Annotated in this window: 53 protein-coding genes and 1 riboswitch (1 of these 54 only partly in view); of the genes, 34 read left to right on the top strand and 19 right to left on the bottom strand. The window is 72.4% G+C overall.

Going from position 1 to position 55,961, the window contains the following annotated elements:
- The 3 genes from ACZ4A5_RS01225 to ACZ4A5_RS01215 all read right to left on the bottom strand — a co-directional run.
- Positions 1–1,223, bottom strand: partial view of a phosphatidylglycerol lysyltransferase domain-containing protein gene (locus tag ACZ4A5_RS01225; RefSeq protein ID WP_467576831.1) — the 5' portion only. It extends 547 nt beyond the left edge of the window; 1,223 of the gene's 1,770 nt are visible here — the first part of the coding sequence; it begins with the start codon at positions 1,221–1,223; the stop codon falls past the left edge of the window.
- Between the two features lie 73 nt (positions 1,224–1,296).
- A complete protein-coding gene (locus tag ACZ4A5_RS01220; protein ID WP_467576828.1) occupies positions 1,297–2,343 on the bottom strand; it encodes a nicotinate-nucleotide--dimethylbenzimidazole phosphoribosyltransferase in 1,047 nt (348 codons plus the stop codon).
- 125 nt (positions 2,344–2,468) lie between these two features.
- Positions 2,469–3,662, bottom strand: coding sequence for a bifunctional adenosylcobinamide kinase/adenosylcobinamide-phosphate guanylyltransferase (locus ACZ4A5_RS01215; protein ID WP_467576825.1), 1,194 nt, complete (start codon positions 3,660–3,662; stop codon positions 2,469–2,471).
- Between the two features lie 183 nt (positions 3,663–3,845).
- Between ACZ4A5_RS01215 and ACZ4A5_RS01210 the strand changes: the two genes are divergently transcribed.
- Positions 3,846–4,055, top strand: coding sequence for a hypothetical protein (locus tag ACZ4A5_RS01210; RefSeq protein WP_398867311.1), 210 nt, complete (start codon positions 3,846–3,848; stop codon positions 4,053–4,055).
- 39 nt (positions 4,056–4,094) lie between these two features.
- Here the strand turns inward: ACZ4A5_RS01210 and ACZ4A5_RS01205 are convergent, their stop codons facing one another.
- The 3 genes from ACZ4A5_RS01205 to ACZ4A5_RS01195 form a co-directional block, all read right to left on the bottom strand.
- On the bottom strand, positions 4,095–5,180 hold the full coding sequence (locus tag ACZ4A5_RS01205) for a S1C family serine protease (RefSeq protein WP_467576822.1): 1,086 nt from the start codon (positions 5,178–5,180) through the stop codon (positions 4,095–4,097).
- A gap of 191 nt (positions 5,181–5,371) precedes the next feature.
- Positions 5,372–6,079 carry a class I SAM-dependent methyltransferase gene (locus ACZ4A5_RS01200; RefSeq protein ID WP_467576820.1) on the bottom strand — a complete coding sequence of 236 codons (708 nt, stop codon included), beginning with the start codon at positions 6,077–6,079 and terminating at the stop codon, positions 5,372–5,374.
- A gap of 92 nt (positions 6,080–6,171) precedes the next feature.
- Positions 6,172–6,774 carry a DUF3043 domain-containing protein gene (locus tag ACZ4A5_RS01195; RefSeq protein ID WP_467576817.1) on the bottom strand — a complete coding sequence of 201 codons (603 nt, stop codon included), beginning with the start codon at positions 6,772–6,774 and terminating at the stop codon, positions 6,172–6,174.
- Positions 6,775–7,053: 279 nt separating this feature from the next.
- Here ACZ4A5_RS01195 and ACZ4A5_RS01190 point away from each other — a divergent pair, with 279 nt between their 5' ends.
- The 4 genes from ACZ4A5_RS01190 (at position 7,054) to ACZ4A5_RS01175 (ending at position 10,323) form a co-directional block, all read left to right on the top strand.
- Positions 7,054–7,851 carry a PspA/IM30 family protein gene (locus ACZ4A5_RS01190; RefSeq protein ID WP_467576814.1) on the top strand — a complete coding sequence of 266 codons (798 nt, stop codon included), beginning with the start codon at positions 7,054–7,056 and terminating at the stop codon, positions 7,849–7,851.
- Between the two features lie 52 nt (positions 7,852–7,903).
- Complete coding sequence (gene pspAA, locus ACZ4A5_RS01185; RefSeq protein WP_467576811.1) at positions 7,904–8,182, top strand: PspA-associated protein PspAA; 279 nt, start codon at positions 7,904–7,906, stop codon at positions 8,180–8,182.
- Positions 8,183–8,325: 143 nt separating this feature from the next.
- Complete coding sequence (locus ACZ4A5_RS01180) at positions 8,326–9,609, top strand: sensor histidine kinase (RefSeq protein WP_467576808.1); 1,284 nt, start codon at positions 8,326–8,328, stop codon at positions 9,607–9,609.
- Positions 9,610–9,618: 9 nt separating this feature from the next.
- Positions 9,619–10,323, top strand: a complete 705-nt coding sequence (locus tag ACZ4A5_RS01175; RefSeq protein ID WP_467576805.1) for a response regulator — start codon at positions 9,619–9,621, stop codon at positions 10,321–10,323.
- Positions 10,324–10,514: 191 nt separating this feature from the next.
- Here the strand turns inward: ACZ4A5_RS01175 and nadA are convergent, their stop codons facing one another.
- Complete coding sequence (gene nadA / locus ACZ4A5_RS01170) at positions 10,515–11,693, bottom strand: quinolinate synthase NadA (RefSeq protein ID WP_398867303.1); 1,179 nt, start codon at positions 11,691–11,693, stop codon at positions 10,515–10,517.
- A 246-nt stretch (positions 11,694–11,939) separates the two neighbouring features.
- On the opposite strand from nadA, the gene ACZ4A5_RS01165 reads away from it, so the two are divergent.
- The gene (locus ACZ4A5_RS01165; RefSeq protein WP_301887915.1) at positions 11,940–12,296 is read left to right on the top strand and encodes an iron-sulfur cluster assembly accessory protein; all 357 of its coding nucleotides are present in this window, start codon (positions 11,940–11,942) and stop codon (positions 12,294–12,296) included.
- 88 nt (positions 12,297–12,384) lie between these two features.
- Here the strand turns inward: ACZ4A5_RS01165 and ACZ4A5_RS01160 are convergent, their stop codons facing one another.
- Complete coding sequence (locus ACZ4A5_RS01160) at positions 12,385–13,968, bottom strand: hypothetical protein (protein WP_467576800.1); 1,584 nt, start codon at positions 13,966–13,968, stop codon at positions 12,385–12,387.
- A gap of 100 nt (positions 13,969–14,068) precedes the next feature.
- The gene (locus ACZ4A5_RS01155; RefSeq protein WP_467576797.1) at positions 14,069–14,287 is read right to left on the bottom strand and encodes a hypothetical protein; all 219 of its coding nucleotides are present in this window, start codon (positions 14,285–14,287) and stop codon (positions 14,069–14,071) included.
- Positions 14,288–14,475: 188 nt separating this feature from the next.
- Here ACZ4A5_RS01155 and ACZ4A5_RS01150 point away from each other — a divergent pair, with 188 nt between their 5' ends.
- On the top strand, positions 14,476–15,450 hold the full coding sequence (locus ACZ4A5_RS01150) for a carbohydrate kinase family protein (RefSeq protein WP_467576795.1): 975 nt from the start codon (positions 14,476–14,478) through the stop codon (positions 15,448–15,450).
- Positions 15,451–15,492: 42 nt separating this feature from the next.
- Here ACZ4A5_RS01150 and ACZ4A5_RS01145 read toward each other — a convergent pair whose 3' ends face one another.
- Positions 15,493–16,875, bottom strand: coding sequence for an aminotransferase class V-fold PLP-dependent enzyme (locus tag ACZ4A5_RS01145; protein ID WP_467576792.1), 1,383 nt, complete (start codon positions 16,873–16,875; stop codon positions 15,493–15,495).
- Positions 16,876–17,279: 404 nt separating this feature from the next.
- Here ACZ4A5_RS01145 and ctaC point away from each other — a divergent pair, with 404 nt between their 5' ends.
- The 4 genes from ctaC to ACZ4A5_RS01125 all read left to right on the top strand — a co-directional run bounded on the left by ctaC (position 17,280) and on the right by ACZ4A5_RS01125 (position 21,798).
- On the top strand, positions 17,280–18,251 hold the full coding sequence (gene ctaC, locus ACZ4A5_RS01140) for an aa3-type cytochrome oxidase subunit II (RefSeq protein ID WP_398867298.1): 972 nt from the start codon (positions 17,280–17,282) through the stop codon (positions 18,249–18,251).
- Entirely contained in the window at positions 18,248–19,975 is a 1,728-nt protein-coding gene (gene ctaD, locus ACZ4A5_RS01135) for an aa3-type cytochrome oxidase subunit I (RefSeq protein ID WP_116211307.1), read from the top strand. The genes ctaC and ctaD overlap by 4 nt, the downstream gene beginning before the upstream one ends.
- Entirely contained in the window at positions 19,972–20,370 is a 399-nt protein-coding gene (locus ACZ4A5_RS01130; RefSeq protein WP_361523352.1) for a cytochrome c oxidase subunit 4, read from the top strand. The genes ctaD and ACZ4A5_RS01130 overlap by 4 nt, the downstream gene beginning before the upstream one ends.
- A 180-nt stretch (positions 20,371–20,550) precedes the next feature.
- Positions 20,551–21,798 (top strand): L,D-transpeptidase, encoded by a 1,248-nt coding sequence (locus ACZ4A5_RS01125; RefSeq protein WP_467576787.1) that lies wholly within the window; start codon positions 20,551–20,553, stop codon positions 21,796–21,798.
- A gap of 25 nt (positions 21,799–21,823) precedes the next feature.
- Here ACZ4A5_RS01125 and ACZ4A5_RS01120 read toward each other — a convergent pair whose 3' ends face one another.
- Complete coding sequence (locus tag ACZ4A5_RS01120) at positions 21,824–22,231, bottom strand: hypothetical protein (RefSeq protein WP_398867296.1); 408 nt, start codon at positions 22,229–22,231, stop codon at positions 21,824–21,826.
- Positions 22,232–22,526: 295 nt separating this feature from the next.
- Here ACZ4A5_RS01120 and ctaE point away from each other — a divergent pair, with 295 nt between their 5' ends.
- The 6 genes from ctaE (at position 22,527) to ACZ4A5_RS01090 (ending at position 29,810) form a co-directional block, all read left to right on the top strand.
- Positions 22,527–23,147: an aa3-type cytochrome oxidase subunit III gene (gene ctaE, locus ACZ4A5_RS01115; RefSeq protein WP_361523343.1), complete on the top strand. Its 621-nt coding sequence runs from the start codon at positions 22,527–22,529 to the stop codon at positions 23,145–23,147.
- 77 nt (positions 23,148–23,224) lie between these two features.
- On the top strand, positions 23,225–24,037 hold the full coding sequence (gene qcrC / locus ACZ4A5_RS01110; RefSeq protein WP_467576784.1) for a cytochrome bc1 complex diheme cytochrome c subunit: 813 nt from the start codon (positions 23,225–23,227) through the stop codon (positions 24,035–24,037).
- Positions 24,034–25,092: a cytochrome bc1 complex Rieske iron-sulfur subunit gene (gene qcrA, locus ACZ4A5_RS01105; protein WP_467576781.1), complete on the top strand. Its 1,059-nt coding sequence runs from the start codon at positions 24,034–24,036 to the stop codon at positions 25,090–25,092. Before qcrC ends, qcrA begins: the two co-directional genes overlap by 4 nt.
- Positions 25,089–26,738, top strand: a complete 1,650-nt coding sequence (qcrB, locus tag ACZ4A5_RS01100; RefSeq protein WP_467576778.1) for a cytochrome bc1 complex cytochrome b subunit — start codon at positions 25,089–25,091, stop codon at positions 26,736–26,738. The genes qcrA and qcrB overlap by 4 nt, the downstream gene beginning before the upstream one ends.
- A gap of 165 nt (positions 26,739–26,903) precedes the next feature.
- Positions 26,904–27,968, top strand: a complete 1,065-nt coding sequence (gene trpD / locus ACZ4A5_RS01095) for an anthranilate phosphoribosyltransferase (protein WP_467576774.1) — start codon at positions 26,904–26,906, stop codon at positions 27,966–27,968.
- 127 nt (positions 27,969–28,095) lie between these two features.
- Positions 28,096–28,212: riboswitch (SAM riboswitch) on the top strand.
- A gap of 191 nt (positions 28,213–28,403) precedes the next feature.
- The gene (locus ACZ4A5_RS01090; RefSeq protein ID WP_467576771.1) at positions 28,404–29,810 is read left to right on the top strand and encodes an aminotransferase class V-fold PLP-dependent enzyme; all 1,407 of its coding nucleotides are present in this window, start codon (positions 28,404–28,406) and stop codon (positions 29,808–29,810) included.
- 91 nt (positions 29,811–29,901) lie between these two features.
- Here the strand turns inward: ACZ4A5_RS01090 and ACZ4A5_RS01085 are convergent, their stop codons facing one another.
- Together ACZ4A5_RS01085 and ACZ4A5_RS01080 are read right to left on the bottom strand one after the other, a co-directional pair.
- Entirely contained in the window at positions 29,902–30,183 is a 282-nt protein-coding gene (locus tag ACZ4A5_RS01085; RefSeq protein WP_398867290.1) for an Lrp/AsnC family transcriptional regulator, read from the bottom strand.
- Positions 30,184–30,193: 10 nt separating this feature from the next.
- A complete protein-coding gene (locus tag ACZ4A5_RS01080; protein WP_467576768.1) occupies positions 30,194–30,958 on the bottom strand; it encodes a rhomboid family intramembrane serine protease in 765 nt (254 codons plus the stop codon).
- Between the two features lie 199 nt (positions 30,959–31,157).
- Here ACZ4A5_RS01080 and ACZ4A5_RS01075 point away from each other — a divergent pair, with 199 nt between their 5' ends.
- The 5 genes from ACZ4A5_RS01075 (at position 31,158) to ACZ4A5_RS01055 (ending at position 36,873) form a co-directional block, all read left to right on the top strand.
- A complete protein-coding gene (locus ACZ4A5_RS01075; protein WP_467576766.1) occupies positions 31,158–31,397 on the top strand; it encodes a hypothetical protein in 240 nt (79 codons plus the stop codon).
- A 19-nt stretch (positions 31,398–31,416) separates the two neighbouring features.
- Positions 31,417–32,796, top strand: coding sequence for an NYN domain-containing protein (locus ACZ4A5_RS01070; RefSeq protein WP_467576763.1), 1,380 nt, complete (start codon positions 31,417–31,419; stop codon positions 32,794–32,796).
- 275 nt (positions 32,797–33,071) lie between these two features.
- Positions 33,072–34,136 (top strand): C40 family peptidase, encoded by a 1,065-nt coding sequence (locus ACZ4A5_RS01065; RefSeq protein WP_467576761.1) that lies wholly within the window; start codon positions 33,072–33,074, stop codon positions 34,134–34,136.
- A 251-nt stretch (positions 34,137–34,387) separates the two neighbouring features.
- Positions 34,388–35,434: a C40 family peptidase gene (locus tag ACZ4A5_RS01060; protein WP_467576757.1), complete on the top strand. Its 1,047-nt coding sequence runs from the start codon at positions 34,388–34,390 to the stop codon at positions 35,432–35,434.
- A gap of 50 nt (positions 35,435–35,484) precedes the next feature.
- Positions 35,485–36,873: a Cif family virulence factor gene (locus tag ACZ4A5_RS01055; RefSeq protein ID WP_467576754.1), complete on the top strand. Its 1,389-nt coding sequence runs from the start codon at positions 35,485–35,487 to the stop codon at positions 36,871–36,873.
- Between the two features lie 7 nt (positions 36,874–36,880).
- On the opposite strand, the gene ACZ4A5_RS01050 is transcribed toward ACZ4A5_RS01055, so the two are convergent.
- Positions 36,881–38,131, bottom strand: coding sequence for a glycosyltransferase 87 family protein (locus ACZ4A5_RS01050; RefSeq protein WP_467576752.1), 1,251 nt, complete (start codon positions 38,129–38,131; stop codon positions 36,881–36,883).
- Between the two features lie 152 nt (positions 38,132–38,283).
- Between ACZ4A5_RS01050 and ACZ4A5_RS01045 the strand changes: the two genes are divergently transcribed.
- On the top strand, positions 38,284–39,426 hold the full coding sequence (locus ACZ4A5_RS01045; protein ID WP_467576750.1) for a glycosyltransferase family 4 protein: 1,143 nt from the start codon (positions 38,284–38,286) through the stop codon (positions 39,424–39,426).
- A 60-nt stretch (positions 39,427–39,486) separates the two neighbouring features.
- On the opposite strand, the gene ACZ4A5_RS01040 is transcribed toward ACZ4A5_RS01045, so the two are convergent.
- Complete coding sequence (locus ACZ4A5_RS01040) at positions 39,487–41,283, bottom strand: AMP-dependent synthetase/ligase (protein WP_467576748.1); 1,797 nt, start codon at positions 41,281–41,283, stop codon at positions 39,487–39,489.
- A 267-nt stretch (positions 41,284–41,550) separates the two neighbouring features.
- Between ACZ4A5_RS01040 and ACZ4A5_RS01035 the strand changes: the two genes are divergently transcribed.
- From ACZ4A5_RS01035 to ACZ4A5_RS01010, 6 genes are all read left to right on the top strand, one after another.
- Entirely contained in the window at positions 41,551–42,324 is a 774-nt protein-coding gene (locus ACZ4A5_RS01035; RefSeq protein ID WP_467576745.1) for a metallophosphoesterase family protein, read from the top strand.
- 69 nt (positions 42,325–42,393) lie between these two features.
- A complete protein-coding gene (locus ACZ4A5_RS01030; RefSeq protein ID WP_398867280.1) occupies positions 42,394–42,846 on the top strand; it encodes an SRPBCC family protein in 453 nt (150 codons plus the stop codon).
- A 72-nt stretch (positions 42,847–42,918) separates the two neighbouring features.
- Positions 42,919–44,247 carry an ArsA family ATPase gene (locus ACZ4A5_RS01025; RefSeq protein WP_467576742.1) on the top strand — a complete coding sequence of 443 codons (1,329 nt, stop codon included), beginning with the start codon at positions 42,919–42,921 and terminating at the stop codon, positions 44,245–44,247.
- Positions 44,248–44,303: 56 nt separating this feature from the next.
- Entirely contained in the window at positions 44,304–44,762 is a 459-nt protein-coding gene (locus tag ACZ4A5_RS01020) for a DUF5304 domain-containing protein (protein ID WP_398867278.1), read from the top strand.
- A 57-nt stretch (positions 44,763–44,819) separates the two neighbouring features.
- Positions 44,820–45,761: an ROK family glucokinase gene (locus ACZ4A5_RS01015; RefSeq protein ID WP_467576739.1), complete on the top strand. Its 942-nt coding sequence runs from the start codon at positions 44,820–44,822 to the stop codon at positions 45,759–45,761.
- A 96-nt stretch (positions 45,762–45,857) separates the two neighbouring features.
- The gene (locus ACZ4A5_RS01010; protein WP_467576736.1) at positions 45,858–46,610 is read left to right on the top strand and encodes an endonuclease/exonuclease/phosphatase family protein; all 753 of its coding nucleotides are present in this window, start codon (positions 45,858–45,860) and stop codon (positions 46,608–46,610) included.
- A 69-nt stretch (positions 46,611–46,679) separates the two neighbouring features.
- Here ACZ4A5_RS01010 and ACZ4A5_RS01005 read toward each other — a convergent pair whose 3' ends face one another.
- Both ACZ4A5_RS01005 and ACZ4A5_RS01000 read right to left on the bottom strand, forming a co-directional pair.
- Complete coding sequence (locus tag ACZ4A5_RS01005; RefSeq protein ID WP_467576734.1) at positions 46,680–47,258, bottom strand: hypothetical protein; 579 nt, start codon at positions 47,256–47,258, stop codon at positions 46,680–46,682.
- Positions 47,251–48,030, bottom strand: coding sequence for an alpha/beta hydrolase (locus ACZ4A5_RS01000; RefSeq protein ID WP_467576732.1), 780 nt, complete (start codon positions 48,028–48,030; stop codon positions 47,251–47,253). The genes ACZ4A5_RS01005 and ACZ4A5_RS01000 overlap by 8 nt, the downstream gene beginning before the upstream one ends.
- A 113-nt stretch (positions 48,031–48,143) precedes the next feature.
- Here ACZ4A5_RS01000 and ACZ4A5_RS00995 point away from each other — a divergent pair, with 113 nt between their 5' ends.
- The 4 genes from ACZ4A5_RS00995 to ACZ4A5_RS00980 are packed head-to-tail and all read left to right on the top strand — an operon-like array spanning position 48,144 to position 51,898.
- Entirely contained in the window at positions 48,144–48,905 is a 762-nt protein-coding gene (locus tag ACZ4A5_RS00995) for a lysophospholipid acyltransferase family protein (RefSeq protein WP_467576729.1), read from the top strand.
- 26 nt (positions 48,906–48,931) lie between these two features.
- Positions 48,932–50,155, top strand: coding sequence for a MacS family sensor histidine kinase (gene macS, locus ACZ4A5_RS00990; protein ID WP_467576726.1), 1,224 nt, complete (start codon positions 48,932–48,934; stop codon positions 50,153–50,155).
- Complete coding sequence (locus tag ACZ4A5_RS00985) at positions 50,152–50,823, top strand: response regulator (protein WP_467576723.1); 672 nt, start codon at positions 50,152–50,154, stop codon at positions 50,821–50,823. The genes macS and ACZ4A5_RS00985 overlap by 4 nt, the downstream gene beginning before the upstream one ends.
- Positions 50,824–50,866: 43 nt before the next feature.
- Positions 50,867–51,898 (top strand): 6-phosphofructokinase, encoded by a 1,032-nt coding sequence (locus ACZ4A5_RS00980; protein ID WP_467576720.1) that lies wholly within the window; start codon positions 50,867–50,869, stop codon positions 51,896–51,898.
- A 297-nt stretch (positions 51,899–52,195) separates the two neighbouring features.
- On the opposite strand, the gene ACZ4A5_RS00975 is transcribed toward ACZ4A5_RS00980, so the two are convergent.
- Complete coding sequence (locus ACZ4A5_RS00975; RefSeq protein WP_467576717.1) at positions 52,196–54,124, bottom strand: anthranilate synthase family protein; 1,929 nt, start codon at positions 54,122–54,124, stop codon at positions 52,196–52,198.
- A gap of 95 nt (positions 54,125–54,219) precedes the next feature.
- Positions 54,220–54,276 (bottom strand): trp operon leader peptide, encoded by a 57-nt coding sequence (locus ACZ4A5_RS00970; RefSeq protein WP_467577242.1) that lies wholly within the window; start codon positions 54,274–54,276, stop codon positions 54,220–54,222.
- Between the two features lie 190 nt (positions 54,277–54,466).
- On the opposite strand from ACZ4A5_RS00970, the gene ACZ4A5_RS00965 reads away from it, so the two are divergent.
- The gene (locus tag ACZ4A5_RS00965; RefSeq protein ID WP_467576715.1) at positions 54,467–55,816 is read left to right on the top strand and encodes a class II 3-deoxy-7-phosphoheptulonate synthase; all 1,350 of its coding nucleotides are present in this window, start codon (positions 54,467–54,469) and stop codon (positions 55,814–55,816) included.
- Positions 55,817–55,961 lie beyond the last annotated feature (145 nt).

Here is a 55,961-nt window from a genome sequence, read left to right as displayed (position 1 = left end):
TCGCGCCAGTCGTCGGCGCGCCGCAGCAGCTCGGCCATCTCCGCCTCGGGGATGTCCTCGTGGCGCCTGATGGTGACGCTGTAACCGGCGCGCTTGACCCGGTTGTACGCCTGCCGCACGGTCCGCATCGCGCGCCCGTCGAGCGTGAACTCGCCGGTGTCCACGATGGCCTCGTCACCGATCTCCAGGGCGTTCAGGCCGTGCCGGGCGTAGATGGTGCCGCCCTCCTCGCTCGCGCCCATCACCGCCGGGCTCCAGCCGTGCTCGCGGGCCTCGGTCAGCCAGGGCTCGATGGCACCGGGCCACGCCTCGGGGTCGCCGATCGGATCGCCGGAGGCCAGGGAGACCCCGCCGACCACGCGATAGGTGACCGCCGCCTTGCCGCTGGGCGACCAGATGACGCTCTTCTCGCGGCGCAGCGCGAAATAGCCGAGCGAGTCCCGGTCGCCGTGCCTGGCCAGCAGGGCGCGCAGCCGCTCCTCGTCCTCGCCGGTGAGCGGGTCGGTGGCGCGCCGGGCGCGGAAGGCCGCGTACACCACGAGCAGCAGCAGGGCCGTGCTCATGACGTTGATGAAGACGTTCACCCAGCTGGGCGTGGAGACGCCCGGATAGCGCTCCTCGTCCACGGAGATCGAGATCAGCCGCATGAAGCCGTAGAGCCAGCGGTCCCAGAAGGTGGAGCGCGCGGCGTCGGCGGCCTCGTTGGTGGCCGTCACCAGCAGCCCGGCGATCAGCGAGGTGACCAGCAGGCCGCCCGCCGCGACGAGCGTGGCGAGGCGGGGGTTGGCGCGGTCGCCCTTGGCGTAGAACTCGCGGCGGCCCGTGATCAGCGCGGCCACGAAGAGACCGGTCATCACCAGGGAGAACCAGTTCAGGCCGTGCCTGCTGAACTCCGGATCGGTCATGAGCAGCGCCATGAAGACCAGGAACAGCCCGGACAGCACCAGATTGAGGATCCACGAGGCGCGCTTGCGCCGGCGCAGGGTGACCGCCATGACGAACGACCACAGCGCCGACGCGAAGCCCGCCGTCAGCAGATACGGGGTGAAGAACTCGTCGACGTTGTGCCGCCGGATGTCCGCCCCGAACGACACCCATACCGCGCTGAGCAGATTGACGAACGTGACCACGCGCAGATACCACACGGCGAACGTGGCGGAACGTCGCGGCCAGACACCGCCGGCCGGCGTTCCCTCATCCGGAGTCAAGCGAGCTTCTCCCATGAAAAGTGAGCATATGGGGCACCTTCTACGGTGGAATTCCGGCGTCGGACGGACCCCTGGTCACCCAGGCCCCTCAGTCACGCTCCGGGAGTTCCGCCGCCAGGGCCGCGGCCGCCTGCACCAATGGCAGTGCGAGCAGCGCCCCTGTCCCCTCGCCCACTGTGACGCCATGATCGAGCAAAGGGTTGAGAGCCATCCGGTCGAGCGCCTTCGCCTGGGCCGGATCGCCGCTCGACTGCCCGGCGAGCCACCAGTCCGGCGCCCGGAACGCCACCCGCTGCGCCACGAGCGCGCACGCCGCCGAGACCACCCCGTCGAGGATGACCGGCGTCCGGCGCACCGCGCTCTGCAGCAGGAAGCCCGTGGCCGCGGCGAGGTCCGCGCCGCCGGTCGCCGCCAGCAGCTGGAGCTGGTCGCCCAGCACCGGGCGGGCCCGGCGCAGCGCGTCCCGGATCGCGGCGCACTTGCGCATCCACGCCAGGTCGTCGATGCCCGCGCCGCCCCGGCCGGTCACCACGGAGGCGTCCGTGCCGCACAGCGCGCCGATCAGGGTGCCCGCCGCGGTGGTGCCGCCCACGCTGAGGTCGCCCAGGACCACCAGGTCGGTGCCCGAGTCGGCCTCCTCGTCGGCGATCGCCATGCCCGCGCGGAACGCCGCCTCGGCCTCCTCGGCCGTCAGCGCGTCCTCGACGTCGATCCGGCCCGAGCCACGGCGCACGCGGTACCGCGTGACGTCCTCGGGCAGCTCCGCCGGGTCGCAGTCCACCGACATGTCGACGACGCGCAGCCGCGCCCCGGCCCGCCGCGCCAGGACCGCGCCGGTGCTCCGCCCGTCCAGGGCCGCCCGTACGAGCTCGTGGGCGCCCCCCTTCGGGCCCGCCGAGACGCCCAGCTCGGCGACGCCGTGGTCGCCCGCGAACAGCAGCGCCGTGACCCGCTCGACCGGCTTGACCGGTACCGAGCCCTGCGCCGCGGCGAGCCACTCGCCCAGCTCGTCCAGCCGGCCCAGGGCCCCCGGGCGGGGCGCGAGGCGCTCCCGCCGTGCTTCGGCATCCCTGCGGACGCCGGGGTCGGGGCGCTCGATCAGGGTGGCGAAGTCATCAAGATTCAGACCGCTCATCCGCGCAACACTACCCGTGGGGGCGGGGGGTATCCCTGTGGGTGCGCCACGCTTTCCCGCCACCGCCCCGGAGTTCGCGCCGCGGCCGCCGCCGGGCGGGCCGGCGGGAAGGCTCCCGGTCCAGGTCAGCGCAGAGGCAGCGCCTGTCCCGCCACCACCAGCACCACCTGCTCGCACTCGCCCGCGACCGCCGCGTTGAGCCGGCCCAGCGCGTCGCGGAAGCGGCGGCCCGAGGCGGTCGCGGGGACGACGCCCGAGCCCACCTCGTTGCTGACGGCCACCACCGTGCGGGACGTCGCGCGCAGGGCCGCCACCAGGGCGTCCACCCGGGCGGCGAGCGCGGCGGAGCCGCCGTTGGACCACGTCGCGTCGTCCCAGGCGCCGACGGAGTCCATCGCGTCCGTCAGCCACAGCGAGAGGCAGTCGATCAGCAGCGGAGGGCCGTCGGCGGCCAGCAGCGGGACGAGGTCGCAGGTCTCCGCCGTACGCCAGGAACCCGGGCGGCGCTCGCGGTGCAGGGCCACCCGGGCCGCCCAGTCGGCGTCGCCCTCGCGCGTGCCGCCGGTGGCCACGTACAGCACGTCGGGGAAGGACTCCAGCCGCCGCTCCGCCTCCACCGACTTGCCCGACCGGGCGCCGCCCAGGACGAGCGTCCGGCGCGGCAGGTCCGGCACCGCGTGGTAGTCGCCGACGACCAGCGTCGTGCCGTCCGGCACGGCCCGCGCGCCCGCGGCGGCCAGCCGCCGGTGCAGCTCGCGGCCCGGCGGCACGTCGTGGTCGAGGTGGACGGCGAGCACGTCGGTCGTCGCGGCGACCGCGCCCGCGCCGCGCAGCCGGGCCAGCGCGTCGGGCCGCCCGGTGACGTCGAGCAGCACCATGTCGTACGGCTTCGCCCCCACCGGCCCGGCCGGGGCGCCGCCCGGCGGGAGGTAGAGCAGGCGCTCGCCTTCGGGAGACGTCACCTCGTAGCCGGTGCCCGGGGAGTCCAGGGCCATCGCCCGCACCTTGTGCCCGCTGATCAGCGACAGCTCGCGCCCGTCGGGGACCCGCACCGGCGCGGGCAGCCCGGCCGGGAACTCCACCGAGGGCCCGTCGTGCGGGTGCGAGAGCAGCACCTGCCGCACCCCCGCGATCGACCGCCCCGCCCGCGCGGCCGCGAAGGCCGGGCCCGGGGTGAGGTCCAGGAGCAGCGCCCCGTCGACGAGCAGCGCCGTCGCGGCCCGCGCGTCGTCGCCGACGGCGGTGGCGCACGACGCGCAGGGGCAGGCGGGGCGCGGCAGCCCGTCGGGGGCTCCGGTGCCGAGCAGAGTCAGTTCCACGCACTGATCGTCTCGCGTCCGCCGGGCACGGGCGCGCGGGGCTCACCCCTTCGCCGCGCTTCGTGGCCCGGGCGTGGACGGAGCGGTGCGGAAGGGGCGTACAAGATCTGCCGCACACGGCCTAGGCTGCGCTGCACAGCACATGGACTTGCGGTTCGGCTAGCGAAGGCCCAGGAGGCGGACATGGCGTGGGTGTGGCGGTTCGAGAAGGCCGACGGGACGGAGACGTCGCCCTCGGTGGAGCCGGAGGACTTCACTACGCAAGGGGACGCGGAGTCCTGGATCGGCGAGGTCTGGAAGGACCTCCTCGACGGCGGGGCCGAGCAGGTCACGCTGTTCGAGGACGGCACGGAGATCTACCGGATGAGCCTGCGGGCGGCCGTCGACGGCTGACATCCGGGCCCGGCACCCCGCGGGGTGCCGGGCCGCGGGTCACATCTCGCCCAGGGTCACGTTCGCCGTGTGCTCCGAGCCGTCCCGGTCGTACGTCACGTCGGCCCGGTCGCCCGGCTTGAGCGCCGCGAGGGCCTCGGTCAGCGACTGCATGGTCGTGATCGGGCTCTTGTTCACCCGCGTGATGATGTCGCCGGCCTTCAGACCCGCCTTGTCGGCGGCGCCGCCCCGGGTGACGGAGACGACCGCGACCCCGGCCGGCGCGAAGTCCTGGCCGACGATGGTCCGCGCGGTGATGCCCAGCGCGGCCCGGCCGGAGTCGGTGACCTTGCCGCTTCTGACGATCTGCCCGGCGATGGTGCGCACCGTCGCGGCGGGGATCGCGAAGCCGATGCCGGGCGCGGCGCCCTGCCCCAGCTCCGGGTCGGTGGCGGCCAGCGTCGGGATGCCGATGACCTGACCGGCGAGGTTCACGAGGGCGCCGCCGCTGTTGCCGGGGTTGATGGCCGCGGACGTCTGCACCATGTTGGAGATCGTCGCGCCCGTGCCGCCCCCGCCGCGGCCCTCGCTGACCGTGCGGCCCACGGCTGAGACGATGCCCTGGGTGACGCTGCTGGACAGCCCGAGGGGGTTGCCCATGGCCAGCACGATCTGGCCGACCTCGACCTTGGCGGAGTCGCCGAGCGTGGCGGGCTTGATGTTCTTCGGCACGCTGTCGAGCTGCACGACGGCGAGGTCCTGCTCGGGGTAGCTGGAGACGAGCCGGGCGCCGACGGCGTCACCGCCGGTGGCCAGGGTGACCTTGAAGCTCGTGGCGTCCCCGACGACGTGCGCGTTGGTGACGACGTGCCCCTTGTCGTCGTAGACGACCCCGGAGCCGAGGCCCTCGCCGGTGGTGATCTGCACGACGGACGGAAGGACGTCCTTGACGACCTTCTCGTACGCGGCCTGGAGATCCCCGGCGGCACCGGCGGCCGCGGGGGCGGCGGACGAGGCCGTCGAGGGGGCCGGGGAGGTCGAGGTGCGCGAGGCGGAGCACCCGGCGAGGAGAGCGGCGGCGCAGGCCGCGGCGGTCAGGGGGAGGAGGATCCGGCGGGAGCGGGCAGGTGCGCGTGAACCGTCCATATCCGGAGTATCACGGCCGGGGCCGCCGGTGTCCCGGCCGATGAGGCAACGGGGGCGGATGTGGGACAGGAGCCCGGCCCCGGGCGCCTGTCACCCGGAAACCGAGCCCGGCCTGCTTCGAGCCCCGCAGGATCGCGAAGATCCCGGGCCTGCCTCAAGCCCCGCACGATCGCGAAGATCCCCGGTCTGCCTCATCCCCGTACGCCGCACAGATGCAGCAGCGCCGCCACCGCGCGGTAGGGGTCCGTCCGCCCCGCCCGGTCCTCCGCCGCCAGCAGGCGGTGCAGCTCCGTGCCGGACGGCGGCGCGGCCGCGTCCGGGGCCCGGTCGGTGAAGACCCGCACGCCGTACCACGCGTGGAGCGGCGCCCCGATGCCCGCGAGGGTCGCGGTCAGGGTCTCCAGCCGGTCCGCGCGCACGTCCAGGCCGAGGCGGTTGGTGTAGGCGGGCGAGTCGAAGGCCGCCAGCGCGGTCTCCCAGTCACCGCCCAGCCCGGGGCGCATCGCCAGCGCGTCGGCGTTCCGCACGACCAGGGACAGCAGGCCGCCGGGCGCGAGCACCCGGGCCAGCCCGGCGAGCATCGGATCGGGCTCCGGCACGTACATCAGGACGCCGTGGCACAGCACGACGTCGAACGCGCCGGGCAGGAAGTGCGCGCCGGTGTCCCGGCCGTCGCCCTCGATGACCCGCACCCGCTCCTGGATGCCCTCCGGCTCGGCGGTCAGCGCCTGCCGGACCGCGGCCACCATCCGCGGGTCGGACTCCAGGCCGGTCACCTCGTGACCGGCGCGGGCCAGCCGCAGCGCCTGGGTGCCCTGGCCGAGGCCGACGTCCAGGACGCGCAGCCGGCGGCCCACCGGGAAGCGGGCCGCTATCTGTTCGTCGAGCTGGCGCGCCACCAGCTCCTGGCGGACGGTGTTCCGGATCCCCCCGAGCCCTCGTAGCCAGGCGTCGGCGCCACCGCCGAAGCCGGCCGTGAGGGCGCCGCCGGTCAGGGCTTCGCCCCGCGCTTGACCATGGGCTTGGGCAGGCGGAGCCGGCGGATCTGGAGCGTGCGCATCAGGCCGTAGGGCACGGCGCCGCGCAGGTTCTCACCCGGGAAGCGCTGCTTGAGCGCGCGCCGCAGGGTGATGCCCGTGATCACGGAGTTGATGACGATGAGGAGGATGACGACCATCCAGGCGAGCAGCACGTACGCCTGGAAGGAGCCGCGGTTGACCATGCTCATGATGAGGATGATCACGGCGAGAGGGAGGAAGAACTCCGCCACCGAATAGCGCGCGTCCACGAAGTCGCGCGCGAAGCGGCGGATCGGGCCCTTGTCGCGGGCCGGCAGGAACCGCTCGTCGCCGTTGGCGAGGGCCTCGCGCTGCTTGGCCAGGTCCACGCGGCGCGCCTCGCGGGCGCGCTTGGCGGCGTCCTTGCGATTGGTGGGAGTGCTGGCCAGGCTGCGGCGCTGCGAGGTGGCCTCGCTGCGCTTGGGGGTCGGGCGGCCCTTCGGGGCCTGCGGGTCACGGGGCTGCTGAGACCGGTCCGCGCTCGCCTTGGCGGCTGCGGCCTGCTCATCCTTGGAAGTGGAACGGCTTCGGAACACGAAACCCAAGGGTACGGGGTGCGGCCTGCGGGTCACCGGCCGCAGGGGGAACGATCCGGCAACGGCGGCGCGTTCACCGTACGGGGCGGGGGCGGGGCACACCCCTGGCACCCCGGCGTCCGCGTACTCCTTGCGCCGGAGAGCGGCGGCCTCCTGATCGTCCTGGAGGAGGAGCGCATCGGCGCCCGAACAGTGCGGTAATGGAAGCGGGCCCCGTACTGTGGGTTCTGCAAGATGTGCTGGAGTTCGTAGTCCGTCAGAAGGGGGCGCCCGAGGCCCATGAGCGGTGTCATGAAGCGTATGGGAATGATTTTCCGCGCGAAGGCCAACAAGGCCCTGGACCGGGCCGAGGATCCGCGCGAGACCCTCGACTACTCGTACCAGAAGCAGCTCGAACTGCTGCAGAAGGTGCGCCGCGGAGTGGCGGACGTCGCCACCTCCCGCAAGCGCCTGGAGCTCCAGCTCAACCAGCTCCAGGGCCAGTCCACCAAGCTGGAGGACCAGGGCCGCAAGGCGCTCGCGCTCGGCCGTGAGGATCTGGCGCGCGAGGCGCTCTCCCGGCGGGCCGCGCTCCAGCAGCAGGTCAGCGACCTGGAGACGCAGCACTCCACGCTCCAGGGCGAGGAGGAGAAGCTGACGCTCGCCGCGCAGCGCCTCCAGGCCAAGGTCGACGCCTTCCGCACCAAGAAGGAGACGATCAAGGCCACCTACACCGCCGCCCAGGCCCAGACCCGCATCGGCGAGGCGTTCTCCGGCATCTCCGAGGAGATGGGCGACGTCGGCATGGCCATCCAGCGCGCCGAGGACAAGACGCAGCAGATGCAGGCCCGCGCCGGTGCCATCGACGAGCTGCTCGCCTCGGGCGCCCTCGACGACCCCACCGGCACCGCCAAGGACGACATCACCGCCGAGCTGGACCGCCTCTCCGGCGGCTCGGACGTGGAGCTGGAGCTCCAGCGGATGAAGGCCGAGCTCGCGGGCGGCACCAGCGGCGGGCAGCAGGCCATCGAGGGCGGCACCGGCGGTCAGGCGCAGCAGGCGCAGCCGCAGGAGCGGCCGCGCTTCGACAAGCAGTGACCGGGTAAGGATCGGCAGTGAGTCAGCAGGCACCGGACCGAGGGAGACCGTCATGATCGTGCGGATCATGGGGGAGGGGCAGGTGAAGCTGGCCGACAGCCACTTCACCGAGCTGAACAGGCTGGACGACGAGCTGCTCGCCGAGATGGAGAGCGGTGACGAGGAGGGCTTCCGCCGCACCCTCGGCGCCCTGCTCGACGCCGTGCGCGACCTCGGCGAGCCCCTGCCCGACGACGCCCTGGAGCCCTCGGAGCTCATCCTCCCCGCGCCCGACGCCTCGCTTGACGAGGTCAGGCAGATGCTGAGCGACGACGGTCTCATTCCCGGCTGACACCACCGGCCGCGCCCCGGCCGGCCCCGCACACTCCAGCACCCGCGGCGCCCCCTCCCCCCTGTGGGGCGGGGGCGCGGCCGGTTTCCACCGGTGCGCCCGCGCGGCGCGAGGGCGCCGTGAGACCCTCCTGATGGGACCCGATGACCTCTCTCGCCGTCACCGGTCTGGCCCGCCCCCGCGGCTGGCTGCGCGCCCACCCGCTCGCCGCCGACGCGCTGCTGGCCGCCGCCACCCTCGCGACCGTCCTCATCGGCTCGCTCGTCAACCGCCGCTCCGGCACCCTGCCCCCGCCCGGCCCCGGCTTCATCGTGCTGAGCGTCCTGGCCTGCGCCTGCCTCGTGGCCCGCCGGAGGGTCCCCAGGACGGTGCTCTGCGCGACCTCCGCGCTCACCCTCGTCGAGGTCGTCACCGGCAGCGACGACCTGCCGCGCACCCAGATCGCGGTGGCCGTCGTCGTCGCCCTCTACACCGTCGCGTCCCGCACCGAGCGGCCCGCCGCCTGGCGCATCGCCGCCCTCACGGTCGCCCTGCTCGGGGGCATCGTGGTGCTCTCCGGAGTGCCGCCCTGGTACTCGCAGGAGAACCTCGGCCTCCTCGCCTGGACCGGCCTCGCGGCCGCCGCGGGCGACGCCGTCCGCAGCCGGCGCGCCTACATCGCGGCGATCGAGGAGCGGGCCGTACGCGCGGAGCGCACCCGCGAGGAGGAGGCCCGGCGCCGCGTCGCCGAGGAACGGCTGCGGATCGCCCGCGAGCTCCATGACGTCGTCGCCCACCACATCGCCCTCGTCAACGTCCAGGCGGGAGTGGCCTCGCACATCATGGACAGCCGCCCCGACCAGGCCAAGGAGGCCCTCGCGCACGTCCGCGAGGCCAGCCGCTCGGCCCTTTCGGAGCTGCGCGCCACGGTCGGCCTGCTGCGGCAGTACGGCGACCCCGAGGCGCCCACGGAACCGGCCCCCGGCCTCGCCGTCCTCGGCCCCCTCGTCGACGGCTTCGCCCGCGCGGGCCTGCGCGTCGACGTCAGCGCGGCCTCGGACCTCCCCGGCGGCCCCGGCACCACCACGGACGCGGCGCGGGCGGCGGCCGTCATCGGCAAGCTGCCCGCCGCCGTCGACCTGGCCGCCTACCGCGTGCTCCAGGAGGCGCTGACCAACGTCCGGAAGCACGCGGGACCGGGCGCCCACGCCGAGGTCGGTCTCGTACGCGACGCGGACTCCCTCCTCGTCGTCGTCCAGGACGACGGCGGCGACCCGGCCCCTGAACCGGGCGGCACCGACCGGGCCCCCGGCGGCCACGGCCTGGTCGGCATGAAGGAGCGCGCCTGCGCCCTGGGCGGCACGTGCGAGGCGGGCCCGAGGGACGGCGCCCCCGGCTTCCGGGTCCGCGTCCGGCTGCCGATCGGCGTGGCGGGAGAACGCGCCTAGGCTGAGCCCATGCCTGACGAGCCGCCCGCAGAAGCCATACGCGTCCTCCTCGCCGACGACCAGGCGCTGTTGCGCAGCGCCTTCCGGGTGCTGGTGAACTCCGAGCCCGACATGACCGTGGTGGGAGAGGCGGCGGACGGCGCGGAGGCCGTCGAGCTGGCCCGCCGCCACCTCCCGGACGTCGTCCTGATGGACATCCGCATGCCCGGCACGGACGGCCTCGCGGCCACCCGCGCGATCTGCTCCGACCCCGCCCTCTCGAAGGTGCGGGTGGTGATGCTGACGACCTTCGAGGTCGACGAGTACGTGGTGCGGTCGCTGCGCGCGGGCGCCTCCGGCTTCCTCGGCAAGGGCGCGGAGCCGGACGAGCTGCTGTCGGCGATCCGGATCACCAGAGCGGGGGAGTCGCTGCTGTCACCGGCCGCGACGAAGGGCCTCATTGCGAAGTTCCTGGCCCAGGGCGACCCCGAGCCGTGGCACGAAGGGGATCCGGCGGCGACCCGCCTCGACGCCCTGACCGGCCGGGAGCGGGAGGTGCTGGTGCAGGTGGCCGGCGGGCTGTCGAACGACGAGATCGGCGAGCGGCTCGCTGTCAGCCCGCTGACGGTGAAGACGCATGTGAACCGGGCGATGGCCAAGCTGGGGGCTCGTGACCGGGCCCAATTGGTGGTCATCGCTTACGAGTCGGGGCTGGTGCGGCCGCGGACGGATTAGCTCATGGGGGGCAAGCCCCCAGCCCCCCGCAACACGCTTCGCGCGTTGTCTTCGAACGCCGGACGGGCTGATCTGTTGTCCGGAACGGACCCTGAACGTCCCCGGCACCCACCACAAACCCAAGCCCGGCCGGCGTTTGAGGGCACCCGAACCCCAGCCACACACAACCCGCACCCGACAAAAACCGCCGCCTACGGCAACGAAAGCATCCGCTCCAGCGCCAGCCGGGAGAACGCCGCCACCTCCGCGTCGACCTCGATGCGGTTGACGACCTTGCCGTCCGCCAGCGACTCCAGCGCCCACACCAGGTGCGGCAGATCGATCCGGTTCATCGTCGAGCAGAAGCAGACCGTCTTGTCGAGGAAGACGATCTCCTTGCCCTCATCGGCGAAGCGGTTCGCCAGGCGGCGTACGAGGTTGAGCTCCGTGCCGATGGCCCACTTGGAGCCGGCCGGGGCGGCCTCCAGCGTCTTGATGATGTATTCCGTCGAACCGACGTAGTCCGCCGCGGCCACGACCTCGTGCTTGCACTCGGGGTGCACCAGCACATTGACGCCGGGGATGCGCTCGCGCACGTCGCGCACGGAGTCCAGCGAGAAGCGGCCGTGCACGGAGCAGTGCCCGCGCCACAGGATCATCTTCGCGTCCCGCAGCTGCTCGGGGGTCAGCCCGCCGTTCGGCCGGTGCGGGTTGTAGACCACGCAGTCGTCCAGGGACATGCCGAGGTCCCGGACGGCGGTGTTGCGGCCGAGGTGCTGGTCGGGCAGGAAGAGCACCTTCTCGCCCTGCTCGAAGGCCCAGTTCAGGGCGCGCTCGGCGTTGGAGGAGGTGCAGATCGTGCCGCCGTGCTTGCCGGTGAACGCCTTGATGTCGGCGGAGGAGTTCATGTACGAGACGGGGACGGTCACCTCGGCGACGCCCGCCTCGGTCAGCACGTCCCAGCACTCCGCGACCTGCTCGGCGGTGGCCATGTCGGCCATCGAGCACCCGGCGGCCAGGTCCGGCAGGACGACCTGCTGGGCGTCGGTGGTGAGGATGTCCGCGGACTCGGCCATGAAGTGGACGCCGCAGAAGACGATGTACTCCGCGTCGGGCCGGGCGGCCGCGTCGCGCGCGAGCTTGAAGGAGTCCCCGGTGACGTCCGCGAACTCGATGACCTCGTCGCGCTGGTAGTGGTGCCCCAGCACGAAGACCTTGTCGCCGAGCCTGGCCTTGGCCGCCCGGGCGCGCTCGACGAGGTCCGGGTCGGACGGCGCCGGCAGGTCGCCCGGACATTCCACGCCGCGTTCGCTCCTGGGGTCGGCCTCGCGGCCGAGCAGCAGGAGCGCGAGGGGGGTGGGCTGGACATCCAAGGGTTGGGCGGTGGTCACGACACGCACCCTTTCTGTTCCGCTGACGGCCCTGAACGGCCTTGTCGTCAATTTGACGCTATCTATCATAACCGCTTCACGTCACTTTGACGATGCCCATAGTGTCGATGTGACGCATTCCCGATCGGGCGCGCGGTGTGCGAGCATGAAAGACGAGAAGTGACATGCCAGGCCCGGAATGAATCCGGGAGACCGGCGGTTGCAGCCGAGGGCAAGCAGTCCGCACAAAACCCGGGAGTGAAGCAGATGTCCGTTCAGGACGAGAAGACCACTGTGAGCGACGGCATCCTCCTGTCCGATGCCGCGGCCGCCAAGGTCAAGGCTCTGCTGGAGCAGGAAGGCCGGGAGGACCTCGCCCTGCGTGTGGCCGTCCAGCCCGGTGGCTGCTCCGGTCTGCGCTACCAGCTCTTCTTCGACGAGCGCTCGCTCGACGGCGATGTCGTCAAGGACTTCGACGGTGTCAAGGTCGTCACCGACCGCATGAGCGCCCCGTACCTGGGCGGCGCCTCCATCGACTTCGTCGACACCATCGAGAAGCAGGGCTTCACGATCGACAACCCCAACGCCACGGGCTCCTGCGCCTGCGGCGACTCCTTCAGCTAGGCGGGCCGGCCGCCCCCGGCGCGGCCCGGCACCACGCGTGAAGGCGGCGCCCCCCGGGAGGGGGCGCCGCCTTCGGCGTTCCCGCGGCCTACTTCCCCTGGGTGGCCTCCGGCACGGTCTCACCCGTGACCGCGTCCACCACCTTCCGCCCGTCCAGCGGGCGGTCCAGCGTCACCGTCCGGTCGAAGCGCTCCGCCATCATCACGCACATCCGGCCGGGCTGCTTCTCCGTGCCGGTGACCTTCACCGTCACCGCGTCCTTCGACTGCTCGGCCGACACCGCGTAGGTGTCGCACACCCCGCCCCAGAAGTGCAGGACGAGCTTCGTGCCGTCCTGGTCGTAGCCGAAGACGCGCACCGCGGTCGTCCGGGGCGTGCCCGTCGCCGGAGGGCCGGACGGCGCCGAGGGCGCGGTGGACGGCGCCGTGAGGAACTTCGGGTCCACCGCGGGCTGGACGACCGGCACCGTGACGTCCTTGTCCGTGGCCCCCGCCATCCGCACCTGGAAGACCCACGACGGCACCAGCGTCTCCCGCCCCCGCACGTACAGCTGGGCGAGCGCGAACGAGGCGCTGTGGACCACCGCGGGCTCCCCGCCCGGCTTGGCGGACGCCGGCGGGCAGGGCGTGGTGGGGTAGTCCGGCGTGGCGGGCACGGCCGTCGCGCAGCCGCCGACGGCCACCGGCTGCCCCGGGCCGCTGTGCTTGTTGAGCTCCTTCAGCGCCTCGGTCGCGTTGATCAGCGGATACTCGGCGCCCTTCTTCGGGGTCTCCAACTGCCCGGCGCCCTTGACCAGTTGCGCGTCCGAACCGACCTCCAGCGTCGTCTGCCGCCCGTACGTGGGCGTGCCGTCCACCACCGGTTCGGCGCGCACCGCCCGAACCGCCCCGAAGGTCTGGTGGGCGTCGAGCTTCGCGTCGGACTGGCCGAGGGCCTTCAGCACGGGCGCCGCGGCGTTCTTCGCCCTCTCCTGCGTCACCGCCCGCGCGTCACCGGGCGCGATGCCCCTGTACTGCGGGCAGTTCATGGAAGGGGAGTCGCCGGAAGGGGAGTTCCCGGAGGGCGAGGCGAGAGACTTGTCCAGGCCCTTGTCCGCGCTCTCCCGCGGACCCGCGCCCGGCGGGTGCATACAGCCGCCGCCCGGCGAGCCGTACCGCGAGAACGACCAGTCGCCCGGCCCCTGTTGCTTCACCTGGAGCGTCGGCTCGTCGGAACCGGGCGCGCCGCCGACCCGCCACACGCCCCCTTCGAGCCGGGGCGCGCCCTGCACCGACAGGGCCTTGGCCAGTGCCGCCACCCGGTCCTTGCCGACCTGGTCCCCGGGCGGGTACACCGCCGCCTTCCGTGGACCCTCCGGCAACTGCCCCTCCGCGCGGTAGCGCACGCCGTTGGGGTCCGGCTCGCCCACCGCGATGCCCTGCGAGGAACCGCCGCCCGTGCGATAGCCGTCCAGCGCCAGGGGCGGGGGAGAGCCGTCGCCGCCCGGCCCGCCGGACGCCTTGGAGTCCCCGTCCGAGGCGGTCGACGCCCAGTACGCGCCGCCGCCACCGGCCAGCAGCACCGCCGCCGCCACCGACGCCACCGCCAGCCGCGGGTGCTTCCGCCGGCCCTTGGGGTCCGGGGTGCGATCGGCGGGACCACTGCTGTCCGGTGTGCCGCCTTCGGTGCTCACCACATCGCTCCTTCGCTCCGCTCAATGTCCGTACTGCCTGGTCCCCCGAGAAGAGGACGCCGCTTGGACGGAGCGGAGGAGCGAGCGGTTCCACCAGTGCTCAGTCGCCGTACTCCGACATGGCGTCGAGCAGCCGGGCGGACCGCGCGGGCACCGACACCCCGTGGATCCGTGAGGGCGGCACGGGAGCGACGGTCGCGGCCGCCTTGGACGTCGCCCAGTGCGGGGCCATCCGGGCACAGAGCCCGCGCAGCTCCTCCAGCGACTCGGGGTCGCACTCGGTCTCGGGGAGAGTGACGTGCTTCACAGGGTTCGGCATACCGGCACCGTACGCACCATGGAGCACACCGAGAAAGGGCTACTATTAGGTAATTTTGTCCCTTCGGTGGCTTGATTCACCCCCCTGGGACCGGGGCGGGACCCGGTAGCGTGGTGTGGCTTTTCCCGTTTTCCCGTTCGCCCAGCCTTGCCGCCATGTTCACCTCGCCCCGCAGGAGCAGACCCGCCGTGCGTATCGCTGTCACCGGCTCCATCGCCACCGACCACCTGATGACTTTCCCCGGCCGTTTCGCCGATCAGCTCGTGGCGGACCAGCTGCACACCGTCTCCCTCTCCTTCCTCGTCGACGAACTGGACGTGCGCCGCGGTGGCGTCGGCCCCAACATCTGCTTCGGCATGGGCCTCCTCGGCCTGCGCCCCGTCCTCGTCGGCGCCGCCGGCCAGGACTTCGCCGAGTACCGCGCCTGGCTCGACCGGCACGGCGTCGACACCGCCTCCGTCCGCATCTCCGAGGTCCTGCACACCGCGCGCTTCGTCTGCACGACGGACACCGACCACAACCAGATCGCGTCCTTCTACACCGGCGCGATGAGCGAGGCCCGCCAGATCGAGCTCCAGCCGGTCGCGGACCGCGTCGGCGGCCTGGACCTCGTCCTCATCGGCGCGGACGACCCCGAGGCGATGCTCCGCCACACCGAGGAGTGCCGCACCCGCGGCATCCCCTTCGCCGCCGACCCCTCCCAGCAGCTCGCCCGCCTGGAGGGCGACGACATCCGCCAGCTGGTCGACGGCGCGGCCTACCTCTTCACCAACGAGTACGAGAAGGCCCTCATCGAGTCCAAGACCGGCTGGTCGGCGGACGAGATCCTGGCCAAGGTCGGCACCCGCGTCACCACGCTGGGCGCGCGGGGCGTGCGCATCGAGCGCGCCGGCGAGCCGGCCATCGAGGTCGGCTGCGCCCAGGAGGAGGCCAAGGTCGACCCGACCGGCGTCGGCGACGCCTTCCGCGCGGGCTTCCTCGCGGGCGTCACCTGGGAGCTCTCCCTGGAGCGCGCGGCCCAGCTCGGCTGCATGCTGGCCACGCTCGTCATCGAGACGCTGGGCACGCAGGAGTACGAGCTGCGCCGCGGCCACTTCATGGAGCGCTTCACCAAGGCGTACGGCGAGGACGCCGCCGCCGAGGTGAAGGCCCGCCTGGCCTGAGGCCGCCCGGGAGGCCCCGTGCCGCGGCACGGGGCCTCCCGGCTACGAGCTCCGGCGCACCGTGTAGGCGACCCCGCCCTCCACCGGCCGCTCGCCCACGTACTCCTGCTCCCGCATGGCACACCACGCCGGCACGTCGAGCCGGGCCGCCTCGTCGTCGGACAGCACCGTGACCAGCCCGCCCACCGGCACCCCCGGGAACGCCTTCGCCAGCTCGATCACCGGGACCGGGCACCGCTTGCCGAGCGCGTCGACCACCAGCTCCGTCGTCCCCCCGGCCGGAACCGCCGCCTCCGTCGGGGCGCCCAGCTGCTCCCGTACCGACGCCACCACCCCGGGCAGCACCTCCAGGAACCGCTCGACGTCCTCCTCGGCGGTGCCCGTCGGCAGCGAGAGCCGGACGTTGCCCTCCGACAGCACCCCCATCGCCCGCAGCACATGGCTGGGCGTCAGCGTGCTGGACGTGCACGAGGAACCGGACGACACGGAGAACCCGGCCCGGTCCAGGGCGTGCAGCAGGCTCTCGCCGTCCACATAGAGGCACGAGAACGTGACCAGGTGCGGCAGCCGCCGCTCGGGGGCGCCGACGACCTCCACGTCCCGTACGAGCTCCGGCACCCGCGCCCGGACGCGGTCCACCAGCGCCCGCAGCCGGGTCCCTTCGGCCGCCGCCTCCGCCTGCACGGCCCGCAGCGAGGCCGCCGCCGCCACGATCGCCGGGAGGTCCGGGAAACCGGGGGCGCGCCCCGACTCCCGCTCGTCCGCCGGTCCCTGGGCCGCGAACCGCACCCCCTTGCGCACGGCCAGCAGCCCCACGCCCGAGGGCCCGCCCCACTTGTGCGCGCTGGCCGTGAGCAGGGACCAGCCGCCTCCGACGCGCCCCCAGCCGAGCGACTGCGCCGCGTCCACGAGCAACGGCACGCCCGCCGCCCGGCACTCCTCGGCCACCTCGGCCACCGGCTGCTCCGTGCCCACCTCGTGGTTGGCGGACTGGAGGGCGGCGAGCGCGGTGTCCGCCCGCAGGGCCGCCGCGTACGCGCCCGGCGCCACCCGCCCCGTGCGGTCCACCGGTACTTCGGTGCAGGTGCCGCCGGCCGCTTCGAGCACCGCGGCCGACTGGAGTACGGCGGAGTGCTCCACCGCGGACACCACCAGATGGCGGCCGACGCGGCGCCGTCCCGCGAGGGCGCCGGCGATGCCGTCGTGCAGCGCGCGGGTCCCCGAAGGGGTGAACACCAGCTCGTCCGGCCGGCAGCCCACGGCGTCCGCGGCGGCCTCGCGCGCGGCGTCCAGCAGCAGGCGGGCCCGCCGCCCCTCGCGGTAGAGCCGGGCGGGGTCGGCCCACCCCTCGTCGAGCGAGGCCAACAGGGCCTGGCGGGCCACGGGGTGCAGGGGCGCGGCGGAAGCGGCGTCGAAGTAGGGCACGCCTTTACGCTAACGCGGCCCGTCGCGGCCGGGCCCGTCGCCGGGGGACCCCCCGCCGCGGGTGCCGCGGGCCGCCGACCCGCCCGGTCGGCCCACTCGTGATCCACGCGTCGGACGGCTTCTCCGCGGCGGCCGCTCGCGCGCCGGAGACCCACTCCATCGCGTGACCTCACCGCGCGTCGGACGGGTCTGCTGACGGTCTTCCAGATACCCTCCGGACGCCGAGATTCCATCCCTTCGGGGAGTGACCCGGCGCGTTGGGCACCCTCCCCGCGCGACCCCAAATAGCGTCCAGTAGGGTTTGGTCCGCATAAACATCCAAACCCCTGCCCGCAGCGGGCCGGCGACCGACCAGCAGACGGCCGCAGCCGGCCGCACGGGCGAGACTCTCGGGAAGGCGCTACGTGAGTCCCAACGGCTCCGACCGCTCGTCGCGGCGCCCGGTGCGGCGGAAGCTGCTGCAGGCGCTGGCCGCGGGCGCTGTCCTGGCGACCGCCTCCGGTTGCACATATAAGGACTTCCCCCGCCTCGGAATGCCCACTCCCGTCACGGAAGAGGCCCCGAGGATCCTCTCCCTGTGGCAGGGCTCTTGGGCCGCCGCCCTCGTGGTCGGCGTCCTGGTGTGGGGCCTGATCATCTGGAGCGTCATCTTCCACCGGCGTAGCCGGACGAAGGTGCAGATCCCCACGCAAACCCGGTACAACATGCCCATCGAGGCGCTGTACACCGCGGTTCCGATCATCATCGTCTCGGTGTTCTTCTACTTCACCGCGCGCGATGAGAACAAGCTTCTGACCAACCCTGAGAAGCCGAAGCACCTCATCAACGTGGTGGGCTTCCAGTGGAGCTGGGCGTTCAACTACATGGAGAACGTCGACGGCAACACGGCCACCCCCGCGCAGCCGCTCCGTGACAACAAGGAGCTGGCGGCGATTCCCGACCGGTTCCTGAAGAAGGCACCGCAGGGCGCGGAGGGTGTGTACGAGGTCGGTACCCCCGGTGAGCGGAACCCGCAGAACGGCAACCCGGGCCCGACCCTGTGGCTGCCCAAGGGTGAGACGGTGGAGTTCGTCCTGACCTCGCGGGACGTCATCCACTCCTTCTGGGTGGTGCCGTTCCTCATGAAGCAGGACGTCATCCCGGGGCACACCAACAGCTTCACGGTGACCCCGAACAAGGAGGGCACCTTCTTCGGCAAGTGTGCCGAGCTCTGCGGCCAGGACCACTCCCGCATGCTCTTCAATGTCAAGGTCGTCTCCCCTGAGCGCTACCAGCAGCATCTGAAGGATCTTGCGAAGAAGGGCCAGACCGGCTACCAGCCGGCGGGCATCGCGCAGACGGATCACGCGAAGAACGCGGAGACCAAGAACAAGTGAGCATCCTCAACGAACCCCAGGGTGCCGCCGCCGCGACAGCCACGGCAGCACCACCCGTACGCCAGAAGCAGCCCGGTAATCAGGTGATCAAGTGGCTCACCACCACTGACCACAAGACCATCGGCACGATGTATCTGGTCACGTCGTTCGCGTTCTTCTGCATCGGCGGCCTGATGGCGCTCCTCATGCGCGCCGAGCTCGCCCGTCCCGGCACGCAGATCATGTCGAACGAGCAGTTCAACCAGGCGTTCACGATGCACGGCACGATCATGCTGCTGATGTTCGCGACGCCCCTGTTCGCCGGTTTCGCGAACTGGATCATGCCGCTCCAGATCGGCGCGCCCGACGTGGCGTTCCCGCGGCTGAACATGTTCGCCTACTGGCTCTACCTCTTCGGCTCGCTGATCGCGGTGGCCGGCTTCCTCACCCCGCAGGGTGCGGCCGACTTCGGCTGGTTCGCCTACTCCCCGCTGTCGGACGCCGTCCGCTCGCCGGGTGTCGGCGCCGACATGTGGATCATGGGTCTGGCCTTCTCCGGCTTCGGCACGATCCTCGGTTCGGTCAACTTCATCACCACGATCATCTGCATGCGCGCCCCGGGCATGACGATGTTCCGCATGCCGATCTTCACCTGGAACGTCCTGCTGACCGGTGTGCTGGTCCTGCTGGCCTTCCCGGTGCTCGCGGCCGCGCTGTTCGCCCTGGAGGCGGACCGTAAATTCGGTGCGCAGATCTTCAACGCGGCCAACGGCGGCTCACTGCTGTGGCAGCACCTCTTCTGGTTCTTCGGCCATCCAGAGGTGTACATCATCGCCCTGCCGTTCTTCGGCATCATCTCCGAGGTCATTCCGGTCTTCAGCCGGAAGCCGATGTTCGGTTACGGCAGCCTCATCGCCGCCACGATCGCCATCGCCGGTCTCTCGGTGACGGTGTGGGCGCACCACATGTATGTGACGGGCGGCGTGCTCCTGCCGTTCTTCTCCTTCATGACCTTCCTGATCGCGGTCCCGACCGGTGTGAAGTTCTTCAACTGGATCGGCACCATGTGGAAGGGCTCGCTCTCCTTCGAGACGCCCATGCTGTGGGCCATCGGCTTCCTGATCACCTTCACCTTCGGTGGTCTGACCGGTGTCATCCTGGCCTCGCCGCCGCTGGACTTCCACGTCTCCGACTCGTACTTCGTGGTGGCGCACTTCCACTACGTGATCTTCGGTACGGTCGTCTTCGCGATGTTCGCCGGCTTCCACTTCTGGTGGCCGAAGTTCACCGGCAAGATGCTGGACGAGCGCCTGGGCAAGATCACCTTCTGGACGCTGTTCGTGGGCTTCCACGGCACGTTCCTGGTGCAGCACTGGCTGGGTGTCGAGGGCATGCCGCGCCGCTACGCCGACTACCTGGCGGCGGACGGCTTCACCACGCTGAACACGATCTCGACGATCAGCTCATTCCTGCTCGGCCTGTCGATCCTGCCGTTCTTCTACAACGTCTGGAAGACCGCCAAGTACGGCAAGAAGGTCGAGGTCGACGACCCGTGGGGTTACGGCCGCTCGCTGGAGTGGGCGACCTCCTGCCCGCCGCCGCGGCACAACTTCCTCACGCTGCCGCGCATCCGCTCCGAGGCCCCGGCCTTCGATCTGCACCACCCGGAGATCGCGGCCCTGGAGCTCGAGGAGAACCTCGCGCACGACAAGGCCCTCGCGGGTGGCAAGGAGGCCGGCAAGTGAAGGTCCAAGGCCGGATGTTCATCTGGCTCTCCGTCTTCGTCCTCGCCATGGCGATCGTCTATGGCGTGTGGTCGAAGGAGCCGGCCGGTACCACCGCGCTGTTCCTGGCCTTCGGCCTGTGCATCATGGTCGGCTACTACCTGGCGTTCACCGCGCGCCGGGTGGACGTCGGCGCCCAGGACAACGTGGACGCCGATGTCGCGGACGACGCCGGTGAGCTGGGCTTCTTCGCCCCGCACAGCTGGCAGCCGCTGGCCCTGGCCGTCGGTGGCGCGCTCGCCTTCATGGGCGTCGTCTTCGGCTGGTGGCTGATGTACTTCTCCGCCCCGGTCATCCTGGTCGGCCTCTTCGGCTGGGTGTTCGAGTTCTACCGCGGCGAGAACGCGAACCAGTAGGTTCCGCCGGACCGCGCACGCCGGGCCCCGCACACCGCAAGGTGTGCGGGGCCCGGTCGCGTTCCGCCCCGGGAGCCCGGGGCGGTGCCACGGACGGAGCAGCGCCGGGCCACCGCCGCAAAAGCACCCGTTCGCAGCATCCCGCAGGCCGTGCCCCCCGTTCCTTCCTACGGTGTGACCATGAGTCACTCACCTCGATGCCGCACGGTGTTCCGGGGGGCCCTGCTGATGGTCTCGCTGGCCCTGGGGGTCTCCGCGTGCGGCGACTCGTCCAACCCGCTGGCCGACAAGCCCTACGACGCGACCGGGCAGGTCATGCTCACCAGCGCCGGTGACGGGGAGAAGGCCGACCCCAGCAAGCCGCTGGAGGTGCGGGCGAGCGGCTCCGACCGGATCACCGACGTCACCGCCACGGACGCCGCCGGGCGCTACGTGCAGGGCGAGCTCGCCCCCGACGGCACCCACTGGCACAGCACCGGCGCCCTGGCGGCCGGCGCCCACTACACGGTGCGGGTGAGCACCGAGGACGAGAACGGCGCTCCAGGGCGCCGGACGATCGGTTTCGACACCAGTGCGGCAGATCGCCTGCTGAGGGTGAGTTTCGGCCCGCAGAGCGGCACCTACGGCGTCGGACAGCCCATCACCGCGGAACTCAGCGCCCCCGTCCAGGACCCCGCCGCCCGGTCGACCATCGAGCGGGCCCTCAAGGTCGACTCCGAGCCCTCCGTGGAGGGCGCCTGGCACTGGGTGGACAACCGCACGCTGCACTACCGGCCCAAGGAGTACTGGCCCGCCCACGCGACCGTGGAGGCCCGCTCCGGCCTGGACGGCATCAAGGTGGGCGGCGGCCTCTACGGAGGGTCCTCCAAGCCCGTCAAGCTCACCATCGGCGACCGCATCGAGGCCATCACCGACGCGGCCGGCCACAGCATGACCGTGCTCCGCAACGGCCAGGAGATCCGGTCCATCCCGGTGACCACCGGCAAGCCCGGCTACGCCACCCGCAACGGGGTCAAGGTGGTCCTCGGCCGCGAATCCTTCGTACGGATGCGCGGCACCAGCATCGGCATCGCCGAGGGCAGCGACGACTCGTACGACCTGCCCGTCTACTGGGCCACCCGGGTCACCTGGAGCGGCGAGTACGTGCACGCCGCCCCCTGGTCCGAGGGGTCGCAGGGCGCCGAGAACGTCAGCCACGGCTGCACCGGCATGAGCACGGAGAACGCCAAGTGGTTCTTCGACACCATCCACCTGGGCGACGTCGTCAAGGTCGTGGGCAGCGCCGGGGCCACCATGACGCCCTTCGACAACGGCTTCGGCGACTGGAACATGTCATGGCAGCAGTGGCGCGAGGGCAGCGCCCTGGCGGCCGGGAAACGCGACGGGAGCAGCCCCGCCGATGCGGCCCGCCTCCGCCCGCGGCTCTAGCCCCGCTCCGGGCCGTGAGCGGCCCTCAGGCACCCACCGAGTGCCGCGCGGCGTCACGCAGCAGCCCGGCCAGGGCGCCGGCGAAGACGGCCGGGTCCAGCGGATGGGTGACCGCCGCGTCCGCGCGGCTCCAGGTGGCCAGCCAGGCGTCCTGCGGGCGGCCCATGAGCAGCAGCACCGGCGGGCAGCGGAACACCTCGTCCTTGAGCTGCCTGCAGACGCCCATGCCGCCCGCGGGCGCCGTCTCGCCGTCCAGCACGCACACGTCGATCCGGCGCTCCTCCAGGGCCTTCAGGACCGCGGGGAGGGTCGCGCACTCCAGATAGCGCACCGGTGGCACATCGGCGGCGGGACGCTGCCCGGCGGCCAGCCGTACCTGCTCGCGGGTGCCCGCGTCGTCGCTGTAGACCAGCACCGTGGCGGTCGGCTGCATCGTTCCTCCAGGCTTGTGGACGAAGGGCACGGCTGTGGCTCTGATGCGGAACGCACCGTTGCGCGGATGCTACTCCGCGGGCGCCGCGCCCGAGGAGGGGCGGGAAAACCGGGATGCGTCGCGAGCCGGCCCGACGGCCCGTCACCAGCGCGTCCCACCGGGGCCGCACGGGCCCGCGGAGGCGATGCTTCCCCCCTTTGGGGGATCGCCGGCCTGGGCCGTACGAGCAGCGCATACGCTCTTGACACACCGAACGGCACCCCCCGGAGTGAGCGCGAGATAAGCGACCGACATAATGTCGGTCGTGGCGACAGCAACAGCAGTAGATACCGGGCACGCGCACCCGTCGGTCAACCGGCCGAACCTCACCAGCGTCGGAACCATCATCTGGCTGAGTTCCGAGCTGATGTTCTTCGCGGCCCTCTTCGCGATGTACTTCACCCTCCGATCGGTGACCGGCACGGACCACTGGAAGGAGATGGCTTCCTCGCTGAACGTTCCGTTCTCAGCGACGAACACCACGATCCTGGTGCTCTCCTCCCTCACCTGCCAGCTCGGCGTCTTCGCCGCCGAGCGCGGCGACGTGAAGAAGCTGCGCACCTGGTTCGCGATCACGTTCGTGATGGGTGCCATCTTCATCGGCGGTCAGATCTTCGAGTACACGGACCTGGTCAAGAAGGACGGGCTCTCCCTGTCCTCCGACCCGTACGGCTCGGCGTTCTATCTGACGACGGGCTTCCACGGACTGCATGTGACAGGCGGCCTGATCGCCTTCCTGCTGGTCCTTGGCAGGACGTACGCGGCCAAGAGGTTCACTCACCACCAGGCGACGGCGGCCATTGTCGTGTCCTACTACTGGCACTTCGTCGACGTGGTCTGGATCGGCCTCTTCGCCACGATCTACTTGATCAAGTAATCGAAGATTTCGGTTTCGGTCCGACCGGACCAAACAGTCCAGCATCGACGCAGAAGATCCTGACACCGGGGTAATCCGTGAAAAAGCTCTCCGCACGACGACGCCATCCGCTGGCGGCGGTCGTCGTCCTACTCTTCGCGCTGGCGGTAACTGGGGGGCTGTACGCCGCGTTCGCGCCGGCGGACACGGCCAAGGCCGATGACACCGCCGCCCAGTCCCTTGCCATCGAGGAGGGCAAGAAGCTCTATTCCGTGGGCTGCGCAAGCTGCCACGGCACCGGCGGTCAGGGCACCTCCGACGGCCCGAGCCTCGTCGGCGTGGGCGCCGCGGCCGTCGACTTCCAGGTCGCCACCGGCCGCATGCCGCTCCAGCAGCAGGGTGCCCAGGCACCGCGCAAGAAGGCGATCTACTCGCAGGCCGACATCGACCAGCTCGCGGCCTACATCGCCTCGCTCGGTGCCGGTCCGTCGGTTCCCACCAAGGACCAGTACAGCCCCGACGGCGCGGACATCGCCAAGGGTGGCGAGCTCTTCCGGACGAACTGCGCCCAGTGCCACAACTTCACCGGCAAGGGCGGCGCGCTCTCGAACGGCAAGTTCGCCCCGTCGCTTGAGGACGTCGACCCCAAGCACATCTACGAGGCCATGCAGACCGGCCCGCAGAACATGCCTTCCTTCCCCGACACCACGATGTCGGAGAAGAACAAGAAGGACGTCATCGCGTACCTCGACACGGTCAACAGCAGCAAGTCGGAGAGCCCGGGCGGCCTCGAACTCGGTGGCCTCGGCCCCGTCAGTGAGGGCCTGTTCGCGTGGATCTTCGGCCTGGGCGCGCTGATCGCCGTCGCCATCTGGGTTGCCGCCCGGACCGCAAAGGCCAAGAAGTCATGAGTAGCCAAGACATTCCAGAAGAGCACCTGCCGAGCGCGCAGGGCCACACGACCACCGGTGCCGTGACCGAGCCCGCCGGCGACCCGTTCGCCGACCCGGGCCTGCCGCCGCACGAGCACCGCGTCCAGGACATCGACGAGCGGGCCGCCAAGCGCTCCGAGCGTGCGGTCGCCTTCCTGTTCCTGCTGTCGATGGTGGCCACGGTCGGGTTCATCGCCTCGTACGTGTCCATCCCGGTCCACAAGAACATCTACGTCTTCCCGATCGGCCACATCAGCGCGCTGAACTTCTCGCTGGGCCTCACCCTGGGCGTGGCGCTGTTCTGCATCGGCGCGGGCGCGGTCCACTGGGCCCGCACCTTGATGTCCGACGTGGAGGTCGCCGACGACCGGCACGCCATCGCCGCCGAGCCCGAGGTCAAGGCCAAGGTCCTGGCGGACTTCGCGGCCGGTGCCGAGGAGTCGGCGTTCGGCCGCCGCAAGCTGATCCGCAACACCATGTTCGGCGCGCTGGCCCTGGTGCCGCTCTCCGGTGTGGTGCTGCTCCGCGACCTCGGTCCGCTGCCGGGCACCAAGCTCCGCAAGACCGCCTGGTCCGAGGGCAAGATGCTGATCAACCAGAACACGAATCAGCCGCTGCGCCCCGAGGACATCCAGGTCGGGTCCCTCACCTTCGCCATGCCCGAGGGCCTGAAGGAGGAGGACCACGATTTCCAGAAGGAGATCGCCAAGGCTGCCCTGATGATCGTCCGGCTCCGTCCGGAGAACATCAAGGACAAGAAGGAACTGGACTGGTCGGCGGACGGTATCGTCGCCTTCTCCAAGATCTGCACGCACGTCGGCTGCCCGATCAGCCTCTACGAGCAGCAGACGCACCACGTGCTCTGCCCGTGCCACCAGTCCACCTTCGACCTGTCCGACGGCGGACGGGTGATCTTCGGTCCGGCCGGGCACGCTCTGCCGCAGCTGCGGATCAAGGTCAATGACAAGGGCTACCTCGAGGCGATGGGCGACTTCGCCGAGCCCGTCGGTCCTGCCTTCTGGGAGCGCGGATGAGTACTTCAACGACCGATGCCTACGGCGCCGACGCGCAGGGCAGGCGCAAGGCGCCCGCTGGCGAGCGGGTGGCCGACTGGGCCGACGGCCGGCTGGGCATCTACACCCTGGCCAAGGCCAACCTGCGCAAGATCTTCCCGGACCACTGGTCCTTCATGCTGGGCGAGGTCTGCCTCTACAGCTTCCTGATCATCATCCTCACGGGTGTGTATCTGACGCTGTTCTTCCACCCGAGCATGGAAGAGACCGTCTACCACGGTCCCTACGTCCCCATGCAGGGCATGCGGATGTCGGAGGCGTTCGCCTCCACGCTGAACATCAGCTTCGACGTCCGTGGCGGTCTGCTGGTCCGGCAGATCCACCACTGGGCCGCGCTGATCTTCCTCGCGGGCATGTTCGTCCACATGATGCGCGTCTTCTTCACGGGCGCGTTCCGCAAGCCGCGTGAGATCAACTGGCTGTTCGGCTTCCTGCTGTTCGTGCTGGGCATGTTCACCGGCTTCACCGGTTACTCCCTGCCGGACGACCTGCTGTCCGGCACCGGTGTGCGGTTCATGGAGGGTGCGATCCTCTCCATCCCGATCGTCGGTACGTACATCTCGATGTTCCTCTTCGGCGGCGAGTTCCCCGGCTCGGACTTCGTGCCGCGGTTCTTCTCCATCCACGTCCTGCTGCTGCCGGGCATCATGCTCGGCCTGGTCGTGGCGCACATAATCCTTGTGGCGTACCACAAGCACACGCAGTTCCCCGGCCCCGGCCGGACGAACAAGAACGTCGTCGGCCTGCCGCTGATGCCGGTCTACATGGCCAAGGCCGGAGGCTTCTTCTTCCTGGTCTTCGGTGTGATCGCGGCCGTCTCCGCGATCGCCACGATCAACCCGATCTGGGCCATCGGCCCGTACCGGCCGGACCAGGTGTCCACCGGTGCCCAGCCGGACTGGTACATGGGCTTCTCCGAGGGCCTGATCCGTGTCATGCCGGGCTGGGAGATCAACCTGTGGGGTCACACGCTCGTCCTGGGCGTGCTCATCCCGCTGATCATCTTCCCGACGGTGCTGGCCGCCATCGCCGTCTACCCGTTCATCGAGTCCTGGGTGACCGGCGACAAGCGTGAGCACCACCTGCTGGACCGCCCGCGCAACGCCCCGACGCGCACCGCGTTCGGCGCCGCGTGGATCAGCTGGTACTTCGTGCTGCTGGTCGGTGGCGGAAACGACCTGTGGGCCACCCACTTCCACCTCTCGATCAACGCCATCACCTGGTTCGTCCGCGTCGGCTTCTTCGTCGTCCCGGTCCTGGTCTTCGTGGCCACCCGCCGGATGTGCCTGGGCCTCCAGCGCCGCGACAAGGACAAGGTGCTGCACGGCCGCGAGTCGGGCATCATCAAGCGCCTGCCGCACGGTGAGTTCGTCGAGGTCCACGAGCCGCTCTCGCAGGAGCAGCTGCACACCCTCACGGCGCACGAGCAGCCCAAGCCGCTCGAGCTCACCCCCGAGGTCGACGAGAACGGTGTCGAGCGCAAGGCCGGCGCCACGCAGAAGCTCCGGGTGAAGCTCTCCAAGGGCTTCTACGGCGAGGGGACGCAGATCCCCAAGGCGACTGCGGAGGAGTTCCAGGAGATCACCAGCGGCCACGGCCACCACTGATCCGCCTCGCACCGGCCCCGGCCGGTCAGTGATCGCTGATCGCCACAGCAAGAGCCCCGTCCAGCGCGTGGACGGGGCTCTTCGCCGTTCCCGGGCCTGGATAGGCTGGTCGGGCAGAGCCCCGGACGGCCGCGGCTCGCAGGCCGACCACCAGGAGTGTGGACCATGAACGTTGTGACCCCGGCAGGCGGCGACAGCGCGGTGGCACCCTCCTGGCCGGGTCTGCTGAACACCCTGCTGAGCGGGTCGGACCTCGGCGCGGACGACACCGCCTGGGCCATGGACCGGATCATGCGCGGGATGGCCACCGACGCCCAGATCGCCGGGTTCGCGGTCGCGCTGCGGGCCAAGGGCGAGACCGTCGCCGAGATCTCCGGTCTGGTGCGCGCGATGTACTCGCACGCCAACCTCATCGACGTGCCCGGCCCGAGCGTGGACATCGTGGGCACCGGCGGCGACGGCGCCAAGACCGTCAACATCTCGACCATGGCCTCGATCGTCGTCGCCGGCACGGGCGTCAAGGTCGTCAAGCACGGCAACCGCGCGGCGTCCTCCTCCAGCGGCGCCTCGGACGTCCTGGAGAAGCTGGGCGTCAATCTGGACCTGACGCCGCGGCGGGTGGTGGAGGTCGCGGAGGAGGCGGGCATCACCTTCTGCTTCGCGGTGAAGTTCCACCCCTCGCTGCGCTATGTGGCGGGCGCGCGGCGCGAGCTGGGCATCCGCACCACCTTCAACGTGCTGGGCCCGCTCACCAACCCCGCGCAGGTGCGCGCCCAGGCGACCGGTGTCGCCGACGCCCGCATGGCCCCGATCCTCGCCGGCGTGCTCGCCGAGCGCGGTTCCTCGGCGCTGGTCTTCCGCGGGGACGACGGGCTGGACGAGCTGACCACGACCGCGACCTCACGGGTCTGGGTCGTCCGCGACGGCCAGGTCCGGGAACAGCCCTTCGACCCGCGGGACGTGGGCATCCCGCTGGTCCCCGTCGAGGCGCTCAAGGGCGCCGACGCGTCGTACAACGCCGATGTCGCCCGCCGTCTGCTGGCCGGTGAGACCGGCCCCGCGCGGGACGCGGTGCTGCTGAACGCGGCCGCGGCGCTGGTGGCGCTGGACCCGACGGACGCGCCGCTCACCGAGCAGATCGCGGCGGGCATCGCCCGCGCCGCCGAGTCGGTCGACTCCGGGGCGGCGAAGCGGGCCCTGGACCGCTGGGTGGCCGCGAGCAACGCGTAGCGCGACTCCGGACCGGGGCGCGGTGATCCCGTGCCCCGGACCGGAGTTCGGCGCCCCCGGGCCGGCCGGTGTCCGTGATGCGGACGCCCTTTCCGCCCGACGATCAGTTGTGCCATAATCTCCGCCAGGTCACGAGTGACAGCGACACGGCCCCGGCCCGCTGTCCGGCAACCCTCCTTCCGTGGCGGGGTGCCCCGGGTGATGACCAGGTCGCAGGCAATGAGGTCTGCGGCAAGCGCGGATCCCTCGCCAGGGATCCTGGTTGTCGAGGGAGATCCTCCATGATTCAGCGAATGCGATAGGGCCGAAGGCCCGTTTCCCCCACGCCCCGCCCACGGCACCGCCGTGCGCCGGGCCGTCCTTTCCGCACACCGCAGAGGTCTCTCGCGGGTGCGTGTACACCGCCTTTCCGCCTTGTACCCGGGAGAATTCGCCATGTCCGCATGCCCTGTCGCCGCCGAGCCCACCGTCGGCACCGCCCTCCTGCCCGTCCTCGGCCACGACGTCCGCGTCCCGCTCGTCACCGGGGGCGAGGTGACCTACGCGGCCCTGGACTACGCGGCGAGCGCCCCCGCGCTCCAGCGGGTGTGGGACGACGTCGCGGCGTACGCCCCGTACTACGGCAGCGTGCACCGCGGGGCGGGCTACCTCTCGCAGCTGTCGACCGACCTCTTCGAGAACAGCCGGGCGGAGATCGCCGCGTTCCTCGGCTGCCGCGCCGGTGACCAGGTCGTCTTCACCCGCTCGACCACCGACTCGCTCAACCTCCTCGCGACCGCGCTCCCGCCGGGCACGCGGGTGTTCGTCTTCGAGTCCGAGCACCACGCCGCGCTGCTGCCGTGGGGGCGGCGCGCGGATGTCACCGTCACCTACCTCGACGCGCCCCGCTGCCCGCGCCAGGCGGTCGAGATCCTGGAGCGCGCCCTCGCGGACCGCGAGCCGTCCCCGAGCTCTCGGCTCCGCTCGAGCGGGGGAGGCTCCCATGGCCCCGCCCTGGTCTGCGTGACGGGCGCGTCGAACGTGACCGGCGAGCTGTGGCCCGTACGGGAGTTGACGGCCGCCGCCCACGCGCACGGTGCCCGGATCGTCGTGGACGCGGCGCAGCTGGTGCCGCACCACCCGGTGGACCTCACGGAGCTGGACGCCGACTGGATCGCCTTCTCCGGGCACAAGCTCTACGCGCCGTTCGGCGCCGGGGTGCTGGCCGGGCGGCCGGACTGGCTGCGGGACGCGGAGCCGTACCTCGCTGGCGGCGGCGCCAGCCGCGCGGTGACACGGGGCGCCGGGGGCGGCGTGGACGTCGAGTGGCACGACACCGTCGCCCGGCACGAGGCCGGCTCGCCCAACGTCATCGGCGCCTACGCCATCGCGTCGGCCTGCAAGGCGCTCCGTGAGGCGGGCTTCGACCGGCTCGTCGAGCGGGAGCGGCAGCTCGTCGCGGCCGTCCGCGAGGGCCTCGCCAAGGTGCCGGGCGTCCGCGTGCTGTCGCTCTTCGGCGACGGAGAAGGGGAGGTCCAGCGCGTGGGCGTGCTCTCCTTCGTCGTCGACGGCTGGAACAGCTCGCACTTCGCGGCGGCCCTGTCCGCGGAGTACGGCATCGGGGTGCGCGACGGGCTGTTCTGCGCCCACCCGCTGGTGCGCACGCTGCTCGGCGGCGCGTCGGACGCGCCCGGCGAGTGCGGCGCGCCGGAGGGGCAGTCGCTCAACGCGGTGCGGGTGAGCTTCGGGGCGGGGACGCCGGACGAGCACGTGGAGCGGTTCGTGCGGGCGGTGGGGGAGTTGGTGCGCGACGGCGCGCGGTGGTCCTACCGGACGGAGAACGGCCGCTGCGTGCCGGCGTGACGGCCGCGCGCACGGGGCGGGTGCGCGGTTCCCCGCCCCGCTCGCGGGGCGCGATCCCGGGCCCGGCCGCTCGACAGCCGGGCCGTGGGGGTCATGCCTCCAGCCCGATCGCGAACGCGGCCTCCAGGTCGTGCTGGGAGTACGTGCGGAAGGCGATGTGGGTCTCCGTGGAGGCGACACCCGGGACCTTGCTGATGCGGCCCGGGATGACGTCCGCCAGGTCGTCGTGGCGGGCCACGCGCACCATGGCGATCAGGTCCTGCGCACCGGTCACCGAATAGACCTCGCTGACGCCCTCCAGCGCGGCGATCTGCTCCGCGATCTCGGGGATCCGGTCGACGTCGGTCTTGATGAGCACGATCGAGGTGATCACGGCTGGGCTCCTATCGGGGGCCGGGGGGTGGGTCCCCGGGGGCTCGCGGCCCGTCGCCGGACGCGGCCGCTCTCTTCACTCTAGCCGCACACCTGTACCGGGCCCACGCGTACAGGAAGCCCAGCGAGAAGCCCAGCACATGGGCGAGGTAGGCCACCCCGGGCCGGTCGCCCGCGGTGCGGGCGGCCAGCCACTGGAGGACGAACCAGAAGAGCAGCACCGCCCACGCGGGGAAGCGCAGCGGCAGGAAGAAGAGGAACGGGAAGAGACTGGTGACCCGGGCCCTGGGGAAGAGACAGAGGAACGCCCCGAGCACCCCGGAGATCGCTCCGGACGCCCCCACCAGTGTCTGGACGGAGTCGGCGTGCACGGCCGCGTAGCCGAGCAGGGCCAGCGCCCCGGCGGCGAGGTAGAAGAAGGCGAAGGAGGCCCGGCCCATCCGCTCCTCGGCCATGGCGCCGAAGACATGGAGGAAGAGCATGTTCCCCAGCAGATGCAGCCAGTTGCCGTGCACGAAGAGAGCGGTGAGCGGGGTGAGCAGCCGTCCCGGCGAGCCGTGCCAGAGCTCCTCGGGCACCACGCCCCAGCGTTCGAAGTAGGCGGTCTGCGCGACCAGCAGACCGGCTGTGTCCCCATGGGAGCCCGGCGGAGCGGTCAGGCCCGAGGCGGGGCCGAGCAGGAAGACGGCGCAGCAGATACCGATGAGGGCGTACGTGACCAGAGGTCTGGTCCGGCGGTGGGGCGGTGGGCTCCGGCGCGCTGCCTTTCCGAGCATGGCCAGATCATGGCGTACGGGCAGCAATGCGCACAGAGTGCCTCGCCGGGCCGGGGCCGCAGGGGCCGGACCCGGCTGTGCTCCGCGCCGCATGACCATCAGGCCGTAGGGTTACGGGAAACACCCTGGCGGTGACGGCGCCACGCAGGCCCACGGCGTCGTCGGACACGACGCAGTTGACGAGGACGGACGACGAATCATGGGCGTTCCCCAGCCGACGGACCGGACGCGCTGGCGCTGCACGCTGTGCGGCAATCTGACCCGATTCGATGTCACGCGGACCACCAAGGCTGTGGAATACGTCCACCTCGACCTGGCCGGAGCGCCTCGGGTGGAGGAGCGAGACGTGGTCAGTGAGACGATCGAGTCCGTACGTTGCCGGTGGTGCAACGCGGTCGACGAGATCGAGCTGGTGGACAGGCCGGGCGCGAGCGCCTGAAGAACGGGAGCGGTGAGCGGTGGTTGAGCACACAGGCGGCGCGGACGCGGCCGGTGAACCGGATGACACCGGTGGGGCCGACGGCGTCGCCGAGGTGCTCGACCGCCCGCTGCCCGAGGGTGTGCGGCGGCGGGTCGTCCATCTGGTCGCCGAGGCGTTCGGCGGTCTGACGGTCACCGAACTGCCGCCCACGCTGCGGCAGTACGCCCGCTTCACCCCCAGCCGCCGGGCCAAGTTCGCGGGCAACGCCATGGCCGCCGCCGTGGAGAACGACGCCGCCTTCCGGCAGCGGATCTCCGCCCGGCTGCGGGAGACGGGCTCCGAGCTGGCCGAGGCGCTCGACTCCGGGGCGCCGCCCGCGGCGGCGGACCCCGAGGACGTCGCGGCCATGGCCTTCGTGCTGCGGCCCACGGGCTGGGTCAAGCTGGTCACCGCGGCCGGCGAGGAGGCCCAGCGGGCGAGCGCCGAGCGGGCGGGCGAGGAGGCCCAGCGCGAGCTGCGGCGGCTGCGCGAGGAGCTGGCCGAGGCCCGCGCCGACGCGCGTACGGAGTGCGACCGGATCCGCGCCGAGCTGGATGCCGCCCGCAAGGAGAACGACGCGATGCAGCGCAAGCTGCGCAGCGCGCTGAGCGATGTGCGGCGCGGCGAGGCGGCGTTGCGCAAGGCGGAGGGCGAGCTGGAGGCCGTACGGGCCGCCGGGGCCGCCGAGAAGGCGGCCGCCCTGGGCGAGGCGCGGCGGCTCAAGGCGCGTCTCGCGGAGGCCGAGGCGGGGCTGGAGGCGAGCCGCCGGGCGGTGCGCGAGGGCCGCAGCGTGGAGGACATGCGGCTGCGGCTGCTGCTCGACACCGTCCTGGACGCGGCGCAGGGGCTGCGCCGCGAGCTGGCGCTGCCGCCCGCGTCCACGCGCCCCGCGGACACCGTGGACGCCGTGGAGCCGGGCCGGATGACGCCCAAGGACATCGCCACGCGCGCCCTCTCGGAGACGGACCCGGCGCTCCTGGACCAGCTCCTCGCCCTGCCGCAGGCGCATCTGGTCGTCGACGGTTACAACGTCACCAAGACCGGATATCCGACGATGCCGCTCGACAAGCAGCGGCTGCGGCTGCTGGGCGGCCTGTCGATGCTGGCCGCGCAGACGGGCGCGGAGATGACCTGTGTCTTCGACGGAGCGGAGCTGGCCGCGCCCGTGCTGCTGGCGCCGCCGCGCGGGGTGCGGGTGCTCTTCAGCAAGCCCGGTGTGACGGCCGACGAGCTGATCCGCCAGCTCGTGCGCGCCGAGCCGCCGGGCCGGCCGGTCGTCGTGGTCTCCACCGACCGCGAGGTCGCCGACGGGGTGGCGAAGGCGGGCGCGCGCCCGGTGGCCTCCGCGCTGCTGCTCAAGCGGCTCGCCCGCACCTGACCGCTTGCGCGCGGCTTCTCCCGATGCGGGTGGAATACGAGCCTCCGTATGGTGCCTGAGTGTTCATCAGACGTCACCCGCTGTGTCGCGAGGGTAAAGGATGCGCTTGTGGGGCGTGATTTTCCGCCTGGGGATTTGAACGGATCATGGGGAGGTCACTAAGGTCGGGCCTCGAACCTTCGCGCGGTGATCATCCATTCGGGGTGACGGTGAAGGTCCCGCCGGAACCGCGGACTTCGCGCGGCAGGCGGCTGAGGAAGAAGGAGCTCGTCTCCGTGGCGTCCCACCGTCGACCCAAGCAGCCGGGCCGCACTCGCGTGACCGTGCTGACCGCGACCGCCGCCGCGGCCGTCGCCCTCTCCTCCCAGGCGGCGCACGCCGACTCGCCGTCGAAGTCGGACGCCAAGGCGAAGGTCGACAAGCTCTACGAAGAGGCGGAGCAGGCCACCGAGAAGTACAACGGGGCCAAGGAGAAGCAGGAGAAGCTCGACAAGCAGGTCAGCGAGCTCCAGGACAAGGTCGCCCGCGGGCAGGAGGAGCTCAACAAGCTCCGCGACAGCCTCGGTTCCCTGGCCACCGCGCAGTACCGCAGCGGCGCCATCGACCCCTCCCTCCAGCTGCTCCTCTCCTCCGACCCGGACACCTTCCTGGAGAAGGCCTCCACGCTCAACCAGCTGAGCGCCAAGCAGGCCGACACCCTGAAGCAGATATCCGAGAAGCAGCGCACCCTCAAGCAGCAGCGTGAGGAGGCGAGCGGCAAGCTCAAGGACCTCGCCGACACCCGCAAGGCACTGGGTGACAAGAAGGAAGAGGTCCAGAGCAAGCTCGCCGACGCCAAGGAGCTCCTCAACTCCCTCAGCGCCAAGGAGCGCGCCGAGATCACCGGCAGTGACGGCAAGGACGCCGGCAGCGGCGGCGCCAAGAGCGGCGGCGGTGACCGGGCCAGCCGCGGCGGCAGCCGCCCGGACATCAAGATCCCCGCAGGCTCGGGCCGTGGCGGCGCCGCGCTCGCCGCCGCGCAGTCCGTCATCGGCTCCCCGTACGTCTGGGGCGCGACCGGCCCCGACTCCTTCGACTGCTCGGGCCTGACCTCCTGGGCGTACGCGCAGGCGGGCGTCAACCTGGACCGCACCTCGCAGGACCAGGCCAACGACGGCACCCGCATCTACGACCAGAGCCAGCTCCAGCCCGGCGACCTGGTGCTCTTCTACGGCGACCTGCACCACATCGGCCTCTACGCGGGCAACGGCATGACGCTGCACGCCCCCAAGCCGGGCGCCAGCGTGCGCTACGAGTCGATGGGCAACATGCCCTTCCAGTTCGGTGTGCGCATCGGCTGACGCGCTTGGGCCGAACGGCTGACGTGCCGCCCGTTCGGGCGAATCGCGGCGAGCCCCGCTGACTCCGCGCCCCGCCGGTGACCTGCGTCTCCGGCGGGGCGTCAACGTTCCCGCTCCACCGGGTCTTTGAACCGGGGGTGACCGCGCCGCTACTGTCTGGCGCGCGGTACCCGGCACAGTGCTCCGCCCCTCTCCGGGCGGCAGGAGGGCACCGCGCACCCAGTGGAAGAACGGAAGGAGTGCGGCAGCCCGTGGCGTCACACCGTCGTCCCGCGCAGCCCGGTCTCACCCGGGTCACCGTCCTGTCCGCCGCCGTGGCCACCGCGGCCGCCGGCCTGGCGGCACCCGCCGGGGCCGCGCCCGGCGACCCCTCGGGCACGGCCAAGGGGTCCGGCACGGTGAAGGCACAGGTCGACCGGCTCTACGAGCAGGCCGAGGCGGCCACAGAGAAGTTCAACGCGGCCGGCGAGCGCACCGGCACCCTGCGGCAGAAGGTCGCCCAGGCCACCGACCGCGTTGTCCGCGGCCAGGAGAGCGTCAACCGGATGCGCCGCGCGCTGGGCATGATCGCCACCGCGCAGTACCGCAACGGCGCCGTCGACCCGGCGATCCAGCTGCTGCTGTCCTCGGACCCCGACGCCTATCTGGAACGGGCCGCCGTCCTCGACCGGGTCACGGGTCGTCAGGCCGAGCAGCTCAAGGCGCTCCTGGAGGCGCAGCGCACCCTGCGCCAGGAGCGCGCGGAGGCCGTCCGGGTCCTGGCGCAGCTGGAGGAGAGCAGGCAGGCCGTCGAGCAGCACAAGCGCGAGGTCGAGGGCAAGCTCGCCACGGCCCGCCGGCTGCTGAACGCGCTGCCCGAGCAGGACCGCGAGGCGTACGCCCGGGCCTCGCGCTCCGGCGGGGACCGCTCGGAGGGCTCGCTCGCCGGACTGCCGAACCTCGCCGGCCTCTCCTCGCGGGGGGCGGCCGCCGCGATGGCCGCCCGCTCGGCCGTCGGCTCCCCCTACGCCTGGGGCGCGACCGGGCCGGGCGCCTTCGACTGCTCCGGCCTGATGCAGTGGGCCTACGGGCGCGCCGGGGTGGGCCTGCCGCGCACCTCGCAGGCGCAGCGCAACGCGGGCCGCCACGTCTCCCTGGCCGAGGCCCAGCCCGGGGACCTGGTGATCTACCGCAACGACGCCAGCCACGTGGGCATGTACGTCGGCAACGGGCAGGTCGTGCACGCCCCCTACCCGGGCGCCCGGGTCCGCTACGACCCGGCCAACATGATGCCGATTTCGTCCATCACCCGGCCATGAGCGCCACCTGAGCGCACGGCGCGGGGCGCGGGGCTCGTACGATGCGGGGCGTGACGGGCCGGTGGAGAGGGAGCGGAGTCCTTGGCGGACGGGTCCGCGGCCTGCCCTCCGGCCGCGCGGTGGCCCGGGCCCCGCGCGGGGCCCTCGTCCGCTCGCTGGTGGCGGGGCTGCTCGCCCTCCAGGCCCTGTGCGGCTGCGGCTCCGTGGGGCTCACCGGCGGTCAGGACGACGAGCGCAAGGCCGTGAGCGCCCTGCTGGACCGGTGGGCCAAGGCGCTGCGGGACCGCGACGAGCGGGCCTTCCTCGCGGCCCTGGACCCCGACGCGACGGGCTTCCGCACCGAGCAGCGCGCGCGGTTCGCCAACCTCGCCGCCGTGCCCCTCGCCTCCTGGGACCACCACCTGGTGCGCACCGGCGGCTTCGCCCCCTCCGGCGGCGACGGCCACCGCGTCGCCGCCGAGGCCGAACTGCGCTACCGGCTGGCGGGTTACGACACCGTCCCGGTCACCACCACCGAGCGGTTCACGGTCGTACGCAAGGACGACGACCGGTGGTACGTGACGGCCGAGGACACCCGGCACGGCCCCCGGCAGCTCTGGCAGCAGGGCCCGGTCACGGCCGTGCGGGGCGCGCACAGCCTGGTCCTCGGCGTCGGCCAGGACCAGGGGCGGCTGAAGGCGCTCGCCGACCTCGCCGACGCCGCGGTGCCCGCGGTGAGCTCCGCCTGGCGCGGCGGGACGGGCGCGCCGGGCACGGCCCCGCCCAAGCTGGAGGGGACGACCGCCACCCCGGCCCGGCACAAGGGCGACTGGCCGGGCCGGGTCGTCGTCGAGATGCCCGCCTCGGTCGACCGGATGGCCGAGCTCCTGGACTCGCCGGTGGCGAACTACCGGGGCATCGCCGCCGTCACCACCGGCGAGGTCGGCGGCTCCGGCAACGCCCCCGCCGACCGGATCATCGTCAACCCCGAGGCGTACGGGACGCTCGGCGACTTCGGCCGCCGCGTCGTCCTCACCCACGAGACCGCCCATGTCGCGACCCGCTCGCTGACCTCGGCCGCGACCCCGCTGTGGCTCTCCGAGGGCTTCGCGGACTGGACCGCCTACCGCGGCACCGGCCGCACCGCCCGCCAGGCCGCCCCCGAACTCGCGCGCGCCGTCGGGGAGGGCAGGCCGCCCGAGGCCCTGCCCACGGACGCCGACTTCGGTTTCGCGGGGGAGCCGGGGCGGCTGGCCCGCGCGTACGAGGAGGGGTGGCTGGCCTGCCGCATGATCGCCGAGCAGTGGGGCGAGGAGAAGCTCGTCGCGTTCTACCGCGCGGTGGGCGGCCACCAGCGGCGGGCGGGGGCGATGCCGGCCGCGCTGCACCGGGTGCTGGGCGTCTCGGAGGCCGACTTCACCCGGCGGTGGCGCGCCTATGTGACCCAGCAGCTGGGCTGAGCGGCACTCAGCCGGCGGTCAGCGCCGCCTCCTTCTCCGTGGGCGGGTCCTTCGGCGGGTCCGTCGCACCGGAGCGGTCCGCCTCGGTCACCGTGTCCCGCCACAGCCGGGCGCAGGAGATGACCGTCGCCACCACCAGCAGGGTGTTGCGCAGGGCCAGCGTCGCGACGCCCAGCTTGTCACTGGCCACCACATGGGAGAACCAGATGGGGAATTCGAGCTGGGTCAGCGGAACCGCCAGCAGCACCAGCGCGATGGGCAGGCCCTGGCGCGTCGCCCGCATCGTCATGCAGACGGCGGCGAGACCGATCAGCCAGATCACATACTGCGGGCTGATCACCCGGCTCGTCGTGGTGAACAGCAGGACGGCCGCGAACGCCGCGTCGCAGGGCGTGCACGGCGTGAACCTCCGCGCGCGCAGCCGCCACACCAGCAGCCAGCCGAAGGCCAGCACGGTCAGGGCGAGCGCGAGCCTGCTGACGGTGTGGACGTAGCGGCCGAGGAACTCCACCGAGCCGTAGTTCAGCCGGGCGTGACCGTGCCACCCCACGTGCCGGCCCAGGTGGAAGACCAGCGACCCCAGCGACTCCACCTCCGTGCCGCGGGCCCGCTGGAAGTTCAGGAACGCCAGCGCGCCCGGCATCGTCACCGCGAAGAACAGCCCGACGGCCACCGCGCCCAGCGCCGCGGCACTCCAGGCCGCACGGGTGCGAGGGCCCCGGGGCGTCCCGACGAGCAGCAGCACGGGCCAGACCTTCAGCAGCGCGCCGAAGCCCATGAGCGCCCCCGCCAGCCGGGTCCTGCGCCCCGCCGCCAGCAGGGCGGCGACCGCGACGGCCGTCACCATCACGTCATAGCGGGCATAGACGATCGGGCCGAGCAGCGGCACTCCCGCCACCCACACCCAGACCCCCTTCACACTGCGCCGGCCGCCCCGCACCGCGTACAGCAGCAGGGCGAGTACCGCGGCGTCCGCGGCGAAGCACATCAGGAAGAACGCCGGGGCGTAGTCGAGGAAGGGCAGCAGCCCCGGGGCGAGCACCGCGAGCGCGGCGGCCGGGGGGTACTGCCAGGTCACGTCGTCGTACGGGAACATGCCGGTGCGCAGCACCCCGTACCAGCCCTGGTAGATCACCTCGATGTCGACGGAGACGTCCGAACCCGGCATCACCCACACCCGGAACACACACAGCAGCAGCACGGCCCGGGTGACGGCCCACACCGCGATCGAGAGCCGCAATCCAGCGCCCGCCATCATTCACCTCGTTCTTCACGGCCCTCACATGTGGTGAGCACCCGCTACTGGAAGGCATGATGCCCCTCCGGGCCGCCGGTGGCCGGTGACGTGCCCGGTGCACCCGCGGTTGCCGCCCGATCGCCGCCCCCTGGCACCCGGTACTGTCGGGCGCGATGCACAAGACCCTGATCGTCACCAACGACTTCCCGCCCCGGCCCGGCGGTATCCAGGCATTCCTGCACAACATGGCGCTGCGCCTGGACCCGTCGGAGATCGTCGTCTACGCCTCCACCTGGAAGCGCGGCCAGGAGGGCGCGGAGGCCACCGCCCGCTTCGACGCCGAACAGCCCTTCCGGGTCGTCCGCGACCGCACGACCATGCTGCTGCCCACGCCCCGGGTCACCCGGCGCGCGACCGGGCTGCTGCGGGAACACGGCTGCTCCTCCGTGTGGTTCGGCGCCGCCGCCCCGCTGGGGCTGATGGGGCCCGCGCTGCGCCGGGCGGGCGCCCGGCGGCTGGTCGCCACCACCCACGGGCACGAGGCGGGCTGGGCACAGCTGCCGGCCGCCCGGCAGCTGCTGCGGCGGATCGGGGAGGGCACCGACACCCTCACCTATCTGGGGGAGTACACCCGCTCCAGGATCGCCGGCGCGCTGACCCCCGAGGCGGCCGCGCGCATGGTCCAACTGCCGCCCGGCGTCGACGAGAAGACCTTCCACCCGGACTCCGGCGGCGCCGCCGTACGGGCCCGCCTCGGGCTCACCGACCGCCCGGTCGTCGTCTGCGTCTCCCGGCTCGTCCCGCGCAAGGGCCAGGACACGCTCATCCGGGCCATGCCGCGGATCCTGGCGGCCGTGCCGGACGCGGTGCTGCTGATCGTCGGCGGCGGCCCGTACGCGAAGGACCTGCGCGAACTGGCCGACGCCACGGGCGTCGCCCACGCCGTCCACTTCACCGGCCCCGTCCCGTGGGAGGAGCTGCCCGCGCACTACGGCGCGGGCGACGTCTTCGCGATGCCGTGCCGCACGCGGCGGGGCGGGCTGGACGTCGAGGGCCTCGGCATCGTCTACCTGGAGGCGTCGGCGACGGGCCTTCCGGTGGTCGCGGGCGACTCCGGGGGAGCGCCGGACGCGGTCCTGGACGGGGAGACGGGGTATGTGGTGCGGGGTGGTTCGGCGGAGCAGTCGGCTGACCGGATCGTGATGCTTCTGCGGGATTCCGCTTTGCGTGAGCGGCTTGGGGCGCGGGGGCGGGCTTGGGTGGAGTCGAAGTGGCGCTGGGATCTGCTGGCGGGGAGGCTGCGGGATCTTTTGTAGGGGGCGGGGCTGGGGAAAAGCCCGCCGCAGGCGCGAACGGGCCGCGTACCCCACCCGCCACTACCCCCGGTAAATCGCCTCGATCTCGTCCGCGAAGTCCTTCGCCACAACATTCCGCTTGAGCTTGAGCGACGGCGTCACATGACCCGACTCCTCCGTGAACTGCGCCGGCAGGATGCGGAACTTGCGTACGGACTCCGCCTTGGAGACCGCCGCGTTGCCGTCGTCGACAGCCTTCTGCACGGCGGCGAGGAGGTCCGGGTCGTCCGCCAGCTGGGCCGGGGTCGAGCCGGCCGGCTTGCCGTTGTCGGCGAGCCAGCGCGGGAGGAAGTCCTCGTCGAGGGTGATCAGGGCGCCGACGAAGGGGCGGGCGTCGCCGACGACCATGCACTCGGCGATCAGGGCGTGCGCGCGGATGCGGTCCTCGATCACGGCGGGGGCGACGTTCTTGCCGCCCGCGGTGACGATGATCTCCTTCTTCCGCCCGGTGATCGTGAGGTAGCCGTCCTCGTCGAGCGTGCCCAGGTCGCCGGTGTGGAACCAGCCGTCGGAGAGGGCTTCCTTCGTGGCGGCCTCGTTGTTCCAGTAGCCCTGGAAGAGGTGCTCGCCGTGCAGCAGCACCTCGCCGTCGTCGGCGATCCGGACGACCGAGCCGGGCAGCGGCTGCCCGACCGTGCCGATCTTCTGCCGGTCCCAGGGGTTGAAGGCGGTGGCCGCGCAGGACTCCGTGAGGCCGTAGCCCTCCAGGACGGTGAAGCCGATGCCGCGGTAGAAGTGGCCGAGGCGCTCGCCCAGCGGCGCGCCCCCGGAGATCGCGTGGGTCGCCCGGCCGCCGAGCACCGCGCGCAGCTTGCCGTAGACGAGCCGGTCGAAGATCGCGTGCTTGATCCGGAGCCCGAACGACGGCCCGCCGGGGCCGTCCATGGCGCGGCTGTACGCGATGGCCGTGTCCGCGGCCCGGTCGAAGATCTTGCCCTTGCCGTCGGCCTGGGCCTTGGCGCGCGCCGAGTTGTAGACCTTCTCGAAGACGCGCGGGACGCCGAGGATCAGCGTGGGCCGGAAGGCCGCGAGCTCGTCGGTGAGGTTGCGGATGTCGGGCACACAGCCCAGCTTGATGGGCGCGAGCACCGCCGCGATCTCGACCAGCCGCCCGAAGACATGGGCGGTGGGCAGGAAGAGCAGCACGGAGGAGTCGCCCGTGCGGAAGAGCGGTTTGAGCCGCTCCACGGCGTTGCCGCACTCCACGAAGAAGCTGCGGTGGGTCAGCACACAGCCCTTGGGGCGTCCGGTGGTGCCGGAGGTGTAGACGATGGTCGCGGGGGAGTCGGCGCCCGCGAGCGCGCTGCGCTCGTCCACCTCCTCGTCGCTCAGCCCTTCCCCGGCCGCGCCGAGCCGGCCGACGGCGTCGTCCTCGATGCGCCAGACGTGCCGCAGCTCCGGCAGCCGGTCCTTGACGGACCCGACGGCACTCTCGTGCGCCTCGGTCTCCACGACGCAGGCGACGGCCCCGGAGTCGCCGAGGATCCACTGGATCTGCTCGGCCGAGCTCGTCTCGTAGACCGGCACGGTCACCGCGCCCGCGCTCCAGATGGCGAAGTCCAGCAGCGTCCACTCGTAGCGCGTGCGCGACATCAGCCCCACGCGGTCGCCCGGCCGGACGCCCGAAGCCATCAGGCCCTTGGCCGCGGCCCGCACCTCGGCGAGGAAAGCGGCGGCGGTGACGTCCTCCCAGCGGCCGTCGGTCTTGCGCCCTATGACGGCGACGTCGGGGCGCTGCGCGGCGTTGCGGCGGATCAGATCCGTCAGGTTTCCGTCCGCGGGGACCTCGTAGAGGGCCGGAAGGCTGAACTCGCGCAAGACTGCTGCTCCTCGTCGGGCGCCGGCGCCGCCGCGTCTTTGAGGGGCGCTGCGTCGGCTGCGGTCCATGTCAGGCAAGGGGGGTATTGGACTGCCCGGACGTTACCCACCAGTACGGCTTTCGAATAGGGGTGGCGCTCAGATGTTCTGTGCGTCACACGCCACCGGACCGCCTTCCGAACCCTAGCCCCTCCGCTTGGTGACCGGGAAGTAACCGCAGGTCGGCGACCTTCCGGACGGCCGTCCGCAGCGCCTAGGGTGATCGGCATGCGAGGTGGCTTCAGAGTTCACGTGGTCAGCGATGTGCACGGCAACAGCGAGGGTCTCGCACGGGCGGGCGACGGCGCCGACGCCGTGGTCTGCCTCGGCGACCTCATCCTCTTCCTCGACTACGCGGACCACTCGCGCGGCATCTTCCCCGACCTCTTCGGCGTCGAGAACGCCGACCGGATCGTGGAGCTGCGCACCGCCCGCCGCTTCGAGGAGGCCCGTGAGCTGGGCCGCCGCCTGTGGGAGGGCGTCGACCGCGACGCGGCCATCGAGTCCGCGGTCCGCAAGCAGTACGCCGAACTCTTCGCCGCCTTCCCCACCCCCACCTACGCCACCTACGGCAACGTCGACATCCCCCGGCTCTGGCCCGAGTACGCCGCACCCGGCACCACCGTCCTCGACGGCGAGCGCGTCGAGATCGGCGGCCGCGTCTTCGGCTTCGTCGGCGGTGGCCTGAGAACGCCCATGCGCACGCCCTTCGAGATCAGCGACGAGGAGTACGCCGCCAAGATCGAGGCCCTCGGCCACGTCGACGTCCTCTGCTCGCACATCCCGCCCGCCGTGCCCGAACTCTGCTACGACACCGTCGCCCGCCGCTTCGAGACCGGCAGCGCCGCGCTGCTGGAGGCGATCCGCGCCACCCGCCCCCGCTACGCCCTCTTCGGCCACGTCCACCAGCCCCTCGCGCGCCGGATGCGCATCGGCGCGACCGAGTGCGTCAACGTCGGCCACTTCGCCTCCAGCGGTACACCCTGGGTGCTGGAGTGGTGACGCGCGCCGGGATGTAGCCTTCAGCGGCAGACACACGAGGCGGCGGACCGGTACGGAGGAGCCACGGAGATGGCGGAACACACCAGCTCGAGCATCACGATCGAGGCGACCCCGGCCGAGGTCATGGCGGTGATCGCAGACTTCGACCGCTACGCGGAGTGGACCGGGGAGGTCAAGCAGGCGGAGGTGCTCGCCAAGGACGAGCAGGGCCGCGCCGCGCAGGTGCGCCTCGTCCTCGACGCGGGCGCGATCAAGGACGACCACACGCTGGCCTACACCTGGCCCGCGGAGAACGTCGTGAGCTGGTCCCTGGTCAAGTCCCAGATGCTGCGGCAGCTCGACGGCTCGTACAGCCTGGAGCCCGAGGCCGGCGGCAGCCACACCAAGGTGACGTACCAGCTCACCGTCGACGTCAAGATCCCCATGCTCGGCATGATCAAGCGCAAGGCGGAGAAGGTCATCATCGACCGGGCGCTCGACGGTCTCAAGCAGCGGGTGGAGAGCGGCGCGGCCACCTCCTGAGGTCCCTGTCGGAGTCCGGGGGCCGCGGCCCCCGGACCGCACGGCGCCGTACCCACGACCCAGGAGAAACCCTTGCGCACGGTCCTCGTCACCGGCACCGGCGGCGCGGGCCGCACCACCGCGGCCGCGGCCACGGCGCTCACCGCCGCGAGGCGGGGCCGTCGCGTCCTGCTGCTCACCACCGACCGCGGCCCCGCGCCCGACGCCGTGCTCGGCACCGCCCTGCCTGCCCCGGCCACCGCTGGGTGCCCCCAGCCGCCCGCGGACGGCACGGCCGGTGCGCCCTGGGCGGAGCCCGTCGAGGCGGCCCCCGGCCTGTGGGCCGCCCGCGTCGCCACCGGCGAGCACTTCCAGGACCGCGCCCGCGACCTCCAGGAGCGCGGCGCCTCCCTCTTCGACCTCCTCGGCGCCACCCCGCTCGACCCCGAGGAGCTCACCGAACTCCCCGGCGCCGAGCCGCTCGCCGTCCTCGCGGCCCTGCGCGCCGCCCACGCCGCCGCCGCGTGGGACCTGCTCGTCGTCGACATGCCCGCCGTCCACGAGACCGTGCGCCTCCTCGCCCTGCCCGAGCAACTGCGCCGCTATCTGCGGCGGCTGCTGCCCGCCGAGCGGCAGGCGGCCCGCGCGCTGCGGCCGATGCTCGCCCAGCTGGCCGGGGTGCCGATGCCCGCGCAGCGGCTGTACGAGGCCGCGGAGCGCTGGGAGGCCGAACTCGCCGCCGTCCAGGACGTCGTCGAGGCGGGCGGCACGACCGTGCGCCTCGTCGCCGAACCCGGGCCGCTCGCCGCCCGGGCCCTGCGCCTCGCCCGCGCCGGACTCGCCCTCCAGGGCTGCCGCGTCGACGCCCTCGTCGCCAACCGCGTGCTCCCCGCCGGCGACGGCGGTGACTCCTGGCTGGCCGGGCTCGTCACGGAGCAGCAGACCGCCCTCAAGGCGCTCTACGAGGAGTACCTCGTCGACGGCATCACCCTGTGTGAACTGCCGCACCTCGGCCGTGACCCCCGTGGCCACGAGGACCTCGGCGCGCTCGTCGACGCCGCCGCCTCGACGACCATCGGCGGCGGGGGCGGCACCGTCGGGATCATCGAGGGCGAGGGCCTGGCCGACGAGCTCGACGGCTGGCCCGCCACCGGCTCCGAGCCCGACGCCTGGACCGTGGAGGACCGGCTGGCCGGCGACGGCGTCCTGCTCTGGCGGCTGCCGCTGCCCGGCGCCGACCGCGACGCCCTGGACCTCATACGCAGGGGCGACGAACTCATCGTCGGCGTCGGCCCGTTCCGCCGCGTCCTGCCGCTGCCGTCGGCGCTGCGCCGCTGCACCGTCTCCGGGGCCGGCCTGCGCGACGGCGCGCTGTGCGTGCGCTTCACCCCCGACCCCGCCCTGTGGCCGCGGACTCCGTGAACGCCGTTCCACCGTTCAGGTAACGTCGAAGGAAACCCCCGTCGCAGGAGTCCGCCATGAGCGATCCCACCGAGCGCCCCGCACCCGGCGCGGCCGCCGATCCCGATGCCTGGGAGCAGGCGTGCGCCGAGGATCTCGCCGCGGAGCGGGCCCGCCGTCGAAACGAGCAGCCCGGCACCGCCGCCGAGGAGCTGCGCAAGCTCGTCGACGCCGTGACCGAGAAGGTCTCCGCCCTCCAGCTGCCGCTGGCGGGCATGGCCGCGCAGGAGGTCGTGCAGCAGGTCATCGCCCAGGCGAAGGCCGCCGTCGAGCCGGTCATCGAGCGCAACCCCGATGTCTTCGACCACCTCGCCTCCGCCGGCTCCGAGCTCCTCGCCGCCTACCGCGCGGCCGTCCAGGGCCAGGAGTCCCGCTGGACGCGCGGCGAGGGCGCGGCGAAGCCCGCCGAGCGGCCCGGCGGCCCCGGCCGGGGCGATGCCGGAGCGGGCGGTGCCGAGCGCATCGACCTCGACTGACCTGGGGCTCCGGTACGGTGGGTCGCGGCGGGGTTCGAGCGAATAACTGAGGGACACATGGGACTCACCATCGGCGTCGACATCGGCGGCACGAAGATCGCGGCCGGCGTGGTCGACGAGGAGGGCAACATCCTCGCGACGTGCAAGGTGCCGACCCCGTCGACCCCGGAGGGCGTCATCGACGCCATCGCGGACGCGGTACGCACGGTCAGCGCCGACCACGAGGTCGAGGCGGTCGGCATCGGCGCCGCGGGCTATGTGGACGACAAGCGGGCCACGGTCCTCTTCGCCCCGAACATCAACTGGCGCCACGAGGCGCTGAAGGACAAGGTCGAGCAGCGCGTCGGCCTCCCGGTCGTCGTGGAGAACGACGCCAACGCCGCGGCCTGGGGCGAATACCGCTTCGGCGCCGGCCAGGGCCACGACGACGTCATCTGCATCACGCTGGGCACCGGCCTCGGCGGCGGCATCATCATCGGCAACAAGCTGCGCCGCGGCCGCTTCGGCGTGGCCGCCGAGTTCGGCCACATCCGGGTCGTGCCGGACGGCCTGCTGTGCGGCTGCGGCAGCCAGGGCTGCTGGGAACAGTACGCCTCCGGGCGCGCCCTCGTGCGCTACGCCCGCCAGCGCGCCCAGGCCACCCCGGAGAACGCCGAGATCCTCCTCGGCCTCGGCGACGGCACCCCCGAGGGCATCCAGGGCAAGCACATCAGCGACGCCGCCCGCCAGGGCGACGCCGTGGCCGTCGACTCCTTCCGGGAGCTGGCCCGTTGGGCCGGCGCGGGCCTCGCCGACCTCGCCTCGCTCTTCGACCCCTCGGCGTTCATCGTCGGCGGTGGCGTCTCCGACGAGGGCGACCTCGTCCTCGACCCCATCCGCAAGTCCTTCCGCCGCTGGCTGGTCGGCGGCCAGTGGCGCCCGCACGCGCAGGTGCTGGCCGCCCAACTGGGCGGCAAGGCCGGTCTCGTGGGCGCGGCGGACCTGGCCCGCCAGGGCTGACACAAGGGCCCGCCGGGGCCCTCCTTCCGGACGTCGTAGCACGGGCGCCGCGGCACGACCGCCGCGGCGCGGACGTCGTAGCACCGAGGAGTGAAGATGCTCGCGGATCTGCCCCCGTCGCACACGGAGTCCGACGGCTCGGCCGTCGTCCGCGTGCTCAGTTACAACGTCCGGTCCATGCGTGACGACGTGGGGGCGCTGGCCCGGGTCATCCGGGCCTGCGCCCCCGACGTCGTCTGCGTCCAGGAGGCGCCGCGCTTCTTCCGCTGGCGCAAGGCCGCGGCCCGGCTGGCCCGCACCTCCGGCCTCGTGTACGTCACCGGCGGGGCCACCGCCTCCGGGCCCATGATCCTGTCCTCGCTGCGGGCCACCGTGGAGCGCACGGAGGACATCCTGCTGCCGCGGACGCCGGGACTGCACCAACGCGGCTTCGCGACCGCCGTGCTGCGCTTCGGCCGGGCCCGGCTCGGCGTTCTCAGCTGCCACTTGAGCATCAAGGACGAGGAGCGGTACGGGCAGGGGAAGCTGCTGCTCGACACGCTGGCCGGGCTGGGCGTCCCGCACGCGGTCGCCGCCGGGGACCTCAACGACCGCCCCGACGGCCGGACGTTCGGCCTCCTCGCCGGCGCGCTCCAGGACGGCTGGGCCACGAAGCCGTGGGGCCGCGAGCACACGACCCGGCTCGGCGACCCGCTCCAGCGCATCGACGCGGTCCTCGCCACGGAGGGCGTCGAGGTGCTGGGGTGCGGCGTGCCCATGGGGCTGCCGGGAGTGGCCGAGCGGGACCTCCGGGCGGCCACGGACCACCTGCCGGTGCTGGCCGCGCTCAGGATCCCGGCCGTCTCCTAGCGGCGCGGGGCCGGGCGCCCGCCGGACGACCGCGCTCGCGGACGGGCGTCCGTCAGAAACGGGCGTCCGTCAGACGACCGCGCCGCGGCCCGGGTCGTCGTCCTCCTCGTCGGAGTCCTTCATGCGCAGCACCAGCGTGGCGAAGCCGCCCAGGAAGCCGCCGACGCCGAGCGTGGTGACCCACCACGTCAGCTCCTGCCGGAAGAGCACCATCAGCAGCAGGAGCAGCGGCCCGCCCAGCACCGCGATCCACGCGAAGCGGGCGGTGACGTCGCCGGTGGGGAGCGGCGGCGGCTCCGGGGGCACGAAGTGGCCCTCGTCCGGCTCGTCGAGGCCGTCGTCGCCCGACGCGGCCGGGGTGTCCCAGTCGCGGGGGCCGACCCCGGGGGCGTAGACGACGAAGCTGCCCACCGGCCGGTCCGGGTTCTCCGGCGGCGCCTCGGCGGCCTTCTCGGGACCGGAGCCGGGCGCCTCCTTGCCCTCGGCCGGGCCGGGCTGGGGGTCGGTGACATCACTGGAGGCGGGCCAGCGGCCCGCCTCGGGGTCCGGCTGCTCGCCGTACGCGGCGACGAGCTCCGCCCACGCGGCGTCCTCGTCCAGGGGGTCGCGGCTCTCGTCGCGGTCGCGGTCCGCGTCGCGCTCAGCCACGGGAGGCCGCCCCGGCTTCGCCGACGCCCGCGGAGAGCCGGCTGATGAACGCGAACGTCTCCTCGAAGATCAGCTCGGCGTCGTGGTCCAGGGTCGCCACGTGATAGCTGCGCTCCAGCAGCCGCTCGGTGACATCACGCGAGGAGACCCGGGCCAGGATGCGCGCCGAGTCCACGGGCGGCACCACATGGTCCTCGGGGCTGTGCATCAGCAGCAACGGCTGGGTAACCTGCGGCAGTTCACCGTCCAGCATCCGCAGGAACCGGCGGAAGGAGTGCGCCGCGTGCAGGGGCACCCGGTCGTAGCCGAGCTCCTCGCTGCCCGGCTTGGCGATGTCGCTGGCGATGCCCCTGCGCGAGGGGATCAGATGGCGCACCACCGGCAGCGCCTTCGCGCCGAGGCCGTGCACCTTGTTGGCCGGGTTGACCACGACGACGCCCTTGACCGCGTCACCGTGCCGGGCCGCCAGCCGCAGGGCCAGCGCCCCGCCCATGGACAGGCCGCAGACGAAGACCTCCGAGCAGCGCTCCCGCAGCTCGCCCAGCGCCCGGTCGACCTCCGCGTACCAGTCCTGCCAGCCGGTGAGCTGCATGTCCTGCCAGCGGGTGCCGTGCCCGGGCAGCAGCGGCAGCGAGACGGTCAGTCCGCGCTCCGCGAGATGCCCGGCCCAGGGCCGTACGGACTGCGGGGAACCGGTGAAGCCGTGGCACACGAGGACGCCGACCTCTCCGCCGTCGTGGCGGAACGGCTCGGCGCCGGGGAGGAGCGGCACCGGAATCTCCGATCGGTGGAACGGGAAAAAGGGGTCTGGCCCTCAGCGTACGCGGAGCGCCGCACGGCGGGTAGGCAGGTTAAGGTCTCCTCGTCACTACAGGAGGTTCTCGGTTGTTCTACGGCGCTATGAAGCTGTCCATCGGCGGGTCGCTGAAGCTTGCCTTCCGGCCGTGGGTGGAGGGCTTGGAGAACATCCCGGCCGAAGGGCCCGCCATCCTGGCGAGCAACCACCTGTCGTTCTCGGATTCCTTCTTCCTCCCCGCGGTGCTCGACCGCAAGATCACCTTTATCGCGAAGCAGGAATACTTCACCTCCCCGGGTGTCAAGGGAAAGCTGACGGCCGCCTTCTTCAAGGGCGTGGGCCAGCTGCCCGTCGACCGTTCGGGCGGACGCGGCGCCGGTGAAGCGGCGATCAAGAGCGGCCTGGAGGTGCTGGAGCGCGGTGAGCTGTTCGGCATCTATCCGGAGGGCACCCGCTCCCCGGACGGCCGCCTCTACCGCGGCAAGCCCGGCGGCCTGGCCCGGGTGGCGCTGCTGTCCGGCGCCCCCGTGATCCCCGTCGCCATGATCGACACCGAGAAGGTGCAGCCCCCGGGCAAGGTCCTGCCGAAGATGATCAGGCCGGGCATCCGGATCGGCGAACCGCTGGACTTCAGCCGCTACCAGGGCATGGACGGCGACCGCTTCATCCTCCGCTCGGTGACCGACGAGGTCATGTACAAGATCATGGAGCTGTCCGGCCAGGAGTACGTCGACATCTACGCGACCGCCGCCAAGCGGCAGATCGCGGACGAGGCGAAGCGCAAGGCCGAGGAGGAGAAGGCGGCCAGGGCCGCCGGACTCGACAAGGCGGACAAGCGGCCCGAGGCGTAGCACGCCCGGACCGGGGGGTTGGGTCGATGACACCGCGCAGCACCAGGCCGCGCGTCGTACGGATGTCGGTGGAGCTGCCGCTGTGGCGCGCGCTGACCGGCTACCGCATCCTGACGCTGGGCTACGCCCTCGCGCTGTTCTTCCTGAACTGCCGCGAGTACGCCCATCCGACCGGGGCCGCGCTCTACATGGGCGCACTGACGCTCTGGATGCTGCTGACCTGGAACCGGGTCACCTCGCCCGAGCGCTGCACCAAGCGGTTCCTCGTCGCCGACCTGGCCATCGCGCTGGCCGGGATCCTGCTCACCTCCGTCGTCGACTCCGCCGAGCGCATCGACGGCGGAGCGGCCACCCTGCCGTCCATCTGGGCGGGCGGCGCCGTACTGGGCTGTGCCATCAAGGGCGGCTGGCGCTGGGCGATCGTCGGCTCCACCCTGGTGGCCGCCGCCAACCTCGCCGAGCGCGGCGGGCTCGCCCGCGACACCGTCCACAACGTGCTGCTGGTCTGGGTCTCCAGCGTCGCCATCGGCTACATCGTGGAGGTCGCCCGGGCCAGTGAGCGCACGCTCGCCCGCGCCCTCCAGATCGAGGCGGCCACCCGCGAGCGCGAACGGCTCGCCCGCGACATCCACGACAGCGTCCTCCAGGTCCTCGCCATGGTGCAGCGCCGCGGCGCCGCGCTGGGCGGCGAGGCCGCCGAGCTCGGCCGGATGGCGGGCGAGCAGGAGATCGCCCTGCGCACCCTCGTCGCCGGGGACCTGCTGCCCCCGCAGGGCACGCCGGCACAGCTCGCCGAGGACGCGGAGCTCGTACGCTCCGTGGGCACCCCGCCGCGGCCCCCGGACGGGCCCTGCGACGTGGGCGCGCTGCTCGCACCGCACGCGGGCGCCGCCGTCTCCTACGCCGGGCCCGGCACGCCCGTCCTGCTGGAGGCGGCCGCGGCGGCGGAACTGGCGGCGGCCGTCGGCGCCGCACTGGACAATGTCCGCAAGCACGCCGGGGACGGCGCGCGGGCCTGGATCCTGCTGGAGGACGAGCCGGACGCCGTGATCGTCACCGTGCGGGACGACGGGCCCGGCATCGCCGAGGGCCGGCTCGCGGCGGCCGAACGGGAGGGGCGGATGGGCGTCGCCCTGTCGATCCGCGGCAGGCTGCGGGACCTGGGCGGCAGCGCCGAGCTGCTGTCCGTGCCCGGCCAGGGCACAGAAGTCGAATTGAGAGTTCCACGGGGGAGCGAGGCCGGGAAATGAGTGATGAGCAGACCGTGAGGGTCATGGTGGTCGACGACCACCCCATGTGGCGCGACGCCGTCGCCCGCGACCTGGCCGCCGCCGGGTTCGACGTGGTGGCGACGGCCGGTGACGGTCCCCAGGCGGTGCGCCGGGCCCGGGCCGCCGCACCCGACGTGCTGGTCCTGGACCTCAACCTGCCCGGCCTGCCCGGCGTCGCCGTGTGCAAGGAACTGGTCGGCGAGAACCCCGCGCTGCGCGTCCTGGTGCTCTCCGCGAGCGGCGAGCACCAGGACGTCCTGGAGGCCGTGAAGTCCGGCGCCACCGGCTATCTCCTGAAGTCGGCCAGCACCGAGGAACTGCTGGACGCCGTCCGCCGGACCGCCGAGGGCGACCCGGTCTTCACCCCCGGCCTGGCCGGACTGGTCCTCGGGGAGTACCGCAGGCTGGCCGCCGACCCGGCCCCCGCCGCCCCCGACGAGCGGCACGCGCCCCGGCTGACCGACCGCGAGACCGAGGTGCTGCGGCTCGTCGCCAAGGGCCTCTCGTACAAGCAAATCGCCGAACGGCTGGTTATTTCGCACCGGACGGTGCAGAACCATGTTCAGAACACCTTGGGCAAACTCCAGTTGCACAACCGCGTGGAGCTCGTGCGCTACGCGATAGAGCGAGGTCTCGACGGCGCCTGACCGCTCCCGGCCGGGCGGTGTCCCCGGCTGAAGGGAGATTGTCATGCGGGTCGGAATGCTGACCGGCGGCGGTGACTGCCCCGGGCTCAACGCGGTCATCCGCGCCGCCGTCCGCAAGGGCGTCCAGGACTACGGTCACGAGTTCATCGGCTTCCGCGACGGCTGGCGGGGGCTGATCCAGGGGAAGACCGTGCCGCTCGGCGTGCCCGCCGTACGCGGCATCCTGCCGAGGGGCGGCACGGTGCTCGGCTCCTCGCGCACCAACCCCTTCAAGGAACCGGAGGGCGTCGGCCGGATCCTCGAGAACCTCGCCAAGGACGAGGTCGACGCCCTCATCGCCATCGGCGGCGAGGACACCCTCGGCGTCGCCGCCCGGCTCCACGAGGAACACGGCGTCCGGTGCGTCGGCGTACCCAAGACCATCGACAACGACCTCTCCGCCACGGACTACACCTTCGGCTTCGACACCGCCGTCAACATCGCCACCGAGGCCGTCGACCGGCTGCACACCACCGCCGAGTCCCATATGCGGGTCCTCGTCGTCGAGGTCATGGGCCGGCACGCCGGCTGGATCGCCCTCCACTCCGGCCTCGCCGGGGGCGCCAACGTCATCCTCATCCCCGAGCAGCGCTTCGGCCTCGAGGAGGTCTGCGGCTGGGTCACCTCCCGCTTCCGCGCCAGCTACGCCCCGATCGTGGTCGTCGCGGAGGGCGCCATGCCCAAGGACGGCGACCTCGTCCTGAAGGGCGCCGCCGCGCACGACTCCTTCGGCCACGTCCGGCTGTCCGGGGTGGGCGAGTGGCTGGCCGAGGAGATCGAGCGCCGCACGGGCAAGGAGGCCCGCACGATCGTGCTGGGGCATGTGCAGCGCGGGGGGACGCCGAGCGCGTTCGACCGGTGGCTGGCCACGCGGTTCGGTCTGCACGCGATCGCCGCTGTGCGGGACGGGGACTTCGGGCGGATGGTGGCGCTGCGGGGCACGGACATCGTCCGTGTGCCGCTCGCTGACGCGACCGCCCGCTTGAAGACGGTGCCGCCGGCTCTGTACGAGGAGGCACGCACGTTCTTCGGCTGACGGCGGGTTTTTTTGGGCGTGCCGCAGGCTCCCGGGTGCGGGTGGGCGCCTGCGGCGGGCTTTTCCCCAGCCCCGCCCCTTCCCGAAACTGGGGCTGCGCCCCAGACCCCGCAACACGCTTCGCGCGTTGTCCTCAATCGCCGGACGGGCTGATATTCAGCCCGTGGGGGCACCTCCCAGCGGTAGCTGGGGGAGATTGAGGACGCGCCCGCAGGGCGCTGGGGGTCCGGGGTCTCCCCCCACGCGGCGGAGCCGCACATCGGACGCAGCCGGGAAGGGGCGGGGCTGGGGAAAAAATCAGACCAGCACCCTCGCGAGCAGCTCAGCCACCAGCGTCGCCCCCGACAGCGTCAGGATCGACTCCGGATGGAACTGCACACCCGCGAATCCGGGCCCACGCAAAGCATGCACATCCCCCGTCACAGCATCACGGCTGACCTCCACCCGGTGCATAGCCAGCTCCCCCTCGGCCGCATCGGAGCACCGCGCGGTGAACGTGTTGTAGAACCCCACCGTCTCCGCCCGCCCGAAGAAGTCGATCCGCTCCTGCGCCCCCTGGTACGGCACGCCCTTGCGGACGATCTCCAGGCCCAGCTCCGCCGCGATCAGCTCGTGCCCGAGGCACACCCCGAGCAGGCCGTGCGGGTGCCCGCGCAGCAGTTCCGCCGTGAGGCCGCGCAGCAGCCGCATCTTGGGGTCGGCCGTGTCGGAGGGGTCGCCGGGGCCGGGGCCCAGGACCACCGGGCCCTCGTGTGCCAGGGCGGCCTCCCGCAGCCCGGGTTCGTCGTAGCGCCGCACGGTGACCGTCAGCCCCGACGTCCGCAGCAGATGCGCCAGCATCGCCGTGAAGGTGTCCTCGCCGTCGACGACGAGCGCGTGCCCGCTGAGCCGCGCCGTCGACGTCGGGCTCTGCATCCGCAGCCAGAAGGGGGCCAGGTCCTCGCGGCGCGCGTCGAGCGCGGCCCGTACCTCGGGGTCGTCCGCGAGCCGCGCGGCCGGAGCCGCCCCGCCGCCGCGCGCGGTCCGCACACCGAGCGCGGCCAGCACGCCCGCCGCCTTCGCGTGCGTCTCGGCGACCTCGCCGCAGGGGTCGGAGTGGCGCACCAGCGTGGCCCCGACGGCGAGCCGCAGCCGCCCGCGCCGGTCGATGTCGGCGGTGCGGATCAGAATGGGCGAGTCGAGCGTCCGGCCGCCGCCCGCGTCCCGCCCGATGAGGGCGAGCGCGCCCGCGTAGTAGCCGCGCCCGCTGCCGCCCGGCCCCGCCGGCTCGTACCGCTCGATGACGCGGCACGCGTTCTGCACCGGCGACCCGGTCACGGTCGCCGCGAACATCGTCTCCCGCAGCACCTCCCGCACGTCCAGCGAGGAGCGCCCCCGCAGCTCGTACTCGGTGTGCGCGAGGTGGGCCATCTCCTTCAGGCGCGGGCCGACGACGACCCCGCCCATGTCGCCCACCGTGCACATCATCTTCAGCTCCTCGTCCACGACCATGGACAGCTCCTCCACCTCCTTGCGGTCGTGCAGGAAGGCCAGCAGCCCGGCCCGGTCCGGGCCCCCGGCGGGATAGCGGTAGGTGCCGCTGATCGGGTTCATCACGACGGTGTTCCCGGCCATCCGCACATGCACCTCCGGGCTCGCGCCGATCAGCGTGCGGTCGCCGGTGTGCACGACGTACGTCCAGTACGCGCCGCGCTCGCCCGCCAGCAGCCGCCGGAACAGCGCCAGGGCGTCAGCCGCGGTGAAGCCGTGGATCTCGCCCTCGAAGGTCCGCCGGATGACGAAGTTGGCGCCCTCGCCGGACCCGATCTCGTCCTCGATCACGCGCCGGACGATCCGCGCGTACTCCTCGTCCCCCACGTCGAACGCCCCGCCCTCCACCCGCACCTCGTGCGCGGGCAGCGCGGCCAGGACCTCGGCCAGGGGCAGCTCGTGCGCCTCCCGCGGCCGCAGCACCGCCAGCGGGGTGCCGTCGTCGCGGACGTCGAAGCCGCGCTCGCGGATCTGCCGGAAGGGGATGAGCGCGAGCGCGTCCAGGGCAGGGCCGCCGCCGTCGGGCGGCCCGTCCGGCAGGGGGATGCCGGCCAGCCGCTCGACCTCCTCCACGGCGCCGGTCAGCAGCTCGACGACGTCGTCCGGCCGGCCGGGGGTGCGGCGGCGCAGCAGGGCGAAGGGCGGGCAGGCGGGTTCGGTCAGCCGAGCGAGGAGGGCGTGGGTGTCGCCGGTCATCAGGGTTCCTTCCGGTGAGGAGAGGAACGGCCCCGGAAACACGGAAGGCCGCCCCTCCGGGCGGCCTTCGCGGTGCGTCTTCGGTGTACGCGCGATCAGTGGGCCGCCGGTTGAGCGGTCCACCACCAGTTCTGGTTGGTCGGTGCGTACATGCTGCGCACCCTACCGGACGGGGCCGGGGGTGGCGGCAGATCCCGCGGGCGGCGGGGAAGCGCGCACCGGGGCGCGGGCCGGTGCGGTGCGCCGGGGAAGACGGTCTTCCGGCAGCTCCACCGCTCATGACCCGTCTCACAGTGCGGTCCGACGGATGGACCGCACTCGCCGACCCCGTAGGGTTGGAGCGTGACCGTGAACGCTGAAACCCACGCCGGTGGCAACACCTGGCGCTCCCTTCCCGCGGCGCAGCAGCCTGAGTGGCCGGACCAAGAGGCTCTGCGCGATGTGATCGCCGAGCTCGAGTCCTATCCGCCCTTGGTTTTCGCCGGCGAGTGCGACCAGCTGCGCCAGCGCCTGGGAGCCGTCGCCCGTGGTGAGGCGTTCCTGCTCCAGGGCGGCGACTGCGCCGAGGCGTTCGACGCCGTCGGCGCCGACCAGATCCGCAACAAGCTCAAGACGCTGCTCCAGATGGGCGCCGTGCTGACCTACGCGGGTTCCGTGCCCGTCGTGAAGGTGGGCCGGATCGCCGGTCAGTACAGCAAGCCGCGCTCGAAGCCGACCGAGACCCGCGACGGCGTGACCCTGCCGACCTACCGCGGTGACTCCGTCAACGGCTTCGCCTTCACCCCCGAGGCCCGCACGCCGGACCCGCAGCGGCTGAAGCGGATGTACCAGGCGTCGGCGTCCACGCTGAACCTGGTCCGCGCCTTCACCACCGGTGGCTACGCGGACCTGCGCCAGGTGCACGCCTGGAACCAGGACTTCGTGAAGTCCTCCCCGTCCGGGCAGCGCTACGAGGCCCTCGCCCGCGAGATCGACCGGGCGATGAACTTCATGAACGCCTGCGGGGTGGACCCGGAGGAGTTCAAGACCGTCGAGTTCTACGCCTCCCACGAGGCGCTCGTCCTCGACTACGAATCGGCGCTGACCCGCGTCGACTCGCGGACCGGCGACCTCTACGACGTCTCGGGCCATATGGTCTGGATCGGTGAGCGCACCCGCCAGCTGGACGGCGCGCACATCGAGTTCGCGTCGAAGATCCGTAACCCGATCGGGGTGAAGCTCGGCCCGACGACCACGCCCGAGGACGCGCTGACGCTGATCGAGCGGCTCGACCCGGAGCGCGAGCCCGGCCGGCTCACCTTCATCACCCGCATGGGTGCCGACAAGGTGCGGGACAAGCTCCCGACCCTGGTCGAGAAGGTCACGGCGTCCGGCGCCCAGGTGGCGTGGATCTGCGACCCGATGCACGGCAACACCTTCGAGGCGGCCTCGGGCCACAAGACCCGCCGCTTCGACGACGTGCTGGACGAGGTCAAGGGCTTCTTCGAGGTCCACAAGGGCCTCGGCACCCACCCGGGCGGCATCCACGTCGAGCTGACCGGTGACGATGTCACCGAGTGCGTGGGCGGCGGCGACGAGATCTTCGTCGACGACCTGCACCAGCGCTACGAGACGGCCTGTGACCCGCGGCTCAACCGCAGCCAGTCGCTGGACCTGGCGTTCCTGGTCGCGGAGATGTACCGCGACCAGTAGGAATCCCGGATGAACGACGTGGGGGGGGGGGGGGGGGGGGGGGGGGGCCCCGGGGTTTGTGTTCTTCCCCCGGGGGGGGGGGAGGGGGGGGGTCGCTCTTTTGTGACCCCCCGAGTGGGGGAGCCGCATGTACGTCTCTCTTTTC

The sequence above is a fragment of the Streptomyces sp. NPDC025618 genome (assembly GCF_055558795.1).
Note: the sequence above shows the minus strand (reverse complement) of the source record. Positions and strands in the feature narration are given on the sequence as shown.

Excerpts from the sequence above, each read along its gene's own strand:
- ctaE (WP_361523343.1), top strand. The coding sequence starts at position 22,527 with ATGTCGGTCGTGGCGACAGCAACAGCAGTAGATACCGGGCACGCGCAC.
- ACZ4A5_RS00980 (WP_467576720.1), top strand. The coding sequence starts at position 50,867 with ATGCGGGTCGGAATGCTGACCGGCGGCGGTGACTGCCCCGGGCTCAAC.
- ACZ4A5_RS01210 (WP_398867311.1), top strand. The coding sequence starts at position 3,846 with ATGGCGTGGGTGTGGCGGTTCGAGAAGGCCGACGGGACGGAGACGTCG.
- ACZ4A5_RS01045 (WP_467576750.1), top strand. The coding sequence starts at position 38,284 with ATGCACAAGACCCTGATCGTCACCAACGACTTCCCGCCCCGGCCCGGC.
- ACZ4A5_RS01175 (WP_467576805.1), top strand. The coding sequence starts at position 9,619 with ATGCCTGACGAGCCGCCCGCAGAAGCCATACGCGTCCTCCTCGCCGAC.
- ACZ4A5_RS00985 (WP_467576723.1), top strand. The coding sequence starts at position 50,152 with ATGAGTGATGAGCAGACCGTGAGGGTCATGGTGGTCGACGACCACCCC.
- macS (WP_467576726.1), top strand. The coding sequence starts at position 48,932 with ATGACACCGCGCAGCACCAGGCCGCGCGTCGTACGGATGTCGGTGGAG.
- ACZ4A5_RS01050 (WP_467576752.1), bottom strand. The coding sequence starts at position 38,131 with ATGATGGCGGGCGCTGGATTGCGGCTCTCGATCGCGGTGTGGGCCGTC.
- ACZ4A5_RS01080 (WP_467576768.1), bottom strand. The coding sequence starts at position 30,958 with ATGCTCGGAAAGGCAGCGCGCCGGAGCCCACCGCCCCACCGCCGGACC.
- ACZ4A5_RS01180 (WP_467576808.1), top strand. The coding sequence starts at position 8,326 with ATGACCTCTCTCGCCGTCACCGGTCTGGCCCGCCCCCGCGGCTGGCTG.
- ACZ4A5_RS01020 (WP_398867278.1), top strand. The coding sequence starts at position 44,304 with ATGAGCGATCCCACCGAGCGCCCCGCACCCGGCGCGGCCGCCGATCCC.
- ACZ4A5_RS01120 (WP_398867296.1), bottom strand. The coding sequence starts at position 22,231 with ATGCAGCCGACCGCCACGGTGCTGGTCTACAGCGACGACGCGGGCACC.
- pspAA (WP_467576811.1), top strand. The coding sequence starts at position 7,904 with ATGATCGTGCGGATCATGGGGGAGGGGCAGGTGAAGCTGGCCGACAGC.
- ACZ4A5_RS00975 (WP_467576717.1), bottom strand. The coding sequence starts at position 54,124 with ATGACCGGCGACACCCACGCCCTCCTCGCTCGGCTGACCGAACCCGCC.
- ACZ4A5_RS01010 (WP_467576736.1), top strand. The coding sequence starts at position 45,858 with ATGCTCGCGGATCTGCCCCCGTCGCACACGGAGTCCGACGGCTCGGCC.
- ACZ4A5_RS01030 (WP_398867280.1), top strand. The coding sequence starts at position 42,394 with ATGGCGGAACACACCAGCTCGAGCATCACGATCGAGGCGACCCCGGCC.
- ACZ4A5_RS01090 (WP_467576771.1), top strand. The coding sequence starts at position 28,404 with ATGTCCGCATGCCCTGTCGCCGCCGAGCCCACCGTCGGCACCGCCCTC.
- qcrB (WP_467576778.1), top strand. The coding sequence starts at position 25,089 with ATGAGTACTTCAACGACCGATGCCTACGGCGCCGACGCGCAGGGCAGG.
- ACZ4A5_RS01015 (WP_467576739.1), top strand. The coding sequence starts at position 44,820 with ATGGGACTCACCATCGGCGTCGACATCGGCGGCACGAAGATCGCGGCC.
- ACZ4A5_RS01220 (WP_467576828.1), bottom strand. The coding sequence starts at position 2,343 with ATGAGCGGTCTGAATCTTGATGACTTCGCCACCCTGATCGAGCGCCCC.
- ACZ4A5_RS01205 (WP_467576822.1), bottom strand. The coding sequence starts at position 5,180 with ATGGACGGTTCACGCGCACCTGCCCGCTCCCGCCGGATCCTCCTCCCC.
- ACZ4A5_RS01155 (WP_467576797.1), bottom strand. The coding sequence starts at position 14,287 with ATGCCGAACCCTGTGAAGCACGTCACTCTCCCCGAGACCGAGTGCGAC.
- ACZ4A5_RS01165 (WP_301887915.1), top strand. The coding sequence starts at position 11,940 with ATGTCCGTTCAGGACGAGAAGACCACTGTGAGCGACGGCATCCTCCTG.
- qcrA (WP_467576781.1), top strand. The coding sequence starts at position 24,034 with ATGAGTAGCCAAGACATTCCAGAAGAGCACCTGCCGAGCGCGCAGGGC.
- ACZ4A5_RS01075 (WP_467576766.1), top strand. The coding sequence starts at position 31,158 with ATGGGCGTTCCCCAGCCGACGGACCGGACGCGCTGGCGCTGCACGCTG.
- ACZ4A5_RS01125 (WP_467576787.1), top strand. The coding sequence starts at position 20,551 with ATGAGTCACTCACCTCGATGCCGCACGGTGTTCCGGGGGGCCCTGCTG.
- ACZ4A5_RS01035 (WP_467576745.1), top strand. The coding sequence starts at position 41,551 with ATGCGAGGTGGCTTCAGAGTTCACGTGGTCAGCGATGTGCACGGCAAC.
- trpD (WP_467576774.1), top strand. The coding sequence starts at position 26,904 with ATGAACGTTGTGACCCCGGCAGGCGGCGACAGCGCGGTGGCACCCTCC.
- ACZ4A5_RS01190 (WP_467576814.1), top strand. The coding sequence starts at position 7,054 with ATGAGCGGTGTCATGAAGCGTATGGGAATGATTTTCCGCGCGAAGGCC.